This window comes from Streptomyces poriticola, assembly GCF_036689765.1.
GTDB lineage: Bacteria > Actinomycetota > Actinomycetes > Streptomycetales > Streptomycetaceae > Streptomyces > Streptomyces poriticola.
Map to the genome: position 1 here is coordinate 56,713 of NZ_JBAGKH010000020.1, position 57,671 is coordinate 114,383.

Annotated in this window: 49 protein-coding genes, 3 pseudogenes and 1 riboswitch (2 of these 53 only partly in view); of the genes and pseudogenes, 13 read left to right on the top strand and 39 right to left on the bottom strand. The window is 72.8% G+C overall.

Annotated elements, in window-relative coordinates; translation table 11 throughout:
* Both V5O46_RS22315 and V5O46_RS22320 read left to right on the top strand, forming a co-directional pair.
* On the top strand, positions 1-276 hold the 3' portion of the coding sequence (locus tag V5O46_RS22315; protein ID WP_332886484.1) for a uridine kinase family protein. It extends 324 nt beyond the left edge of the window; only the last 276 of its 600 coding nucleotides appear in the window; its start codon lies off the left edge, out of view; its stop codon occupies positions 274-276.
* Between the two features lie 425 nt (positions 277-701).
* Positions 702-2,561 carry an AAA family ATPase gene (locus tag V5O46_RS22320; RefSeq protein ID WP_332886438.1) on the top strand — a complete coding sequence of 620 codons (1,860 nt, stop codon included), beginning with the start codon at positions 702-704 and terminating at the stop codon, positions 2,559-2,561.
* A gap of 111 nt (positions 2,562-2,672) precedes the next feature.
* Here the strand turns inward: V5O46_RS22320 and V5O46_RS22325 are convergent, their stop codons facing one another.
* The 9 genes from V5O46_RS22325 to V5O46_RS22365 form a co-directional block, all read right to left on the bottom strand.
* Positions 2,673-3,692, bottom strand: a complete 1,020-nt coding sequence (locus tag V5O46_RS22325; protein WP_332886439.1) for a hemolysin family protein — start codon at positions 3,690-3,692, stop codon at positions 2,673-2,675.
* Complete coding sequence (locus V5O46_RS22330) at positions 3,689-5,026, bottom strand: hemolysin family protein (protein WP_332886440.1); 1,338 nt, start codon at positions 5,024-5,026, stop codon at positions 3,689-3,691. Before V5O46_RS22330 ends, V5O46_RS22325 begins: the two co-directional genes overlap by 4 nt.
* A gap of 248 nt (positions 5,027-5,274) precedes the next feature.
* Complete coding sequence (locus tag V5O46_RS22335; RefSeq protein ID WP_332886441.1) at positions 5,275-5,739, bottom strand: PH domain-containing protein; 465 nt, start codon at positions 5,737-5,739, stop codon at positions 5,275-5,277.
* Between the two features lie 50 nt (positions 5,740-5,789).
* Positions 5,790-6,638: an ATP phosphoribosyltransferase gene (hisG, locus tag V5O46_RS22340; protein WP_332886442.1), complete on the bottom strand. Its 849-nt coding sequence runs from the start codon at positions 6,636-6,638 to the stop codon at positions 5,790-5,792.
* Positions 6,639-6,686: 48 nt separating this feature from the next.
* Positions 6,687-6,959, bottom strand: coding sequence for a phosphoribosyl-ATP diphosphatase (locus tag V5O46_RS22345; RefSeq protein ID WP_332886443.1), 273 nt, complete (start codon positions 6,957-6,959; stop codon positions 6,687-6,689).
* Positions 6,960-6,993: 34 nt separating this feature from the next.
* Entirely contained in the window at positions 6,994-7,479 is a 486-nt protein-coding gene (gene ribH, locus V5O46_RS22350; protein ID WP_332886444.1) for a 6,7-dimethyl-8-ribityllumazine synthase, read from the bottom strand.
* 74 nt (positions 7,480-7,553) lie between these two features.
* Positions 7,554-8,843: a bifunctional 3,4-dihydroxy-2-butanone-4-phosphate synthase/GTP cyclohydrolase II gene (locus V5O46_RS22355; RefSeq protein WP_332886445.1), complete on the bottom strand. Its 1,290-nt coding sequence runs from the start codon at positions 8,841-8,843 to the stop codon at positions 7,554-7,556.
* Entirely contained in the window at positions 8,840-9,484 is a 645-nt protein-coding gene (locus V5O46_RS22360) for a nicotinamide mononucleotide transporter family protein (protein ID WP_332886446.1), read from the bottom strand. The genes V5O46_RS22355 and V5O46_RS22360 overlap by 4 nt, the downstream gene beginning before the upstream one ends.
* The gene (locus V5O46_RS22365) at positions 9,481-10,083 is read right to left on the bottom strand and encodes a riboflavin synthase (RefSeq protein WP_332886447.1); all 603 of its coding nucleotides are present in this window, start codon (positions 10,081-10,083) and stop codon (positions 9,481-9,483) included. Before V5O46_RS22365 ends, V5O46_RS22360 begins: the two co-directional genes overlap by 4 nt.
* Before the next feature lie 163 nt (positions 10,084-10,246).
* A riboswitch (FMN riboswitch) is annotated at positions 10,247-10,377 on the bottom strand.
* A 290-nt stretch (positions 10,378-10,667) separates the two neighbouring features.
* Between V5O46_RS22365 and V5O46_RS22370 the strand changes: the two genes are divergently transcribed.
* The 4 genes from V5O46_RS22370 (at position 10,668) to V5O46_RS22385 (ending at position 15,198) form a co-directional block, all read left to right on the top strand.
* A complete protein-coding gene (locus V5O46_RS22370) occupies positions 10,668-13,028 on the top strand; it encodes a chitinase C-terminal domain-containing protein (protein ID WP_332886448.1) in 2,361 nt (786 codons plus the stop codon).
* Between the two features lie 98 nt (positions 13,029-13,126).
* The gene (locus V5O46_RS22375) at positions 13,127-14,014 is read left to right on the top strand and encodes an RNA polymerase sigma-70 factor (protein WP_332886449.1); all 888 of its coding nucleotides are present in this window, start codon (positions 13,127-13,129) and stop codon (positions 14,012-14,014) included.
* A 103-nt stretch (positions 14,015-14,117) separates the two neighbouring features.
* Positions 14,118-14,876 carry an SDR family oxidoreductase gene (locus tag V5O46_RS22380; RefSeq protein WP_332886450.1) on the top strand — a complete coding sequence of 253 codons (759 nt, stop codon included), beginning with the start codon at positions 14,118-14,120 and terminating at the stop codon, positions 14,874-14,876.
* A 13-nt stretch (positions 14,877-14,889) separates the two neighbouring features.
* A complete protein-coding gene (locus V5O46_RS22385; protein ID WP_332886451.1) occupies positions 14,890-15,198 on the top strand; it encodes a hypothetical protein in 309 nt (102 codons plus the stop codon).
* 256 nt (positions 15,199-15,454) lie between these two features.
* On the opposite strand, the gene V5O46_RS22390 is transcribed toward V5O46_RS22385, so the two are convergent.
* On the bottom strand, positions 15,455-16,915 hold the full coding sequence (locus V5O46_RS22390; protein WP_332886452.1) for an ROK family transcriptional regulator: 1,461 nt from the start codon (positions 16,913-16,915) through the stop codon (positions 15,455-15,457).
* Between the two features lie 168 nt (positions 16,916-17,083).
* Here V5O46_RS22390 and V5O46_RS22395 point away from each other — a divergent pair, with 168 nt between their 5' ends.
* A complete protein-coding gene (locus V5O46_RS22395; RefSeq protein ID WP_332886453.1) occupies positions 17,084-18,295 on the top strand; it encodes an MFS transporter in 1,212 nt (403 codons plus the stop codon).
* Here V5O46_RS22395 and V5O46_RS22400 read toward each other — a convergent pair.
* A pseudogene (locus V5O46_RS22400) lies at positions 18,255-18,711 on the bottom strand (acyl-CoA thioesterase). The gene V5O46_RS22395 and the pseudogene V5O46_RS22400 sit on opposite strands and share 41 nt — an antisense overlap.
* A gap of 18 nt (positions 18,712-18,729) precedes the next feature.
* Here V5O46_RS22400 and V5O46_RS22405 point away from each other — a divergent pair.
* The 3 genes and pseudogenes from V5O46_RS22405 to V5O46_RS22415 all read left to right on the top strand — a co-directional run.
* A pseudogene (locus V5O46_RS22405) lies at positions 18,730-18,942 on the top strand (hypothetical protein); the annotation flags it as partial.
* Positions 18,943-19,052: 110 nt separating this feature from the next.
* Positions 19,053-19,748, top strand: coding sequence for a DUF5995 family protein (locus V5O46_RS22410; RefSeq protein WP_332886454.1), 696 nt, complete (start codon positions 19,053-19,055; stop codon positions 19,746-19,748).
* A gap of 82 nt (positions 19,749-19,830) precedes the next feature.
* Positions 19,831-20,760, top strand: a complete 930-nt coding sequence (locus V5O46_RS22415) for an LLM class F420-dependent oxidoreductase (protein WP_332886455.1) — start codon at positions 19,831-19,833, stop codon at positions 20,758-20,760.
* Positions 20,761-20,808: 48 nt separating this feature from the next.
* Here V5O46_RS22415 and V5O46_RS22420 read toward each other — a convergent pair whose 3' ends face one another.
* Together V5O46_RS22420 and V5O46_RS22425 are read right to left on the bottom strand one after the other, a co-directional pair.
* Positions 20,809-22,515 (bottom strand): flavin monoamine oxidase family protein, encoded by a 1,707-nt coding sequence (locus tag V5O46_RS22420; protein ID WP_332886456.1) that lies wholly within the window; start codon positions 22,513-22,515, stop codon positions 20,809-20,811.
* A gap of 49 nt (positions 22,516-22,564) precedes the next feature.
* A complete protein-coding gene (locus V5O46_RS22425; protein ID WP_332886457.1) occupies positions 22,565-23,353 on the bottom strand; it encodes a carbon-nitrogen hydrolase family protein in 789 nt (262 codons plus the stop codon).
* A 307-nt stretch (positions 23,354-23,660) separates the two neighbouring features.
* On the opposite strand from V5O46_RS22425, the pseudogene V5O46_RS31990 reads away from it, so the two are divergent.
* A pseudogene (locus tag V5O46_RS31990) lies at positions 23,661-24,199 on the top strand (Repetin); the annotation flags it as partial.
* Here the strand turns inward: V5O46_RS31990 and V5O46_RS22430 are convergent.
* The 10 genes from V5O46_RS22430 to rpe form a co-directional block, all read right to left on the bottom strand.
* Positions 24,150-25,403: an MFS transporter gene (locus V5O46_RS22430; RefSeq protein WP_332886458.1), complete on the bottom strand. Its 1,254-nt coding sequence runs from the start codon at positions 25,401-25,403 to the stop codon at positions 24,150-24,152. The pseudogene V5O46_RS31990 and the gene V5O46_RS22430 sit on opposite strands and share 50 nt — an antisense overlap.
* A 184-nt stretch (positions 25,404-25,587) precedes the next feature.
* Positions 25,588-25,968, bottom strand: a complete 381-nt coding sequence (locus V5O46_RS22435; RefSeq protein WP_332886459.1) for a DUF742 domain-containing protein — start codon at positions 25,966-25,968, stop codon at positions 25,588-25,590.
* A 7-nt stretch (positions 25,969-25,975) separates the two neighbouring features.
* Positions 25,976-26,401, bottom strand: coding sequence for a roadblock/LC7 domain-containing protein (locus V5O46_RS22440; protein WP_332886460.1), 426 nt, complete (start codon positions 26,399-26,401; stop codon positions 25,976-25,978).
* Entirely contained in the window at positions 26,394-28,958 is a 2,565-nt protein-coding gene (locus tag V5O46_RS22445) for a sensor histidine kinase (RefSeq protein ID WP_332886461.1), read from the bottom strand. The genes V5O46_RS22440 and V5O46_RS22445 overlap by 8 nt, the downstream gene beginning before the upstream one ends.
* A 165-nt stretch (positions 28,959-29,123) precedes the next feature.
* On the bottom strand, positions 29,124-29,567 hold the full coding sequence (locus V5O46_RS22450) for an Lrp/AsnC family transcriptional regulator (protein ID WP_332886462.1): 444 nt from the start codon (positions 29,565-29,567) through the stop codon (positions 29,124-29,126).
* Positions 29,568-29,577: 10 nt separating this feature from the next.
* Positions 29,578-31,062 carry an amino acid permease gene (locus tag V5O46_RS22455; protein WP_332886463.1) on the bottom strand — a complete coding sequence of 495 codons (1,485 nt, stop codon included), beginning with the start codon at positions 31,060-31,062 and terminating at the stop codon, positions 29,578-29,580.
* Positions 31,063-31,381: 319 nt separating this feature from the next.
* On the bottom strand, positions 31,382-32,824 hold the full coding sequence (locus V5O46_RS22460; RefSeq protein ID WP_332886485.1) for a GuaB1 family IMP dehydrogenase-related protein: 1,443 nt from the start codon (positions 32,822-32,824) through the stop codon (positions 31,382-31,384).
* 210 nt (positions 32,825-33,034) lie between these two features.
* Positions 33,035-33,379, bottom strand: coding sequence for a barstar family protein (locus V5O46_RS22465; protein WP_332886464.1), 345 nt, complete (start codon positions 33,377-33,379; stop codon positions 33,035-33,037).
* Positions 33,380-33,575: 196 nt separating this feature from the next.
* Complete coding sequence (locus tag V5O46_RS22470; RefSeq protein WP_332886465.1) at positions 33,576-34,619, bottom strand: sugar-binding transcriptional regulator; 1,044 nt, start codon at positions 34,617-34,619, stop codon at positions 33,576-33,578.
* 94 nt (positions 34,620-34,713) lie between these two features.
* Positions 34,714-35,400, bottom strand: coding sequence for a ribulose-phosphate 3-epimerase (gene rpe, locus V5O46_RS22475; RefSeq protein WP_332886466.1), 687 nt, complete (start codon positions 35,398-35,400; stop codon positions 34,714-34,716).
* 109 nt (positions 35,401-35,509) lie between these two features.
* Between rpe and V5O46_RS22480 the strand changes: the two genes are divergently transcribed.
* Entirely contained in the window at positions 35,510-37,810 is a 2,301-nt protein-coding gene (locus tag V5O46_RS22480; RefSeq protein WP_332886467.1) for an MMPL family transporter, read from the top strand.
* Between the two features lie 134 nt (positions 37,811-37,944).
* On the opposite strand, the gene V5O46_RS22485 is transcribed toward V5O46_RS22480, so the two are convergent.
* Positions 37,945-39,372, bottom strand: coding sequence for an RsmB/NOP family class I SAM-dependent RNA methyltransferase (locus V5O46_RS22485; RefSeq protein WP_332886468.1), 1,428 nt, complete (start codon positions 39,370-39,372; stop codon positions 37,945-37,947).
* Between the two features lie 73 nt (positions 39,373-39,445).
* On the bottom strand, positions 39,446-40,378 hold the full coding sequence (fmt, locus tag V5O46_RS22490) for a methionyl-tRNA formyltransferase (protein WP_332886469.1): 933 nt from the start codon (positions 40,376-40,378) through the stop codon (positions 39,446-39,448).
* 226 nt (positions 40,379-40,604) lie between these two features.
* Here fmt and V5O46_RS22495 point away from each other — a divergent pair, with 226 nt between their 5' ends.
* Positions 40,605-41,153, top strand: a complete 549-nt coding sequence (locus V5O46_RS22495) for a hypothetical protein (RefSeq protein WP_332886470.1) — start codon at positions 40,605-40,607, stop codon at positions 41,151-41,153.
* A 374-nt stretch (positions 41,154-41,527) separates the two neighbouring features.
* Here the strand turns inward: V5O46_RS22495 and V5O46_RS22500 are convergent, their stop codons facing one another.
* The 14 genes from V5O46_RS22500 to pyrR all read right to left on the bottom strand — a co-directional run.
* A complete protein-coding gene (locus tag V5O46_RS22500) occupies positions 41,528-43,726 on the bottom strand; it encodes a primosomal protein N' (RefSeq protein WP_332886471.1) in 2,199 nt (732 codons plus the stop codon).
* Between the two features lie 120 nt (positions 43,727-43,846).
* Positions 43,847-45,055 carry a methionine adenosyltransferase gene (gene metK / locus V5O46_RS22505; protein ID WP_332886472.1) on the bottom strand — a complete coding sequence of 403 codons (1,209 nt, stop codon included), beginning with the start codon at positions 45,053-45,055 and terminating at the stop codon, positions 43,847-43,849.
* 238 nt (positions 45,056-45,293) lie between these two features.
* The gene (gene coaBC, locus V5O46_RS22510) at positions 45,294-46,496 is read right to left on the bottom strand and encodes a bifunctional phosphopantothenoylcysteine decarboxylase/phosphopantothenate--cysteine ligase CoaBC (protein ID WP_332886473.1); all 1,203 of its coding nucleotides are present in this window, start codon (positions 46,494-46,496) and stop codon (positions 45,294-45,296) included.
* 105 nt (positions 46,497-46,601) lie between these two features.
* Positions 46,602-46,874, bottom strand: a complete 273-nt coding sequence (gene rpoZ / locus V5O46_RS22515) for a DNA-directed RNA polymerase subunit omega (protein ID WP_003988945.1) — start codon at positions 46,872-46,874, stop codon at positions 46,602-46,604.
* Positions 46,875-46,966: 92 nt separating this feature from the next.
* The gene (gene gmk, locus V5O46_RS22520; RefSeq protein WP_332886474.1) at positions 46,967-47,560 is read right to left on the bottom strand and encodes a guanylate kinase; all 594 of its coding nucleotides are present in this window, start codon (positions 47,558-47,560) and stop codon (positions 46,967-46,969) included.
* 37 nt (positions 47,561-47,597) lie between these two features.
* Positions 47,598-47,921 (bottom strand): integration host factor, encoded by a 324-nt coding sequence (locus V5O46_RS22525; protein WP_332886475.1) that lies wholly within the window; start codon positions 47,919-47,921, stop codon positions 47,598-47,600.
* A gap of 241 nt (positions 47,922-48,162) precedes the next feature.
* Positions 48,163-49,002, bottom strand: coding sequence for an orotidine-5'-phosphate decarboxylase (gene pyrF / locus V5O46_RS22530; protein ID WP_332886476.1), 840 nt, complete (start codon positions 49,000-49,002; stop codon positions 48,163-48,165).
* Positions 48,995-50,107: a quinone-dependent dihydroorotate dehydrogenase gene (locus tag V5O46_RS22535; RefSeq protein ID WP_332886477.1), complete on the bottom strand. Its 1,113-nt coding sequence runs from the start codon at positions 50,105-50,107 to the stop codon at positions 48,995-48,997. The genes pyrF and V5O46_RS22535 overlap by 8 nt, the downstream gene beginning before the upstream one ends.
* An 82-nt stretch (positions 50,108-50,189) precedes the next feature.
* Complete coding sequence (gene carB, locus V5O46_RS22540; RefSeq protein ID WP_332886478.1) at positions 50,190-53,498, bottom strand: carbamoyl-phosphate synthase large subunit; 3,309 nt, start codon at positions 53,496-53,498, stop codon at positions 50,190-50,192.
* The gene (gene carA, locus V5O46_RS22545) at positions 53,491-54,633 is read right to left on the bottom strand and encodes a glutamine-hydrolyzing carbamoyl-phosphate synthase small subunit (RefSeq protein ID WP_332886479.1); all 1,143 of its coding nucleotides are present in this window, start codon (positions 54,631-54,633) and stop codon (positions 53,491-53,493) included. The genes carB and carA overlap by 8 nt, the downstream gene beginning before the upstream one ends.
* Entirely contained in the window at positions 54,630-55,196 is a 567-nt protein-coding gene (locus V5O46_RS22550) for a PH-like domain-containing protein (RefSeq protein ID WP_332886480.1), read from the bottom strand. The genes carA and V5O46_RS22550 overlap by 4 nt, the downstream gene beginning before the upstream one ends.
* Complete coding sequence (locus V5O46_RS22555; RefSeq protein ID WP_332886481.1) at positions 55,193-56,479, bottom strand: dihydroorotase; 1,287 nt, start codon at positions 56,477-56,479, stop codon at positions 55,193-55,195. Before V5O46_RS22555 ends, V5O46_RS22550 begins: the two co-directional genes overlap by 4 nt.
* Before the next feature lie 5 nt (positions 56,480-56,484).
* Positions 56,485-57,465: an aspartate carbamoyltransferase catalytic subunit gene (locus V5O46_RS22560; protein ID WP_332886482.1), complete on the bottom strand. Its 981-nt coding sequence runs from the start codon at positions 57,463-57,465 to the stop codon at positions 56,485-56,487.
* A gap of 101 nt (positions 57,466-57,566) precedes the next feature.
* Positions 57,567-57,671 carry the end of a bifunctional pyr operon transcriptional regulator/uracil phosphoribosyltransferase PyrR gene (gene pyrR, locus V5O46_RS22565; protein WP_332886483.1) on the bottom strand. 474 nt of this gene lie beyond the right edge of the window, so only the last 105 of its 579 coding nucleotides appear in the window; its start codon lies beyond the right edge, outside the window — the gene reads right to left on this strand; its stop codon occupies positions 57,567-57,569.

The window sequence follows — 57,671 nt, forward strand, 5'->3', positions numbered from 1 at the left end:
GTCGGCGCGGGCCGCCGTGCCCTGCGCCCGTATCTGGCCGCGCTGCTGTGGATGGAGCTGCCGGCCGAGGAGGCGTGGGCGCGCGGCCGGGCGCGGGACGGCGAGGAGCAGCGGGAGTTCTGGGACCGGTGGGTACCGGCCGAGCGGACACACTTCGCCGGGGATCCCTCGCGCCCCCATGCGGACCTGCTGGTGCGGCAGCGCCCGGAGGGGTACGAGGTGCTGGAGGGGCCCGGTGGCAGGGACACGGACCGGCCTCGGACTCACCCAGAGTGACAGGACATCGGCAATGTGCTGACCCTGTGAAGATTCCCTGGGGCAACTTTCCGGAGCCGTCCAACTCGGCTTGACCCAGGGGCCGTACAGGTCTTACGTTCTCAATGTGCGGCCTTGAGCGCCGCCGAAGGACGCGAAGCCCCCGGTTGTTCCCCCGTGATCGGGGGCTTCGTTCTGTCCCCGTCACCTTTTCCGGCCCCCGCTCGGTCCCCGACGCTCACCCACGGTCACCGTACGGCGTGCTCCGCCTCCGCCCCGGCCGGCCCGAAGGCCGCTCACGGCCCCCTTCGGAGGGACGACCCCCGCGGGTACGATGCCCTCGGTGCGACCTGCAGAGCGCCGTGCGCACCTGGCAACTCCGGTCCGCGGTACACCGGTTGGACCGAGGACGCGACCGACGGGGACACGGTTCTGTGGGGGATGTGATGGACTTCGGCACGCACAGCCCGCCCGCCCCGGCCGACCTCGCCTGGCTGCGCGGCGTGGACGCCTACACCATGGGCGCCTATCCGCAGGCGGAGGAGGAGTTCCGGGCCGCGGTGCGGGTCGACCCCGGAATGGCCGACGGCTGGCTGGGGCTGCACGCGCTGCGGGTGGACACGACCACCGCGCTGCTGCGGATGTTCCGGCACCGGGACCGCTTCGGCGAGCAGCGCTCCCGCCATCGCCGCACCCTCAACTCCTGGTACTGGCTGGGCTGGTGGGTACAGCCGGTGCTGGAGAGCTCCCGCGATCTGCTGCTGGCGCACGCCTCCCACTGGCTGGACGGCCGGCATGTCCCGGAGCTGGACCGGGCCCTGGCCGGGCTGCCGCCGGTCGACACCGACGCCCAGGTCCGGTTCCTGCACGCCTGCCGCGCCTATCTCGTCAAGGACTGGGAGCAGCTCGTCCGGCACACCGACCCGCTGCTGTGCGATCCCATGCTGGGTATCGAGGCCGGACTGTTCGGCGGTATGGCCCGGGTCCGGCTGGAGATGTACGGGCAGGCCGAGCCGCTGCTGTCGGCGGCCCTGATGCGGTGCCGCAGTGAGCAGCCGCAGCGCAAGGAGCTGCGCTACTGGCTGGCCCGCGCCCACGAGGGCACCGGCCGCAGCGCCGCAGCGCTCCCCCTGTACCGGGCCGTCCACCGCGTCGACCCCGCCTTCATGGACACCTCGGCCCGGCTCGCGGCGATCGCCGAGGGCGACGGGTACGAGGATCCGGGCGACCTCGCGGCGCTCACGCTGACCGGAGCCGGACAGGACGGGGTGGACGCCGCACCGGACGGCCTGGATCCGCTGTTCGGCACCGAGGGGCGGGACCTGAAGCTGACCGATCCGCCACCGGTGTCGGTGGTGCCGATGACGGGGCCCTCGGTGCGCGAGCGGTCCGGCGCCCCGGAGCCGTCCCTGCCGACCGGGCCCACCGACCCCGCGCTGCTGGAGGAGGCGCTCACCGAGCTCGAGCGCATGGTGGGTCTGGAGCCGGTGAAACGGCAGGTCAAGGCGTTGTCGGCGCAGCTGAACATGGCGCGGTTGCGGGCCGGCCAGGGCCTTCCGGTGCAGCCGCCCAAGCGGCACTTCGTCTTCTCCGGCCCGTCCGGCACAGGTAAGACCACCGTGGCCCGCATCCTGGGCCGGGTCTTCTACGCGCTCGGTCTGCTCGGCGGCGACCACCTGGTGGAGGCACAGCGGGCGGACCTGGTCGGCGAGTACCTCGGCCAGACCGCCGTGAAGGCCAACGAGCTGATCGACTCCGCGCTGGGCGGGGTGCTCTTCGTCGACGAGGCCTACTCGCTGTCCAACTCCGGTTACGGCAAGGGCGACGCGTACGGCGACGAGGCCCTGCAGGTGCTGCTGAAGCGGGCGGAGGACAACCGGGACCACCTGGTGGTGATCCTGGCCGGCTATCCCGAGGGCATGGACCGGCTGCTGGCCGCAAACCCCGGGCTGTCCTCCCGCTTCACCACGCGCGTGGACTTCCCCTCGTACCGGCCGCCGGAGCTGACCGCGATCGGCGAGGTGCTCGCCGCGGAGAACGGTGACGTATGGGACGAGGAGGCGCTCGAGGAGCTGCGGTCGATCGCCGGGCACGTCGTCCACCAGGGGTGGATCGACGAACTGGGCAACGGGCGGTTCCTGCGGACGCTGTACGAGAAGAGCTGTGCGTACCGGGATCTGCGGTTGTCCGTGTATCCCGGCGCGCTGACGCGGGACGATCTGGCGACACTGCGGCTGAATGATCTGATGCAGGCGTACGGGGAGGTGTTGTCGGGGCGGGGGCCGCAGGACCCTCCGGGAGTGTGAGGCCGGCCCTCCGGGGGTGTGCGGCCCTGCCCGGTGGCACCGGCTCTTCTGCACCGGTACGGGTGCCGGCGGTCCGCGGGTGTCGCGGACTGCGTCGGCGGCTGCCCGCGGCTACGTGTGCGCGGGGTCTCTGACCTCTCCCACCAGAAGTTCCAGCACGTCCTCCAGGGTGACCAGGCCCAGGGTTCTTCCGGAGGGGTCCGTCACCTGGGCCAGGTGGGTGGCCGCGCGCCGCAGGACGGTGAGGGCGTCGTCGAGGGGCAGGTCGGGTCGGAGCGTCGTCATGGGGCGCCAGATCCGCTGGGGCACGGGCCGGTCGGAGTCCTCCAGGTCCAGTACGTCCTTCACATGCAGATAGCCCAGGAAGGCACCGCCCTCCGCGGCGACGGGGAAGCGGGAGTACCCGGTGCGGGCGGTCAGCTCCACGATCTGCCCGGGTGTCACCGACGGCCCGACCGTCACCAGGGACGCGCCCGGCAGCAGGACGTCCGTCACCGGGCGGGAGCCCAGTTCCAGGGCGTCCTCGAGACGCTCCTGCTCCTCGGGGTCGAGGAGCCCGGCCTGGCCCGCGTCCTCGACCAGGCGGTTGAGCTGTTCACTGGTGAAGACGGCCGCCACCTCGTCCTTGGGCTCGACCCGGAACAGCCGCAGCACGCCCCGGGCGCAGGCCCCGAGGCCGACGGTGACGGGCCGGCACAGCCGGGCGAAGGCGACCAGGCCGGGGCTGAGCCACAGCGCGGCCTTCTCGGGGGCGGCCATCGCGAGGTTCTTCGGGACCATCTCGCCGATGACGAGGTGGCAGAAGACCACCACGGCGAGTGCGATGACGTAGCCGAGCGGGTGGATCAGGCCGTGCGGGAGGTGGAGCCGTGCGAAGACCGGCTCCAGGAGCCCGGCGACCGTGGGCTCGGCGAGTGCGCCGAGCGTCAGCGAGCACACGGTGATGCCGAACTGCGCGGCGGCCATCATCTGCGGCAGCCGCTCCAGCCCGTACAGCACCTGGCGGGCGCGGGCGGTGCCGAGCGGTTCGACCTGGCTGCGGCGCACGGAGACCAGCGCGAACTCGGCGCCGACGAAGAAGCCGTTGGCGAGCACGAGCAGCGCCGCGAGCACGAGTTGGAGGGCGCTCACCGGGCGGCCTCCAGCACCGGGACCGGAGCGGTGCGCACCAACCGGACCCGCTCGGCGCGGTAGTGGCCGACCCGGTGGACGGACAGCCGCCAGCCGGGCAGCTCCGCGCGGTCGCCGACGGCCGGGATCCGGCCGAGCAGGTCCGCGACCAGCCCGGCGACCGTGTCGTACGGGCCGTCGGGCACCTCCAGGCCGATGCCGCGCAGGGCGTCGACGCGGCAGCCTCCGTCGGCCTCCCAGGCGGGCCGGCCGTCGTCCGGCGGGGCGGCGGCGAGTTCGGGGGCGGTGTCCAGCACGTCGTCGTGCTCGTCGCGGACCTCGCCGACCAGTTCCTCGACGATGTCCTCCAGGGTGACGACGCCGGCGGTACCGCCGTACTCGTCGACCACGACTGCGATGGGCTGCGCGCTGCGCAGCCGGGTCAGCAGCGGCCGTACCGGCAGGGTCTCGGGGACGAGCAGGGCCGGACGGGCGATCCGGGCGACGGGGGTGCGCAGCCGCCGGTGCGCGGGGACCGCGAGGGCGTCCTTGAGGTGGACCATGCCGGCGATCTCGTCGATCCGCTCCCGGTACACCGGGAAGCGGGACAGGCCGGTGGCGCGGGTCAGGTTGACGACGTCCGCGGCGGTGGCCGAGGCCTGCAGGGCGCTGACCCTCACCCGGGGGGTCATGACGTGCTGGGCGGTCAGTTCGCCGAGCGACAGGGTCCGGACGAACAGATCCGCGGTGTCCTGTTCCAGGGCGCCGGCCCGGGCGGAGTGCCGGGCCAGGGAGACCAGCTCGGCGGGGGTGCGGGCGGAGGCCAGTTCCTCCGCGGGCTCCACGCCGAGGGCCCGCACCAGACGGTTGGCGACCGCGTTCAGCGCGGCGATCACCGGGCGGAACAGCCGGGCGAAGACCTGCTGCGGGCCGGCCACGAACCGGGCCACCTGCAGTGGCCGGGACACCGCCCAGTTCTTGGGCACCAGTTCGCCGACCACCATCTGCACGGCCGAGGCCAGCAGCATGCCGACGGCCACCGCGATCATCGGGACGGCACGCCCGGGGACGCCGGTCGCGGTGATCGGTGCGTCGAGGAGGCGGGCCAGGGCCGGCTGGGCGAGCATGCCGACGGCGAGCGAGGTGAGGGTGATGCCGAGCTGGGTGCCGGAGAGCTGGAAGGACAGCTCCCTGAGGGCGGCGACCACCCGGCGGGCGCGGCGGTCGCCGGCCGCGGCGGCCCGCTCGGCGTCCGGGCGGTCGACGGTCACGAGGCCGAATTCGGCGGCGACGAAGAAGCCGTTGGCGAGGATCAGCAGGAAGGCGGCTGCCAGGAGCAGCAGGGAGAGGGTCATGAGGCCGCCGCCTGTGTCGTGTCACGACCGGGGGCGGCGCAGGTACTGCAGGACGATCCGTCCATCGCCGGAGGGAGTCACTCCTCGGGTAGCAGGAACCCCTGTGCTCCGGGCGGAGCGACAGGGGCGGAGCCGCGAGGTCTGCGGCGCCGCCCCCAGATTAAGCGTGCCCGGGCCGTCCGCGGCAGGATGCACGGCCCCGATCGGGACCTCGGGATTCCCCCGGCCGGCCGTCGGCGCGGCCCGGATCAGCCCTGATGCGGCTCGGGGCCCGCGGCCGAGCGGGCGTCCGCGAGCGCGCGCAGGGCGCGCGCGTCGGCGATGGCGCGCTGCTTGGCGATGCCGGGCTGGATGCCGAGCGCGGGCAGGCTGGTGCCGTCGCTGAGGTCCAGGAACACCCATGGGTCGCCGGGGCGCAGGTTCACCCGGACGATCTCCGCCCACTCCAGGCGCCGCCTGCTGGTGAGGTTGACGACGGTGACGCCGGACTCGTCGGCGACGACCTTGGGCCGGGCCAGCACGAGCAGCACCGCGTCCAGCAGGAGGGCGGTCAGCACGAAGCTGAGCCGCTCCCCCGGCCCGAGCCGCTCCAGCAGCACCGCGACCGCGGTGATCGCCGCGAAGCAGGCGACGGCGGCGGAGTACAGCACAGCCCGGGTGCGGCCCGGCCGGAAGGTGACGGGCAGCGCGGGCGGCTCGGGCAGGTCGGACATGGCCGGGGATCTCACCAATCGTCGGGCGCTGGTCGTGGGGCGTCGGGCGCTCAGAGACGGCAGGCGTGGATGGCGGTGGTCAGGATGGCGCGGGCGCCGATGTGGTACAGGTCGTCCATGATCCGCTGGGCCTCCTTGGACGGGACCATGGCACGCACGGCGACCCAGCCCTCGTTGTGCAGCGGGGAGACGGTGGGGGACTCCAGGCCCGGGGTGAGCGCGACGGCCTTCTCCAGCTGCTCGACCCGGCAGTCGTAGTCCATCATCACGTACGTCCGGGCCACCAGGACGCCCTGGAGGCGGCGCAGGAACTGCTGCACCTTGGCTTCCTCGGGGTCCGCGCCGGTGCGCCGGATCACCACCGCCTCGGAGGTCATGATCGGCTCGCCGAAGACCTCCAGGCCCGCGTTGCGCAGCGAGGTGCCGGTCTCCACGACGTCCGCGATGACCTGGGCGACGCCGAGCTCGATGGCGGTCTCCACGGCGCCGTCGAGGTGGACGACGGAGGCGTCGATGCCGCTGTCGGCCAGGTGCTTGGCGACGATCCCCTCGTAGGAGGTGGCGACCGTCCTGCCCTTCAGGTCCGCGACGCCGTCCGCGGTGCCCGGCTTGCCGGCGTAGCGGAAGGTGGAGCGGGCGAAGCCGAGCGGGAGGATCTCCTCGGCGTCCGCACCCGAGTCGATCAGCAGGTCGCGTCCCGTGATGCCGATGTCGAGCCGGCCGGATGAGACGTAGATCGCGATGTCCCGGGGGCGCAGGTAGAAGAACTCGACGTCGTTCTCCGGGTCGACGATGCGCAGTTCCTTGGACTCGCGGCGCTGCTGGTAGCCGGCCTCATGCAGCATCTCCGCCGCAGGGCCGGACAGTGAACCCTTGTTGGGGACGGCGATGCGCAGCATGAGGTCGGCTTCCTTTGCGTCAAGGGGGTGTACTGAGCTGTCGTGCGGTTACAGGTGGGCGTAGACGTCGTCGAGGCTGATGCCGCGGGCGACCATCATCACCTGGACGTGGTACAGCAGCTGCGAGATCTCCTCGGCCGCCGCCTCCTTGCCCTCGTACTCGGCGGCCATCCAGACCTCGGCGGCCTCCTCGACGACCTTCTTGCCGATGGCATGGACTCCCTTGTCCACCAGTTCGGCGGTGCGGGAGGTGGCGGGGTCGCCCTGGGCGGCCTTGTGCTGGAGCTCGGTGAACAGCTCCTCGAACGTCTTCTTGGACATGGTGGTCCTTACCCTACGCGCTCCCCGTGGCCGTTCAGCGCCAGGGTTCGGATACCGAGCGGAGCGTGGCCGCGGTGGCCACGGCGGCGGTGACCGCCTCGTGGCCCTTGTCCTCGGCGGAGCCCGGGAGGCCCGCCCGGTCCAGGGCCTGCACCTCGGTGTCGCAGGTGAGGACGCCGAAGCCGACGGGGACGCCGGTGTCGACCGAGACCTGGGTGAGGCCCTGGGTGACGCCCTGGCACACATAGTCGAAGTGGGGAGTGCCGCCGCGGATGACGACGCCGAGTGCGACGATCGCGTCGTAGCCGCGCTCGGCCAGGACCTTGGCGACGACCGGGAGCTCCCAGCTGCCGGGGACCCTGAGCAGGGTCGGCTCGTCGATGCCGAGGTCGTGCAGGGCGCGCAGCGCGCCGTCGACCAGTCCGTCCATCACCTTCTCGTGCCACTGTGCCGCGATGACGGCGACCCTGAGGTCGCCCACATTGCGTACGGACAGGTCCGGTGCGCCCTTGCCGCTCACGTCTCTCCTCGCTTGTCTTTCTGTCTTCTGTCTTGCTGTCCTGCTGCCTTGCCTACTGCCTGCTGACCTGCTGCTCACTGGTTGCCGCAGGCGGACACGGCGGTGGTGTCCAGCCAGGGCAGGTCGTGTCCCATCCGGTCCCGCTTGGTGCGCAGGTACCGCAGGTTGTGCTCGCCCACCTGGACGGGCATGGGTTCGCGCCGGACGACGTGGATACCGTGCCGGGCGAGCGCGTCGGACTTGTCGGGGTTGTTGGTCATCAGGCGGACGGTGCGCACCCCGAGGTCGCTGAGGATCCGGGCGCCGGCGGCGTAGTCGCGGGCGTCGGCGGGCAGGCCGAGCTCCAGGTTGGCGTCCAGGGTGTCCCGGCCGCGCTCCTGGAGTTCGTAGGCGCGCAGCTTGGACATCAGCCCGATGCCGCGCCCCTCGTGCCCGCGCAGATAGACGACCACGCCCCGGCCCTCCGCCTGGATACGGGCGAGGGAGGCGTCCAGCTGGGGGCCGCAGTCGCAGCGCTGGGAGCCGAAGACATCGCCGGTGAGGCACTCGGAGTGGACACGGACCACGACGTCGGTGCCGTCGCCGATCTCGCCGTGGACGAGGGCGACGTGCTCGACGCCGTCGGCGGTGGAACGGTAGCCGTACGCGGTGAAGGTGCCGTGTGCGGTGGGCAGACGGACCTCTGCCTCGCGCCGGACGGTGGGCTCCGCGCTGCGGCGGTAGGCGATCAGGTCCTCGATGGAGATGATCGTCAGGCCGTGCTTGCGGGCGAACGGGACCAGTTCGGGCAGCCGCAGCATCCGGCCGTCCTCCCCGGCGATCTCGACGATGGCGCCGGCCGGGCGCAGTCCCGCGAGGCGGGCGAGGTCGACGGCGGCCTCGGTGTGGCCGTTGCGGACGAGGACACCGCCGGTCCGGGCGCGCAGCGGGAAGACATGACCGGGGCGGACCAGGTCGGTCGGCTCGGCGGTGCCGCTCGCCAGGAGCTGGAGGGTGGTGGCGCGGTCGGACGCCGAGATGCCTGTGGTCACGCCGTGCGCGGCGGAGGCGTCCACGGAGACGGTGAAGGCGGTCTTCATCGACTCGGTGTTGTCCTGGACCATCTGGGGCAGCTGCAGCCGGTCCAGTTCGGCGCCCTCCATGGGGGCGCAGATCAGGCCGCGGCACTCGCTCATCATGAAGGCGACGATCTCCTCCGTCGCCTTCTCGGCGGCGATGACGAGGTCGCCCTCGTTCTCGCGGTTCTCGTCGTCGACGACCACGACGGGGCGGCCGGCGGCGATGTCGGCGATGGCCTGTTCGACGGGGTCGAGCATGAGGTCCTCGGGGCCGTCGGTGCTGTAGAGGATGGTTGCCGCAGTCATGCGGGGGCTCCTTCCGGGACGGGCTGCGCGGCCCTGCGGGAGCGCAGCCACCAGTCGCGCATGCCCCACAGGACCAGCGCGCCGTAGAGGATGTAGACGAAGCCGGAGAAGGCGAAGCCGTTGGCGAAGTTCAGCGGGACGCCGACGAGGTCGACGAGCAGCCAGGCGAACCAGAACTCGACCATGCCGCGGGCCTGGGCGTACATGGCGACGACGGTGCCGACGAATATGTACGCGTCCGGCCAGGGGTCCCAGGACAGGGTCGGGTAGGCGGTGAACAGGCCGCCCACGGCGAGGGTGCCGAGCGCGGCGGCGCCGGCCAGCACTGCGCGCTCGCGCCAGGTGGCGAACCGGACGGCGACGGAGCCGTCCTGCGCCTGCCGCCGGCCGCGGTTCCACTGCCGGAAGCCGTAGGCGGCGACGGCCATGACGACGATCTGCTTGCCTGCGCTGCCGGAGAGATGGGCGGTGGCGAAGGCCGCGAACAGGATGAGACCGGAGACGAACTGGGCCGGCCAGGTCCAGATCGAGCGCCGCCAGCCGAGCGCGAGGGCGAGCAGACCGATCACGTTGCCGATCATGTCCGACCACCTGATGTGCTGGCCGAGGACGGTGAACGCCTCGGAGTTCAGCCAGTTCACCGGCCGGCCTCCTGACCGGCCAGCAGCCGCTCGACGTACTTGGCGATGACGTCGACCTCGAGGTTGACCGGGTCACCGGGCTGCTTGACGCCGAGCGTGGTCAGCGCGAGCGTCGTCGGGATCAGGCTGACGGTGAAGTGGTCGGAGCCGGCCTCGACCACGGTGAGGCTGATGCCGTCGACGGTGATGGAGCCCTTCTCGACCACGTAGCGGGCGAGGTCCGACGGGAGCGAGACCCTCACGATCTCCCAGTGCTCGGACGGGGTGCGCTCCAGCACGGTGCCGGTGCCGTCGACGTGGCCCTGGACGATGTGCCCGCCGAGGCGTGCCCCCACGGCGGTGGGGCGTTCCAGATTGACGCGGGAGCCGACGGTGAGGGCGCCGAGGCTGGAGCGATGGAGGGTCTCGGCCATCACGTCGGCGGTGAACTCGTCGCCCTCGTGGTCGACGACGGTGAGGCAGACGCCGTTGACGGCGATGGAGTCGCCGTGCTTCGCGCCCTCGGTGACGACGGGGCCGCGCAGCCGGAAGCGGCAGGCGTCGTCGAGGGTCTCGACGGCGGTGACCTCGCCCAGCTCTTCGACGATTCCGGTGAACACTTCCCGGGTCCTCCTGCCTCTTCGGGCACGGACTCCGGGGCTGTCGACGAACGACAGAAGAGAGCGGGTGGGGACCCACGAGGACGACGGCGCCGGATGCCGGACGCCCCATGGAGGATCCCATGGACGTACGGGTACGGCGGCGTGCACGTGTGCCCGCCCGCCGCGCACTGCCTCCCATCCGGACTTTAACCGTCGGTCCAGGAATTTCACCTGGTCAACCGGCCGCTGGAGGCGACCGGGTCGCGGACTGTAACCGCCGGTTCGGACTTTCACCGACCCCGGAGTGCGCTGCTTCTGGTACAGGGCAAGTGTGCCACGCCTGATCGGCACCCATACGGGCAGGAGGTGTGGAGTGGCTCACAGTACGCCCGCCGCCCTCACCGCCTGTACGCCCCGCCGGCCTGACGCCCGTACCGTCGCGCGGCCCGCCCGTGTGCGCACTCCTCCCGCACGTGTCACCGCCGGACCAACTGGCCCGTGCACAAACCCTCTTGCCACCTCTCCATGATTGGTCCATACCTATTGACGCACTGGTCTAGTCCTCTCTACTGTCTGCGCAACTTCGTGGAGAGGAACCGACCGTGCCTTCCCCGTCACGCCCCAGATCCGGCCGCAGAGCCGGACCCGCCGCGTTTCTCGCGGCCGCCGCGGCGGCCGCCGGCCTGGTGCTCGCCGGCCTCCCGGCGACCGTCTCGCACGCCGCCGACCAGGAGTCCTGTCGCCCCGACGGCCTCTTCAAGACCCCCGGTGTCGATGTCCCCTACTGCTCCGTCTACGACTCCGCCGGCCGGGAGAAGATGGGCGCCGACCACCAGCGCCGGGTGATCGGCTACTTCACCGGCTGGCGCACGGGCAGGGACGGCAGGCCCGCCTACCTCGCCAAGGACATCCCCTGGGACAAGATCACCCATATCAACTACGCCTTTGCGCACGTCGACTCGGGCAACAGGCTCTCCGTCGGCAACGACGGCGCGGACAACCCCGCGACCGGGATGACCTGGCCGGGGGTGGCCGGGGCCGAGATGGACCCGGAGCTGCCCTACCAGGGCCACTTCAATCTGCTGAACAAGTTCAAGAAGCAGCACCCCGAGGTGAAGACGCTGATCTCGGTCGGCGGCTGGGCCGAGACCGGCGGCCATTTCGACGAGAACGGCGACCGGGTGGACTCCGGCGGCTTCTACTCGATGGCCACCAACGCCGACGGCTCGGTCAACGAGGCCGGTATCGACACCTTCGCCGACTCGGCGGTCGACTTCATCCGGAAGTACGGCTTCAACGGCGTCGACATCGACTACGAGTACCCGACCACGATGAAGGACGCGGGCAACCCACTCGACCGATCGATCGCCAACGGCCGCCGGGCCGGCCTGGTCGAGGGCTACGGCGTCCTGATGAAGACGCTCCGCGAGAAGCTCGACCGCGCGGGCGCCGCCGACGGGAAGCACTACATGCTGACGGTGGCGGCCCCGTCCTCGGGCTATCTGCTGCGCGGCATGGAGACGTTCCAGGTCCAGAAGTACCTGGACTACGTGAACATCATGTCGTACGACCTGCACGGCGCCTGGAACGAGTACGTCGGCCCCAACGCCTCGCTCTTCGACGACGGCAAGGACGCCGAGCTGGCCGCCGCGGGCGTGTACACCACCTCCCAGTACGGCGGGACCGGCTACCTCAACACCGACTGGGCCTACCACTACTTCCGCGGCTCGATGCCGGCCGGCCGGATCAACATCGGTCTGCCGTACTACACCCGCGGCTTCAAGAACGTCACCGGTGGCACCGACGGGCTGTGGGGCAGGGCACCGTCCACCGAGTGCCCGGCCGGGTCCGGCCTGACCAAGTGCGGTGACGGCGCCACCGGCATCGACAACCTCTGGCACGACCTGGACACCGACGGCAAGGAGTCACCGGCCGGCTCCAACCCGATGTGGCACGCCAAGAACCTCGAGAAGGGCGTCGTCGGCGACTACATCACCGACTACGGCTTCCCCGCCGACACCCGGCTGACCGGCACGTACGCGCGCAAGTACGACTCCACGCTGGTCGCGCCCTGGCTGTGGAACGCCGAGAGGAAGGTGTTCCTGTCCACCGAGGACGAGCAGTCGGTGAACACCAAGGCCGACTACGTCGTCGACCGAGGCATCGGCGGCACGATGGTGTGGGAGCTCGCGGGCGACTACGACTGGAACGCGGCCACCGGGCAGTACGAGCCGGGCTCGACACTGACCACCGCGATGTACGAGAAGTTCAAGTCGGCCGCCCCGTACGGTGCCACGCGCACGACCGTCGACCTGCCCACCGAGGCGCTCGACATCGACGTGGCGTTCGGGCAGTTCCCGCTGGGCGACTCCAACTACCCGATCAGCCCCAAGCTGACCGTCACCAACAACACCCGGACCACGCTGCCCGGCGGCACGGAGTTCCGGTTCGACTACGGCACCTCCGCGCCCGCCAACGCCAAGGACCAGTCCGGCTGGGGCACCTCGGCGATCCGCAGCGACCACACCGGCGACAACGTGGGCGGGCTGAAGGGCGACTTCCACCGCGTCTCGCTGAAGCTGCCGTCCTGGCAGTCGCTGGCGCCCGGGGCCTCGGTCGACCTCGACTTCGTGTACTACCTGCCGGTGTCCACACCGTCGAACTGGACGGTGACCTTCGGCGGGAAGACCTACGCCCTCGAGGGCGACCTGGCCCGCGGGACCACGGTGGTGGACCCGGGGTCGGGGACCCCGGACCCGACGCCCACGCCGACCCCGACCCCGACCGGGACGGGCGGCCCCGGCCAGTGCGCGGACCCCGCCTGGGACGCGGGCGAGGCGTACGGCGGCGGCAGCACGGTCTCCCACGGCGGGCACGCCTGGAAGGCCAAGTGGTGGACGCGGGGCGAGGAGCCCGGCACCACCGGTGAATGGGGGGTGTGGCAGGACCTCGGCGCCTGCTGACCCTCCGGGCAGACCGGCCCGGCGGCGGTGACGACGGCCCTTGCCCGCCGCCGGGCCTCTCCACCTCACCCTGCCGGGGCGTCTGGCAGGGTGAGTGCATGTCGATCACCCACACCGACGAGTTCGAGCGCCACCGGCCGCGGCTGTTCGGCCTGGCCTACCGCATGCTCGGCTCCGCCGCCGAGGCCGAGGACGCCGTGCAGGACGCCTACCTGCGCTACAGCGGAGCCGACCCGGCGGTCATCGAACGCCCGGCGGCCTGGCTCGCCAAGGTGGTCACCAACCTCTGCCTGAACCGGCTGACCTCCGCCCGCGCCCGGCGCGAGACCTACGTCGGCACCTGGCTGCCCGAGCCCGTGATCACCGCGGACGGCACCCTTGGACCCCTGGAGTCGGCGGAGCGGCGCGACGCGGTGTCGACGGCGATGCTGGTGCTGCTGGAGCGGCTGACGCCCACCGAGCGGGCGGTGTACGTGCTGCGCGAGGCGTTCGCGTACGGTCACCGCGAGATCGCCGAGACCCTGGACCTGACCGAGGCCAACTGCCGCCAGCTGTACCGGCGGGCCGCAGCCCGGCTGGGCGAGCCGCGGACCCGCTTCCCGTCCGCGCCCGAGCGGCACGCGGAACTGGTCGCCTCGTTCCTCAGCGCGGCCCGCGACGGCGATCTCGCGGGGCTGGAGAAGCTGCTCGCCGAGGACGTGGTGTGGTGGAGCGACGGCGGCGGCCGGGTCTCCGCGGCCCTGCGGCCCATCGAGGGCCGCGACAAGGTCCTCCGCTTCCTGTCCGGGGTGACGCGTCGGTTCCCCGCGAACGCGGAGCTCGCCGCGGTAGAGATCAACGGCGCGCCCGCGCTGGTCGCGCGGGCCGGCGACACGGTGGTCGCCGTGACCTCCTTCGACATCCGCGATGATCGGGTCACGGATGTGCGGACCGTGATGAACCCCGACAAGCTGGAGTTCGTACGCCGTCAGCTCACGCGGCCCTGAGACCGCCCGCCGGAGCTGTCACGTTCCGCACGGCTGTCCGGTCCCAGCTGACGACAGGGCGCCCCATCCGGGGGCTCCCGGCACGGCGAAGGGGCTGACCAGCATGACCACGACCCTGGTGACCGGCGGGACCGGGACGCTCGGCCGTCCGGTGGTCGAGCTGCTGCGGGCGGACGGACACGAGGTGCGGGTGCTCAGCCGGCGCGCCCAGCCGTACGCGGTGGATCTGCAGGAGGGCGGGCCCGGGCTGGACGCGGCCGTGGCGGGCGTGGACACGGTCGTGCACTGCGCCACCTCGGCGCGCGGCGGCGACGAGCGGGCGTCGACGCACCTGATCGCGGCCGCGCGGCGCGCCGGGGTGCGGCATCTGGTCTACATCTCGATCGTCGGCGTGGACCGGGTGCCGTTCGGCTACTACCGGTCCAAGCACACCGTCGAGCAGCTGGTCGAGTCGTCCGGGCTGGGCTGGACCGTACTGCGGGCCACGCAGTTCCACGATCTGCTGGTGACGGTGTTCCAGGCGCTGGCCAAGCCGCCGGTGATGCTGCTGCCTGCCGGGGTCCCGGACCAGCCGGTCGAGGTGGCCGAGGTCGCGGAACGGCTCGCGGAGCTGGCGGTGGGTGAGCCCGCCGGGCGGGTGCCGGACCTGGCCGGGCCCGAGGTGCGGACGCTCCCGTCGCTGGCCCGCGCCTACCTCGCGGCGACGGGCCGCCGGCGCCGGCTCGTGAACGTGCCGCTCGCGGGGAAGGCTTATCAGGCGTTCCGGGCCGGCGGGCATCTCGCACCGCAGCGGGCAGTCGGCCGGGTGACGTTCGAGGAGTACCTGGACAAGCGGTTCGGCGGGCAGGGGCGGCACAGATGACGGGGCGGGACGGATGAGCAGGCGGGGCGGACTGCGGGCGGGGCTGGGGCTGCTGGCGGGGGCCCAGGTGCTGCTGGGCCTACGGATCCTGCTGCTGCCGGAGCTGTTCTGGAAGTGGCGCTGGGTGTCGTACCTGCCGCCGTACAACGAGCATCTGCTGCGGGACTTCGGCGTGCCGAGCCTCGCCCTCGCCGTGGTGCTGGGCGCGGCGGTGGCGACGATGGAGCGGCGGCTGGTCCTTGCGGCGCCGGCGGCCCATCCGGCGTCGTCGGGCCGCATCTGGTGTTCCACGCCCAGCATCTGCAGCCGCTGTCCACGGTGAGCGCGGCCGGATTCGTGGTGCTGCCGAGCACGGCGGTGCTGCTGCCCTCCGTACTGCTGTGGCCGGCGGCGGACCGGGCGGTGTTCGCATCCGGCGCCGTCCCGGACCCGGCCTGAGCGCTCCGCTGGAAGTGCGGCGCCGTGCCGTCGCTCGTCCGCGGCGCCGTCGTGGCCGGTCGCGCAGTTCCCCGCGCCCCTTCAGGACACTGCCGAACCGCAGCGGACTTCGCCCGCCCGGCCGCCGTTCCGCCCCCGGCCTAGCCGACGGTGCCCTGTGACCGGTCCGGGGGCCCGAACAGCTCGTCCTGGGCCGTGTCCCGGGCGGTCAGCAGCGCGCCGCGCAGGACGGCGCCGCCGCCCAGGGCGCCGGCCCGGACCTCGGTGACGAGCGGGGACATCCGGGCGAGACGCGCCTGGACGCGGGCGGCGAGGGCGTCGCCGCCGGCCCGGCCGACCTCACCGGCCAGCACCACACAGCCGGGGTCCAGCACCGACACCACCGCGGCCGCGCCGACGGCGAGCCGGTCGGCGAGGGCGTCGAGGAAGCGCCCGGCGGCGGGGTGGGCGCCCTCGGCACGCACCGCCTCCCGCACCAGCCCCGCGGCACGCACCGCACCGGCGGCCGGAGGCACCGCCGCACCGTGCACCGGCTCCCCGACCGGAGCCGCACCCCGCCCACCCACCACGTCCGCCGCAGGCGCAGGCGCCGACGGACCGCCCACCCCGTCGGAGCCCGAAGACACCGCCCGACCGTGCACCACGGCGGCATCCGGATGCTCCACCGGCCCGTGCTCCCGGTCCGCGGCCCGAGGCACGCCCTCCCCCTCGACCGGGTCCGGTACCGGACCGACACCCCGCCCGCCCGCCGCGGCCGCAGGCGGCGTCCATCCGTGCGCCGTCGCCAGCTCCGTCACCGCCGCTGCGGCGGCCAGGGAGTGGAAGCCGCCGGCGCAGTCGGTCGCCGAAGGCAGCCCGGAGGTCCCCGGCACCGGCAGGAAGCCGACCTCGCCCGCGCCGCCGGAGGCGCCGCGGCGCAGGCGGCCGTCCAGGACGACCGCGGCGCCGACGCCGAGGTCGAGCCAGAGCAGGACGAAGGTGTCGCGGTCCCGGGCGGCGCCGTCACGCTGCTCGGCACGGGCGGCAAGGTTGGTCTCGTTCTCGATGTCGACCCGGGCCCGGGGGAACCGCTCCTGCAGGGCGGCAGCCAGCCGCCGGTGCCAGGCCGGCAGCTTGGCCGAGTCCCGCAGCTGACCTCCGACCGGGTCGATCAGGCCGGGCGCGCCGATACCGACGGTGTGCAGGCGGTCGGCCCCCGCCTCCTTGGCGACGCGCTCGACCAGCCCGACCGCCTGGTCCACCGCCGGGCCGGTCCCGGTGCCGCCGTCGATGGGCACGGACGCCTCGGCGAGCACATGGCCGACCAGATCGGCGACGAGCACGGCGACGGACTCGGTGCGGACGTCGAGGGCGGCGAGGTGCGCCCGGTCGGCGACGATGCCGTACAGCTTGGCGTTGGGTCCGCGGCGCTGCTCCCCCGACTCGCCGACCACGGCGATCAGCCCGGCGGCGGTGAGGCGTTCGACGAGGTCGGCCACGGTCGGCCGGGACAGGCCGGTCAGCTGCTTGAGCTGGGTGGCCGTCAACGGGCCCTGCTGCTGGAGCAGACGCAGGGCGAGCCGGTCGTTGATGGCCCGGGCGGTACTCGGGGATGCGGGCATGCCGGGATCCTTCCAGATCGGCGCAGGGCCCGACGGGACCGGCTGTGGGCGAACCCGGGGGCCGGGCCCTCCGCACGAATATCCACTATCTATCAGGCAGGGTCCCTGATAGTTTACGCCGCGGCCCGATCTCCGGGCTGCCGGGAGCAGGTCAGGGAGGACCCGCGGATGAGAACAGCGACCTTCGGGCAACGCGAGCTGGCCAGGGCGCGGTACGCCGTGGCCGCGGTGTTCGCCGTACACGGCGCGGTCACCGGTTCGTTCGCCACCCGGGTGCCGTGGATCCAGGACCACGCCCAGGTCGGCGCGGGCCAGTTGGGGGTCGCGCTGGCGTTCCCCGCGCTGGGCGCGTCGGTCGCCATGCCGCTGGCCGGCCGGATCAGCCACCGCTTCGGCGCCCGGACCGCGCTGCGCGGCCTGATGGCGCTGTGGACCATGTCGCTGGTGCTGCCGTCGCTCGCCCCGAACCTGCTCACCCTCTGTCTGGCCCTGTTCGCCTTCGGCGCCACGGCGGGCATGGCGGACGTGGCGATGAACGCACTCGGCGTCGAGGTGGAGAACCGCCTCGGCAGGTCGATCATGTCCGGGCTGCACGGCATGTGGAGCGCGGGCGCCCTGCTCGGATCGGCGGGCGGCACCCTCGCCGCCCATCTGGGTAGCGACGCCCGGCTGCACCATGCGCTGGCCGCCGCGGTTCTGACCGTGCTGGGCCTCGTCGCCTGCGGCTGGGTGCTGGACCTGCAGCCGACCGAGAACGAGGATCCGCCGCCGCGGTTCGCGCTGCCGCCGAGGCCGGCGCTGCTGATCGGCGCGGTCGGGTTCTGCGCGGTGTTCGCGGAGGGCGCGAGCCTGGACTGGTCGGCGATCTATCTTCGGGACGAACTGCAGACCTCGGCCGGACTGGCGGCGGCGTGCACCACCGGTTTCACGCTCACCATGGCGGTGGCCAGGCTGGCCGGCGACAAGGTCGTGGACCGGTTCGGGGCGGTACGCACCGTCCGGGTCAGCGGCGTTCTGGCCACCGCAGGCGGGCTGCTGATCGTCCTGGGCGGCCATCCGGCGGTGGCGATGAGCGGGTTCGCGCTGATGGGCCTGGGCATCGCCGTGGTGGTCCCGCTGTGTTTCGCCGCGGCCGGCCGCAGCGGCCCCAACCCCAGCCAGGCCATCGCAGGGGTGGCGACGATCACCTACACCTCGGGACTGGTCGCCCCGAGCGCCATCGGCACGCTCGCCCAGCTCACCAGCCTGGTGGTGTCCTTCGGTGTGGTGACGGTGCTGTCCTGCGGGGTGGGCGCGTTCGCCGGCGTGCTGCGACCCGGGGAGAAGGACCGGCCGAGGATCAGTTCTGCGGCCGCAGCAGTTCCCGACCCGCGGCCCTGAACTCCGCGCTCCAGGGCGCCGGGCGCAGCGTCCCGGCATCCGGCCGGACCAGCACCCGGGCGCCCCGGGCGCAGGTGGCGGCGCCGTCCGCCGAGCAGAGGCGGAAGCCGTAGGCCGGTCCGGTCCTGCCGGGCCGCTCCAGCCGGAGGTGGACGGCGCACGGGCCGGGCCGGGTGACCGGCGCCTCGTAGCCGATGCGCAGTTCCTTGACCGCGTTACAGAGGTCGCCCGCCGCCGCCCGGTCCCCCTCGAAGCGGAAGCCGTGCTCCCGCCACAGCTCGCCCACGCCCGCTCGGCCATCACCGGGTGGCGGGCATGTGCAGCAGGCCGAGCGCGTCCAAGGCGTCGAAGTGGACGCAGTCGCTCCGGGAGGGCTCCCGGAGGGCTCCGGGGCGTGCGACGCGTGTACGAAGCATCCCCGGCCGCCCCCGACAGAGTTCACCGACACCTTCTCCCTGAGCGGCATAGCGCTGGGCACGCTGGTCGTCATCACCGGCTACCACACGCTGCGCGCCTTCGCCCCCGCCCGCCTCAGGACGCAGCAGCCACTGCTGGACGAGGGCACGTCCTCGTACGACACGGTGGCCGACAGCGCCGGGCGCGGTGCGGGACGGTACAGCGAGGCCTCCCGGCACGACCAGGCCTAGTCCGTCCGGCGGCCGGGCTCGGCCCCACCGGCGGAGAGTCGTTCCCCCGTTCCGGGGAAGCACCGGGCCCACCGGTACTCCCGCCGCGGCAAAGCTGCCACGCTGCCGCCATGGCGCACTGCGAGCAACTCACCACGGCGGTCGGCACGGTGGACACCGTCCTGTCCCGGATGCGCGAGCTGGACTCCGCGCTGCCGGGCCGGGACGGGATCGCGGTGTTCAACCGCGTCTATCTGACCGTCACCGAGGCGGTCGGCCGGGACATCGCCGCCGGCCGGTTCCCGGACGCCCGGGCCGCGACCGCACTGGACGTACGGTTCGCGGAGCGCTATCTGTCCGCCGTCGACGCGGTGGCCGCCGAGCGCCGGCCCCCGGCCTGCTGGCGGCCGCTGTTCCAGTTCCGCCGGCATCCCGGTGTACGGCCGCTGCAGTTCGCACTCGCGGGCATCAACGCCCACATCGGCCATGATCTGGCGCTGGCCGTGGTGGACACCTGCCGTACGCTCGGCTGCGAACCCGTGGACCTGGAGGACGAGTTCGACCGTGTGGGCGACCTGCTGGTCGCGCTGGAGGAGCGGATCCGCGAGGATCTGATGCCGGGCCCGGACCTGCTCCAGATCGCCGACCCGCTGACCCATCTGCTGGGCTCCTGGAGCCTGGAGCGCGCCCGGGACGCCACCTGGGCGGCGGCCCGCGCCCTGTGGGCGCTGCGGCGACTGCCCGACGTGGCCGGGGAGTTCACCGACCGGCTGGACGCGGCGGTGGGCTTCGCGGGCCGCATGCTGCTCACCCCGCTGCCGGACTGACCCGGCGGTGATCCGCCGGAACCCGGCCGTGATCGCTGTACGTTGACCGTGCGGGTACTTCGACGGCGAAGGAGCACACAGGATGGCGACCCGGCTCGGACTCGGCCTCCCCCAGATGCGGCAGTACGACCTCGGCAGGGACGTCCCGGACGTCGCCCGTTCCGCGGAGCGCACCGGATACGACAGTCTGTGGGTGTTCGAGCGCGCCCTGTTCCCCGAGCCCGCCACCCAGGGGCTGTACGGCATCGAGGGCCTGCCCTGGCCGGACTCGTACCGCAGCGTGGCCGAGCCGCTGGTCACGCTGACGCTGGCGGCGGCCGTCACCGAGCGGGCCCGGCTGGGCACCAGTGTGCTGGTCGCCCCGCTGCACGGCCCGTTCCAGCTCGCCAAGGCGCTGGCCACGCTGGACGCGGCCAGCGGCGGCCGGGTGGTCGCCGGCTTCGGCACGGGCTGGTCGCACGACGAGTACGCGGCGGCGTCGGCGCGGCCGTTCGCCGAGCGCGGAGCGGCGCTGGACGAGCTGATCGACGTGTGCCGCGCCGTCTGGGGCCCGGACCCGGTGGCCTACGAGGGGGACCAGACCAGGATCGCGCCCGCCGTGGTCGGCCCCAAGCCCGCCCGGCCGATCCCGATCCTGCTGGCGGCGAGCAGCGGGAGGGCCCGGCGCCGGGTCGTCGACCGGGCCGACGGCTGGCTGCCGGCCGGCACGGGCGCCGAGGCCGTCGCCGAGCAGTGGCGGCAGCTGCGCGAGCTGGCCGCCGAGCGCGGCCGGACCGAGCCGATCCGGACCGTTCTGCGGGTCAATGCGCGCCACCGCAAGCAGCCGTACGGGGGCGAGGGCCGCAGACCCTTCCAGGGCAGCGTCGACCAGATCGTCGAGGACCTCGCCGCCCACGCCGAGATCGGCCTCGAGGAGTTCCTGCTCGATCTCCAGGGCGCCCCGCGGGACGCCGAGGAGCTCAAGGACGTCGCCGCGGAGGTCTACGAGAAGGCGCGGGCGGCCGGGGTCTGAGCCGGGCGCGGTGCCCTGCCCGGATCCGGGATCCGGCCCCGCCCGGGCTCAGTCCTCGGGGAGTTCCACCGGCGCGATCTCGTCGTAGAGGTCGCCGGGGCCGGGGTTGGCCGGGTCGGTCGCGCCGCCGAAGTGGTGCATCACGCCCCAGACGGCGTTCAGCGCGGTCTGGATCGCTCCCTCGGCCCAGCCGGCGGTCCAGGAGATGTCGTCGCCGGCCAGGAATATGCCCCGCTTGTCCGCGGGCAGCCGGTCCTGCATGAAGTGGGTGAACAGCCGCCGCTGGTAGCGGTAGTGGCCGGGCAGGTTGGCCTTGAACGCACCCATGAAGTAAGGCTCGTTCTCCCAGGAGACGGTGACCGGGTTGCCGATGATGTGCTTGCGGATGTCGACCTTGGGGTAGATCTCGCCGAGCGACTTCAGCATCACCTCCAGTCGCTCGTTCGCGGACAGCGGCAGCCACTTCAGGCTGTCGTCGCACCAGGTGTAGGACAGGCAGATGACAGCGGGCCTGTCCGGGCCGTCGTCGAGCAGGTAGGTGCCGCGGGTCATCCGGTCGGTGAGCGTCATCGACATGACGTCGCGGCCGGTGTCCTCGTCCTTGTCCAGCCAGAACGGCCGGTCCACGGGCACGAAGAGCTTGGAGCTCTCCATGTAGTGGGTCCGCTCGATGGCGGTCCAGTGGTCGATCGGGAAGAGCGCGTCGTCGCAGGCGATCTTGGACAGCAGCATCCAGGACTGAGCGGTGAAGATCGCCGCCCGGTAGGTGCGGATGTCGCCGCCCGCGTCGGTCACCGTGATGCGGTCGCCGGCGGTGCGGTGCAGCCGGGTGACGGCCGGGCGCGGCTCGCCGTCCTCGTGCAGCGAGGCCAGCGAGGTGCCGTACGGCCAGTGGACGATCTTCTCCGGCTCGCGCTCCCACATGCGCAGCGGCAGCTGCTGGGAGCCGCCGACGATGCCGCGGTGGTGGTCGTCGGCCTCCGTGTAGACGACCCGCAGGATCTCCAGGATGGAGTTGGGGAAGTCGGTGTCCCAGCCGCCGGTGCCGAATCCGACCTGGCCGAAGATCTCCCGGTGCCGGAAGGACCGGAACGCCTCGGAGTCGCACAGGAAGCCGTAGAAGGTCTGGTTGTCGAGCTTCTCGACGAGCTGCGCCCAGATCTCGCGGATGCGCGGGACGTCCCGCTCCCGCATGGCGCCGTTCATGTCGGAGAAGTCGGCGCCCTCCTCCAGGCAGCGGTTCCAGGCGTCGGCGACGTCCCGGTAGACCTGCGGCAGGTCGTCGACGGTCTCGGCGTAGTGCGTCTCGCCCTTGAGGTCGACGACGGTGGACGGGGTCGCCTCGGCCAGCGGGTTGGGGAAGGGCGTCGTCTTCAGGCCGACCAGGTCGATGTAGTGCTGCAGGGCGGTGGAGGACGGCGGGAAGCGCATCGCGCCCATCTCCGCGGTCAGCCCCTCCGCCTGGTCGCCGACGCCGTCGAAACCGACGGTGCGCAGCCGGCCGCCGATCCGGTCGGCCTCGTACACGACCGGCTTGAGGCCCATCTTCATCAGCTCGTAGGCGGCCACGATGCCGGACAGCCCGCCGCCGATGACGGCGACCTCGGTGCCGTGCTCGGTCGCGGGTATCTGGCCCAGACCGGCCGGGTGGGCCAGGAAGTCGTCGTAGGCGTAAGGGAAGTCCGGGCCGAACATGGTGATCGGCGGCTGCTGCTCGTCTGCGTGCTCGACGGCGTTGGGCACGGTGGACGTCATGGGGTACGGACTCCTTGCGCGAACTACGGGGGAAAGCCGGGGGTGCGGGTCAGACCAGGGACCCGTACAGGACGGGGCGGCGGTCGGTGAGATAGGGGTTCGCCTCGCGGGACGCGGCGAGGAAGACGGGGTCGGCGTCGGCGAGGACCAGTTCCTCGGTGCGGCCGGCCCGGGTGCGGGCCACACCGTCGGGTCCGGCGAGCGTGGACAGGCCGACGAACTCGAACTCGCCCTCCGGGCCGACCCGGTTGACGTACGCCACGTACATCTGGTTCTCGAAGGCCCGCACGGGCACCATGTGCTCGGCGACGAACTGGAAGGGGTGCAGCTGCGCGGTCGGCACCAGCAGCAGGTCCGTGCCGGCCAGCGCGTGGGCCCGCACGTTCTCCGGGAACTCCACGTCGTAGCAGATCATCAGGCCGACGGTGAGGCCGTTCAGCTCGGCCTGGACGACCGGACGGTCGCCGGGCGTGAAGTGGTCGCGCTCGAAGCAGCCGAACAGGTGGGTCTTGCGGTATCCGGCGAGCCGGGTGCCGTCGGCGGAGATCAGCTGTACGGCGTTGAAGACGTCCGTGCCGTCCCGCTCGGGGTAGCCGTAGGCGATCGCCAGCCCGTGCCGGGTGGCGGTCTCCGCGATCGCGTCGGCCGAGTCGCCGTCGGCGGGCTCGGCCAGTCGGCCGATGCCGTCGCCGATCGCGTACCCGGTCAGGAACATCTCCGAGGTCACCAGCAGCCCGGCGCCCGCGGCGGCGGCACGGCCCGCGGCCTCGTCGAGGACCTTGAGGTTCTCGGCGGGCGATCCGGGACGGCCGGAGCTCTGGAGCAGGGCGGTGCGCATGCGTGTTCCTCACCGGTCGGGCGGGGGGTCTGGGGGCCAGATAGACGGTACGGGCGACGGTCCGGGCCGGACAAGGAGAAGCCGTTGCGCGCCGGTGAGCTGTTCGTTGCGTGTCCGCGGCTGCGGCCGGTGATTCGTTGCGCGCCCCGGGTCGCACCTCCCGTCGTCCCCGGGTCGCAGGCCGCGCCTCCGCCGCCCCGCCGGGCGGCGGAGGCGGGTCCGCTCCGGGGCGACGCGGCCGGGGGTGCGGCACCGGAGCAGTGGTCACCGTCCAGCCCCGTTCCCACCGTGGAGGGCCTCGCCTCCTGTGAACCGACGTACCAGGACCGCCGTACCGGGTGCCGCCCTGCTGCTCACCACCGCGACCGCGGGCTCGGCCGCGACCGCGGGCGAGGGCGGACAGCACCGGCGGGAGGCCGCCGCACCGACCGGCACCGCCGAGCTGTACCGGTCGTCCCGGGACGAGATCACCTCTCCTTCGACGCCCACCTGGCCGCCGAGCACACCGGCGACCCGTTGCAGGCCGCCGGGACCTTCGAGTTCAGCCATTGCCTCGGCGGCGAGGGCGCCCGGGCCGAGGCGAGTGTCGACTGCCTCCTCACCGGCGGCAAGGTGGCCGTCGTCTCCGGTGTCATCACGCACTCCGATCTGCCGGAGCCGAGGGCAGGCGGGTCGGCGTCACGGTGCACGACCTGGGCCGGCACGACCGGCTGGGGCTACAGCGGGGCCGGCACCGGCGGCCCCGCCGAGACCGAGGGCATGCCCAGGTGTGTGAGGTCGGCCCCCTTCGAGAAGGTCAGGACGGGCACCGGCGACTTCGGGGTCGTGCCCTGCCGGCCACGGCTGCAGCCCTGCGGACCACGGTCACCAGCAGCAGCGCCGTCAGCAGGTACGGCACCGCGAACCAGGCGAACGCCGTGCCGTGCCCGGTCACCGTCGCCGTCGCCGCGTAGGCGCCGAAGACGGTGAGCGTGGCCAGCTCCGTGCCCAGGCCCGCGACCGAGGTCAGGGTGGCCCGGCCGGTGTCCTCGATACGGTGCTGGAGGCGGGCGTCGGCGAGCACCGTGGCCAGCTGGAAGCCGCCGAAGGCCAGAGCCACCAGCAGCAGTGCGACCGGGGTGCCCGCCGCCGCACCCACCGCGAGGGCGAGCGCGGAGACGGTGAGCAGCGCGGCGAACCCGGCCCTGGTCAGCCGCTCCGCGACGCCGGCCAGTAGGGCCCCGGCCGTGGCACCGGCCCAGATCACCAGCAGCAGCCAGGGCACCGTCTGGTGGGCCACTCCGGTGTCGCGCACCAGCAGCGGCGTGTACTCGTCCAGCGCGCCCCACACCGCGGAGACCGCGGGCACCAGCAGCAGCGCACCGCGCACCGACCGGTCGGCGCGGGCCTCGGCGAGCCCGGCACGCAGGGTGGCGGTCCAGCCGGCCGTGTCCTCGGCCGGCGGCCTGCGGTGCTCCGGGAAGCGGGTCGCCACGGCGGCGCCGAGCAGGCAGACGAGCACGCTCGCCGCGCCGACGGCCCCGTAACCGCCCCAGGTGAAGACCGGTCCGGCCAGGCCCATCGCGGTCATCGTGGCCACCAGTCCGATCGACCGGGCCCGGCCCATCACGCCGGCGTACCGGCGGGCCGCGCCGCGCCGGTCCAGTTCGTCGTAGACCAGCGCCTCGAGCGCCCCGGAGCCGAGCGCTCCGCCGGCGCCCCACAGCACGAAGCCCAGCGCGAAGGCGCCGTAGGACGGTGCGAGCACCCACAGGGCGAAGCCGACGGCGGTCAGCAGCGGGCCGAGCACCAGCAGCAGCCGGCGCGAGACGGCGTCGGCCCAGGCACCGGAGGGCACCTCCAGCACCACGCCGGTGAGTGACCACAGGGCGAACAGGGTGGTGATCTGCCAGACGGACAGGCCGGTGTCGCTGAACAGCAGCGCGTACACCGGGTAGAGCAGAACGAACTCGTCGCAGAACGCGTAGGCGTACAGCGTGCGCGTCAGCCGCCGGACGCCGGAGGCGGGGACTGAGGCGGGGACGGAGGCACGTTCGGGTGAGAGAGTCATGAGGCCTTCCCGAGGGGGCGGTACGGACACCGGATGCGCGGTGTCCGAGGCGGTCCTCGGGAGGCACGGCTGGTGGATCAATGTCGCCAGGTCATGACACCGATGGTACGACCTGCCGCACCCCGGGCGCCGCGATTTTCCCGCAGGACGCGGAGGCGCGGGGCAGTGGGCGGGCCCGCCGGCCTCACAGCTCGCGCAGGCGCTGCACGATCTCGCGCAGGAGTTCCGGATCGGTCTGCGGCCCGCCCTCCGGAGCGGCGCGCGGCGCGTCGATGCGGACCAGGCCGGCCTCCGCGAGGTCGCCGAGCAGCACCCGGACCACGGTGAGCGGCAGATCGGCGTCCGCGGCGAGTTCCACCACCGGCCGGGGGCCGCGGCCCACGAGGGCGAACAGCGAGGCGCGGGCATGGTCGAGTCCGGGCCGTCCCTCGCCCGGGTCCAGGGCGGTGACCTGCGCCATCATGTCGAAGGTGTGCTGGGGAGCGGGCCGGGTACGGCCCCGTGTCACGGTGTACGGGCGGACCAGCGACCCGGTTTCGTCCTCGTACCAGTGGTCCTCGCTCACCGCCGGATCAGGTGCCCGCCTGGTCGGCGGCCGACCGTGCGTCGGTGCTCAGGTGGCGGCCGACCTTGCGTACGAGCAGTTCCATCTCGTGGGCGAGCTGGCCGACGTCGGTACCGGCCTCGCTGAGGACGGCGAGTCGGCTGCCGGCGCCCGCAGGGGTGATGAAGAGGTAGGCGTCGTCGAGCATCACCATCGTCTGCCGGACCTGCCCGGCGCCGAACCGCTCGCCCGCGGAGCGGGCCAGGCCGTGGAAGCCGGAGCAGACGGCGGCGAGGTGCTCGATGTCCCTTGTGGGCATGCCCTGCGAGGCACTGAGCGCGAGTCCGTCCGCCGTGAGCAGTACGGCCTGCCGCACCTGTCCGGTTCTGGCCACGAGATCGTCCAGCAGCCAGCCGAGGTCCTTGCCGGGCTGATCGGGGTTCGGTTCAGACATGGTCGGGGTCGGTCCCTTCCTGGCCGTCGGTTCGCTCTACGGGGGCCGCGCCGTCCGTCGGGTCCGGACCCCGGACGGGCAGGCCCCTGCGGCCCCGGTCGAGGCCGCGCTGGAATGCCCCGAAGACCGCCCGCATCTCCTCGGCACCGACCTCGCGCCGTTCGGGCTCCCCGCCGGTGTGCGACGGGTCGTCGCGCAGTCCGGCGGCGAGGGAGGCCTGCCGGACCCGGGTCGGGAGGGCGGGCGCGGACCGCACCGGTTCGACGCGCGAGCCCCCGGGGGCCTCGGCGACCTCGGAGGACTCGGAAGCCACCCGGACCTCGCGGGTTTCTCGGGCATCGCGGGTCTCTCGGGCCTCGCGCGCCTCTCGGGCCTCCTGGAACGCTTTGGCCTCCGGGTCCTCGGGGTGTTCGCGAGCCTCGGGGGCTTCGGATGTCTCGGGGGTCTCCGCCGTCTCTCCGCGCGGCCGTACCACCGTGAGCACCGCCGTGCCGGTGTCGCTGCCGACGGGCCGCGGTGCCGGCGCACCGCTCCCCGTGGCCTCGGCTCCGGGCGCAGCGGATCCCGGTGCCCCGGACTCCAGCGCCGCGGATTCCGGCGGCTCGGGGTCCACCTGTGCCAGCAGCGCCGGCGGCAGCAGCACCACCGCCGTGGTGCCGCCGTAGGGCGAGCGGCACAGGGTGACCTCGATGCCGTGCCGCGCCGCCAGCCGTCCGACCACGTAGAGGCCGAGCCGGTCGTGGGTGGCCGGGTCGAAGTCCTCGGCCCGGCGGATCGTGCGGTGGGCGTCCTCGATCTCGTCGGCGTCCAGGCCGAGGCCCCGGTCGTCGATCTCCAGGACGAAGCCGCCGCGAGCCCGTCCGGTGCGCATCGTGACGCGGGTGTGCGGCGGCGAGAAGACGGCGGCGTTCTCGACCAGTTCCGCGATGAGGTGCACGACGTCGGCGACGGCGTCGGAGGCGATGCCCACCCGCTCCATCGGCGGCACCTCGACCCGTGCGTAGTCCTCGATCTCGCCCACGGCGGAGGACACGACGTCGGCGATCGGGACCGGGCGGCGCCAGCGGCGGCCCGGGACCGAGCCGGAGAGGATGATCAGACTCTCCGCGTGGCGGCGCATCCGGGTGGTGAGGTGGTCGATCCGGAACAGCTCCTGGAGGATGTCCGGGTCGTCGGTGCGCCGCTCCAGCGTGTCGACGAGCTTCAGCTGCCGGTGCACCAGGGCCTGGTTGCGGCGGGCGATGTTGAGCAGCACGGCGAACAGTCCGCGGCGCAGTGTGGCCTGCTTGACGGCGGCCTCGACCGCCGCGAGCCGGGCGGCGTTGAAGGACCGGCCCACCTGGCCGATCTCGTCGGCGTCCGCCGTGCGCCCTGCCGCACCGGCCCGGTCGCCGCCGTCCGCCCGGCCGTGGGCCAGCGGCGGCGCCTCGGCGAGGGCGTCGATGTCCTCGCCGGTGCTCAGCCGCGCCATCACATCGGGCAGTTGGCGGGTGGCGAGTACGTCCGCGGCGTCCCGCAGCGACTCCAGGCGGCGCGAGATCCGGCGGGCCCCGCGCACCGCGAACCACACCGACAGCCCGACCGCGGCCAGCCCGACCACACCGACGACGGTGGCCTTGGCCAGCTCCCGGTAGGCGAAGGAGCGTCCGCGGTCGGCGGAGTTGAGGGCCGACCGTGTGGCCATCTCCATGTAGCGCACGACGGCCCGGTCGGTGGTGGTGCGCCAGGAGTCGGCGGCAACGGCCCTGCCCGCGCCCTCCGCTCCGGCCCGCAGCAGAGCGTCCTCACCGCGGGTCAGGTCCCGGTACACGTCACCGCGCCGGAACTCCTCGTACAGCGACCGCGAATCGGCCGGCAGGTCGGGCACATAGGTCTCCTCGAACACACGCCGGTTGCCGATGGTCGCGGTGAGGGTGTCGTACTGGCGGTCGGTGAGGGTGCCGGCGGCCCGCGCTCCGGCGACGAGGGCGTCCTCGCGTGAGACGAACTCCCGTACCCGCACCAGTTCGACGACGACCTGGGCCTCCCGGGCCAGCTGCCCGGCTTGGAGCGCGGTGAGGGCGGACTGGACGTCGAAGCCGGGCTCGACCAGGGCGCTGTACTCGGTCACGGCCCGGTCCCAGGAGAGCTGCCGGGTCAGCACGCGGTGGCGCAAGTCCTCCAGCCGGTCCGCGGTGGCGACGAGACCGTCGAGGATCTCGCGCTGGTGGTCGGTGAGCCGGTCGCGGTCGCCGTCCTGGATCGCCTCACGCATGGCGACGACGACCTTGTCGGTGCGCCGCTGCTGGTCGATCAGGTCCAGTGCGGCCTCGGTGCGGTGGTCGGCGCCGAGGTAGGCGGCGGAGAGCCGGCGCTCGATCTGGATCTGGCCGATGGCGGTGTCGACGGGGGTGCCGAAGTCCTCGTACACCCCCTGGAGCCGCAGCAGGGCGCGCAGTTCGCCGGTGACGGACACCATGGCGAAACTCCACAGCAGCATCAGCGCGATCACCGGGGCGACCGCGAGGGCAACGATCCGTGACCGGACCGTGGTGGGTCGGCCGGTGGGCCAGCGCATGGTCTCCCCAGGGCGGCGGAACGTACGGGCAGGCACGTGACATGGGTCACCCCGCGGCAACTTGGCTGACAATGGGTGTTACCGACGGGTAGAGCGCCGCACAACTTACGGGAGGGCCCATCCGCCCGCAATGGTTACCTGAAGTAAGGCCCACCGGGGCCGGCGTCAGGCCGAGGTGAACCGCCGCAGCAGCGGCGAGAGCACCAGCACGGACCTGGTCCGCTCCACGAACGGCTCCCCGGCGATCCGCTCCAGGACCCGCTCGAAGTGCCGCATGTCGGAGGCGAACACCTGGGCGACCGCGTCCGCGTCCCCCGTGACGGTGGACGCGGCCACGACCTCCTGGTAGCGCTCCAGGCCCCGCTGGATGGTCTCCGGCGAGGTGTTGCGGCGGCAGAAGATCTCGACGAACCCCTCGGTCTCCCAGCCGAGGGCCGCCGGGTCGACCCGGACGGTGAACCCGGTGATGGCTCCGGTGGCGCGCAACCGGTCCACGCGCCGCTTCACGGCGGGCGCGGAGAGGCCGACCAGCTGCCCGATGTCCGCGTAGGAGCGGCGGGCGTCCTCGGCGAGGGCGTGCACGATGCGTTCGTCGAGATCGTTCAGCACTGCGGGTGGTTCACTTCGCTTCTGACGGGACGGTGTCGGGAGCGGCCAGCCGGGAACGGCGGTGGCCGTATCCGAAGTAGACCACGAGCCCGACGGTCATCCAGACACCGAAGACCACCCAGGTGACGCTCGACAGGCTGCCCATCATCCACACGCAGAAGGCGAAGCCCAGCGCGGGCAGCAGCGGGGACAGCGGCACCCGGAAGGTCCGGGGCATCTCCGGGCGGGTCCGGCGAAGCACCACGACGGCCACGTTGACCAGGGCGAACGCGAAGAGGGTGCCGATGCTGGTGGCGTCGGCCAGCTGGCCCAGCGGAACGGCGGCGGCCAGCACACCGCAGAACAGGGAGACGATCAGGGTGTTGGCGCGCGGCGTGCCGGTCCGGGGGTTCACCCGGGAGAACACCTTGGGCACCAGCCCGTCCCGGGACATGGCGAACAGCACCCGGGTCTGGCCGTAGAGGACGGTCAGCACGACGCTGGCGATGGCGATGACGGCGCAGAAGGCCAGCAGGGTGCCCCAGAAGCTCTGACCGGTGACGTCGCTCATGATCTGGGCCAGGGAGGCCTCGGAGTCGGTGAAGGTGCGCCACGGCCGGGCGCCGACCGCCACGGCCGCGACCAGGACGTACAGCACGGTCACGACGGCCAGCGACAGCATGATGGCGCGCGGCAGGTCGCGCTGGGCGTTCTTCGCCTCCTCACCGGCGGTGGAGGCGGCGTCGAAGCCGATGTACGAGAAGAAGAGCGTCGCGCCGGCCGCGCTGACGCCGGCCATGCCCAGCGGCATGAAGTCCTCGTAGTTGCCGGAGCGGAACCCCTGGACGCCGATGGCGCAGAACAGCACCAGCGCGCCGATCTTCACGATCACCATGACGGTGTTGGCGCGGGCGGACTCGCGGGCGCCGCCCAGCAGGAAGGCCATGGCGAGCAGGACGACGATCAGCGCGGGCAGGTTGAACACGCCGCCGTCGCCGGGCGGGGCGGACAGCGCGGCCGGGATGGTGACGCCGACGGTGCCGTCGAGGAGCTCGTTGAGGTACTCGCCCCAGCCGACGGCGACGGCGGCGACCGACACGCCGTACTCCAGCACCAGGCACCAGCCGCACACCCAGGCGACGAGTTCGCCCATCGTTGCGTACGCGTACGAGTAGGAGGATCCGGAGACCGGGATGGTGCCGGCCAGTTCGGCGTAGGACAGGGCGGAGAACAGCGCCGTCAGACCCGCGATGACGAAGGAGAGGGTGACCGCCGGGCCGGCCTTGGGGACCGCCTCGCCGAGGACGACGAAGATGCCGGTGCCCAGGGTGGCACCGATGCTGATCATCGTCAGCTGCCAGAGGCCGAGGGAGCGGCGCAGAGAGCCGCCCTCGCCCTGGCCGCCCTCCGCGACCAGGCGTTCCACGGGCTTGCGGCGCATCAGGCGGGCCGCAGGGCCCTGGGACGGTGGGGCGGTCGTTGCGTCCGCCTTCGGGGGTGCGCCTTGGTCGAGCACGCGTGGGCTCCTTCGTCGCTGCCGGTCTCGGGCGTCGGGAACCGGCGGAGCCCGCGCAAGCGGGGACCCACCGAGCGGGGTTCCCGCCGCGCCACGTACAGCGCAGAACTCTAGGAGCAGAGAGGTTGCCGTCGTAATGCAGCAACCTTGCACATCACCGCAAGATCATTGCGTTGCCGGGCGCCGGACACAGCTTCGTTGCGCGAGGCCGCCGTACCGCTGCAGGAAACCTGCTCCGGCCATGCCGCGGCCCCCGCCTCCCGGCGACGGGAGGCGGGGGCCACGCGGGGCGGGCGGGCCGGCAGCCCGTCCGGACGGATCAGCTCCAGCTGGAGTGCAGGGGCTTGCCCTCGGCGTAGCCGGCGGCGCTCTGGATACCGATCACGGCCTTCTCGGCGAACTCCTCCAGGGAACGGGCGCCGGCGTAGGTGCACGAGGAGCGGACGCCCGCGATGATCGAGTCGATCAGGTCCTCGACGCCGGGGCGGTCCGGGTCGAGGAACATCCGGGAGGTGGAGATGCCCTCCTCGAACAGCGCCTTGCGGGCCCGGTCGTACGCCGACTCCTCCGAGGTGCGGTTGAGCACCGCGCGCGCGGAGGCCATGCCGAACGACTCCTTGTAGGGGCGGCCGTTGGCGTCGTGCTGGAGGTCGCCCGGGGACTCGTAGGTGCCGGCGAACCAGGAGCCGACCATCACGTTGGAGGCACCGGCCGCGAGCGCCATGGCCACGTCGCGCGGGTGGCGGACGCCGCCGTCGGCCCACACGTGCTTGCCGTACTTCCTCGCCTCGGCGGCGCACTCCAGCACCGCGGAGAACTGAGGCCGGCCGACGCCGGTCATCATGCGCGTGGTGCACATGGCGCCGGGGCCGACACCGACCTTGACGATGTCGGCGCCCGCCTCGATCAGGTCGCGCACGCCCGCGGCCGCCACCACGTTGCCCGCGACGACCGGCACCTGCGGGTCGAGGGCGCGCACCAGCTTCAGGGCGCTGATCATCGACTCCTGGTGGCCGTGCGCGGTGTCGATGACGAGAGCGTCCACACCGGCGTCCAGCAGCTGCTTGGCCTTGCCCGAGACATCGCCGTTGACCCCGACGGCGGCGGCGATGCGCAGCCGCCCCCGGTCGTCGGTGGCCGGGGTGTACAGGGTCGCGCGCAGGGCGCCCTTGCGGGTGAGGATGCCGGCCAGCTTGCCGTCCTCGTCGACTGCGGGGGCGTAGCGGCGGTTGGCGCCGTCGAGGGTGTTGAACGCCTCGCGCGGGTCCAGGTCGGCGTCGATGAGCAGCAGATCCTTGGACATCACCACTTCGAGCTGGGTGAAGCGGTCCACCCCGCTGAGGTCGGTGTCGGTGACCACGCCGATGGGCCGGTGCTGCTCGTCCACCACGACGCCGGCGTTGTGGGAGCGCTTGGGCAGCAGGGCCAGCGCGTCGGCGACCGTCTGGTGCGGGGCGAGCACGATCGGGGTGTCGAGGACGTGGTGGCGGCCCTTGACCCAGGAGACGACCTCGGTGACGACCTCGATCGGGATGTCCTGCGGGATGACCACGAGGCCGCCGCGACGGGCCACCGTCTCGGCCATGCGGCGCCCGGCGATGGCGGTCATGTTGGCCACGACGAGCGGGATGGTGGTGCCCGTGCCGTCCGGGGAGCTGAGGTCCACGCCCTGCCGCGAGCCGACGGCGGAGCGGCTCGGCACCATGAAGACGTCGTCGTACGTCAGGTCGTACGAGGGCTGGATGTCGTTGAGGAAACGCACGTGCTGCACATCCCAGTCGATCAGAGGTGGCCCCCGGACAGGTCAGCCAGGGGGAAAGAGCACGTACTTCATTCTCCCATGACCTCCGGCCCACCATGCCCAGGCAGAACATCCAGGCTGGTCAGGCCCGGCTTTGGCGGATCATCCAGGGCATCGGGTACGGATCAGCCGGGGCCGGGCCAAAGATCAACCGTGGGCCGGAGGTGCGGATCATCCCGGGCCGAGGGTGACGAACAGGCCGGGACCGCGGTCGGTCGCCTCGGCGAAGACCTCCTCGGCGACCTGCCACTCGCCGGGCCGCTCCTGGGCGTACGGCCGCCAGCCGCGCACCAGGAGCAGCAGTCCGCGCTCCTCGGATCCCTCGGGCCACCACAGGTCGGGGTCGGCGAGGGCGTCGGCGAGCGCGTCCCAGGTGCGGCCGAACCCGTCGGGCAGCCGCAGCGCGCAGGCACAGCGGTCCATCAGGCCCGCCCGGTCGGTGACCCCGCCCAGGTCCAGGGTGACCATGATCCGCCCGGCCGGATCGGCCGGCCCGGCCGGGTCGTCCGTCGTCATCCGTGAGCACCGTCCTGAAGGGTTCGTCGTGGTCGTGGGGGCGTACGCCCCGTTGTGCGGTACGGCGTTCCGCGCACGGCACGGCCCGCCGCGCGGTCGGTGAGACCGTCCGCGTGGGCGGGGTTCCGGGCCGCCCGGAGCGGCGCCATCAGGTGCCGCCGGGAGCCGCCGGGGGTGTCGGGGGCCGCAGGTGCCGTCAGGTGCCGTCGGGGTCCGTGCGGTTCAGCGCCGGGCGCGGTGCGGGGCCGCCGGCCAGCAGGGCGTCCGCGGCGGAGGTGTCCGTCACCAGGCTGGTGACCAGCCCGGAGCGCAGCACCGCGTCGATGGCGGGCGCCTTGCGCTGCCCGCCCGCGATGGCGACGACCTCCGGGATCCGGCGGAGCTGGTCGGCCCTCACCGTGATGCACCGCTCCTGCAGATCCCGCCCGACCCGGCGCCCCTCGGAGTCGAAGAGGTGTGCGGACATCTCGGCGGCGACCCCGAGCGAGGCGTAGTGGGCGCGCTCCTCGTCGCTGAGCATGTCGTGCACCGTCGAGATGCCCGGCTCCCAGGAGCCGATGGACACACAGGCGACCGTGACCTTGTCGAAGTACTCGAAGGCCCGCGCGATCCCGGTCTGGTTGCGCAGCGCGGCCGCGGTGGCCACGTCCGGCAGCAGCATCGGCGCGTAGATGGGGTGGGCGTCGCCGCCCGACACCTGGGCCGCGCGGCGCACCGCCTCCACCGAGCCGCGCTCGGCGGTCCCGGCGTCGTACACACCGGTCAACTGCACCACCGTGCACGGCGGCAGCCGGTTCAGCGCCGCCGCCATGTGGATGGTGGACCGGCCCCAGGCCAGCCCCAGCACATCCCCCTCGTTGACCAGCTCGCCGAGCAGGTCGGCGGCCACCTCTCCCAGGTTCTCGGGGTCGGGCGTCTCCTCGGCGTCCGCCGGGGACTCCACGACGACCGCGTGCCGCAGGCCGTACCGGGCGCGCAGCGCGTCCGAGCGCTCGGCGTCCAGCTCGGCCGGCACCCGGATCTCGATGCGTACGAGGTCCCGTTCGAGGGCGGTCTCCAGAACCCGGGCCACCTTGAAGCGGCTGACGCCGAACTCCTCCGCGATCTGGATCTTGGACTTGCCCTCGAGGTAGAAGCGGCGGGCCATGGCCGCCGCCTGCACCAGCTCAGCGGGACCCATCCGCATGGCTGACCGGCCCGCCGACATACCCGACACGGCGTTCTCCTCACTGCTGTTCACATACTGGGCTGTTCACACTCTGGATTCGCCGTTCATCCTTGCAGATCCGGCGCCCGTGATCAGCCCTGACGGGAGCCGTTCACGTTCTCGTTCTTCAGTGGTCGCACGCCCAGGAGGCCTTGGCCGTCGTCGCCTCCGCCTGCGTGCGCAGTGCACGTACCGCCTCGGCCGGGTCCGCGGCGCCGTACACGGCCGAGCCCGCGACGAAGACGTCGGCGCCCGCGTCGGCACACTGCTCGATCGTGGCCGCGGAGACCCCGCCGTCCACCTGGAGCCACAGCTCCAGCCCGTGCTTGCTGATCAACTCGCGGGTCCGGCGAATCTTGGGAAGCATGATGTCGAGGAACGCCTGCCCACCGAAGCCCGGCTCAACCGTCATGATCAGCAGCATGTCGAGCTCGGGAAGCAGGTCTTCGTACGGCTCGATCGGCGTCGCCGGCCTGAGCGCCATGGAGGCACGTGCCCCCTTGGCCCGGATCTCGCGGGCGAGCCGCACCGGAGCGGCGGCCGCCTCGACATGAAAGGTGACGGAACCGGCCCCCGCCTCCACGTACTGCGGCGCCCATCGGTCGGGGGCCTCGATCATCAGATGGCAGTCCAGCGGGGTGTCCGTCGCGCGGGCCAGCGACTCCACGACCGGCACGCCGAGCGTGAGGTTCGGGACGAAATGGTTGTCCATCACATCGACGTGGAGCCAGTCGGCTCCCTCGACCGCCTGGGCCTCGTCCGCGAGGCGGGCGAAGTCGGCGGACAGGATGCTGGGGTTGATCTGCACGGCCATGCCCCAAGCCTGCCATGTCCCAGGGGGCCGGGCGGCATCGGTCCCGCGGGCGTGCACCGCCGCCGCGCTGCCGTGCCGGTGAGCCGGCCCCGCGGCGGGCGGGGCCGCGATGGGTAGCCGGGGCGTCGGACACCTGGTGTGCGGGCGCCGGTCCAAGTGGCTGGTGCTCGTGTTCTGGCTGGTGGTGCTGTTTCTGACGGCGCCGCTCGCGCAGAAGCTCACCGACGCGCAGGACAACGACGCGCAGTCCTGGCTGCCGGGCTCGGCGGAGTCCACCCAGGTGCTGGAGATCTCCGAGGAATTCCGGCCGGAGCAGATCCCGGCGATCGTCCTCTACGTCCGCGACAGCGGGCTGACGGCGGCGGACCGGGCCCGGATCGACGACGACGTGCGGCAGCTCAGGGAGCTGGACGAGCACGGCATCCGCGGCGCCGAGACCCGGGGCCCGGTCTACGACCGGCCGCAGGATCCGCGCGCGGCCCAGGTCTATGTGCCGATCACGATGGACGAGCAGGGCTGGGAGCGGATCTCTCCCGCGGTCGACTCGATCCGTGACGAGGTCGGCGGAAGCAGCGGCGGACTCTCCGTGTACATCACCGGCCCCGGCGGTACGTCGGCGGACTTCGCCGAGGTCTTCGAGGGCATCGACACCACCCTGCTCCTGGCGGCGATGAGCGTCGTGATCGTGATGCTGCTGCTCACCTACCGCAGCCCGACGCTGCTCCTGGTGCCGCTGCTGTCGGTGATCTGCGCGCTGTTCACGGCCCAGGCGCTGGTCTATCTGCTGGCCGAGCACGCCGGCCTGACGGTCAACGGGCAGAGCGCCGGCATTCTGCTCGTCCTGGTGTTCGGCGCGGGCACGGACTACGCCCTCCTCCTGGTCGCCCGCTACCGCGAGGAGCTGCGCCGGCACGAGGACCGGCACGAGGCGATGGCGATGGCGCTGCACCGGGCGGGCCCGGCGGTGCTCGCCTCGGGAGCGACGGTGGTGCTGAGCATGCTGGTGCTGCTGGTCGCCGAGATGAACTCGACCAGCGGACTCGGCCCGGTCGCCGCGACCGGTGTGGCGGTGGCACTGCTGGCGATGCTGACGCTGTTCCCGGCGCTGCTGGTGGTCTTCGGCCGGTGGATCTTCTGGCCGGTGATCCCGCGCTTCGGGGGTCCCGACCCGACCCGCCGCGGTATCTGGGCGCGCACCGGCCGCCGTATCGCCCGCCGCCCGCGGATGGTCTGGGGCGTGACGGCGGTGGTCCTGGCGGTGTGCTCCCTGGGGCTGCTCCAGCTCCGTGCGGAGGGCATCGACAACGCGGACGCGTTCACCGACCGGCCGGACTCGATCGTGGGACAGCAGGTTTCCGCTGAGTACTTCCCGGCCGGCAGCGGCGATCCGCTCGTGGTGGTCAGCAACGAGGAGCAGGCCGAGCAGGTGGCCCGCGCGGTCGCCGCCACGCCGGGGGTGGTACCGGACTCGCTGGGCGTGCCGCCCGGTGCGGAACCGGTCCACGACGGCATGGTGCTGCTCGAGGCGACGCTGCGCGCCCCCGCGGACAGTGAGGCCGCGAAGCAGACCGTGGAGCAGGTCCGGGACGCCGTGCACGCGGTACCGGACGCCGACGCCAAGGTGGGCGGCGGCACGGCGGCGCTGGTGGACATGGAGGAGGCCACGACCCGGGACAACGTCGTGATCATCCCGCTGGTGCTGGTGGTCGTCCTGCTGATCCTCTGCGTGCTGCTGCGCGCCCTGCTCGCGCCGCTGCTGCTGATCGGCACGGTGGTGCTGTCGTTCGCGGCGGCGCTCGGCATCAGCGCGCTCGCGTTCCGGTACGTCTTCGACTACGCGGGCGAGTCCACGGACTTCCCGCTGTTCGTGTTCGTCTTCCTGGTGGCCCTGGGCATCGACTACAACATCTTCCTCACCACCCGTATCCGCGAGGAGGCGGTGCGTCAGGGCACCAGACCGGGCGTGGTCACCGGGCTGGCCGCGACCGGCGCGGTCATCACCTCGGCGGGCCTGGTGCTGGCCGGCACCTTCGCCGCGCTCGGCACGCTGCCGCTGGTCGCCTTCGCGGAGATCGGCTTCGCGGTGGCGCTGGGCGTGCTGCTGGACACCTTCATCGTGCGGTCGGTCCTGGTGACGTCGCTGTTCCTGGACGTGGGCCCGAAGGTGTGGTGGCCACACCCGCTGTCGCGCGGGGACGGCCACGCGGGCGGCCCGCACGGTCCGGACGGCCCCGGCCGCACCGGCGGCCCCGGAAGTCCGGGCGACCCCGGAGATACGGGCGACCCCGGCCACACGGGCAGTCCCGGCAGTTCCGGTCAGGCAGGCAGTCCCGGCAGTCTCGGTCAGGCAGGCAGTCCCGGCAGTCTCGGTCACGCGGGCAGTCCCGGCAGACCCGGCGCCCGGGGGTAGTGCGGGCCGTTCCGGCGGACCGGGCGGTCCCGGTCGGCCGCGCGGAACGGACGGTCCGGACGGCGACGTGACCGGGCAGCGACGGCGGCGCGGATCACCGGCGTTTCGTCCGGGCGGCCGGGAACCCGCGGCGGTCAGCCCGTCCGGCGGACGAGCGCCAGGTACATCGCGTCCGTCCCGTGCAGATGCGGCCACAGCTGCACATCCGGCCCGTCGCCCAGCTGCGGCACCCCGGGCAGCAGCGGCCGCGCGTCGACGAGGTCGGTGTCCGGAAACTGTTTGAGCACGTCCGCGACGACGGCCCGGGTCTCCGCGAGGTGCGGCGAGCAGGTGGCGTAGCCGACCACGCCGCCGACGCGCACGGACTCCAGGGCGGTGCGCAGCAACGCGCGCTGGAGCGGCGCGAAGCCGTCCAGGTCCTCGGGTCGGCGCCGCCAGCGGGCCTCGGGTCGGCGCCGCAACGCGCCGAGCCCGGTGCAGGGCACGTCCACCAGGACGCGGTCGAAGCTGCCGGGCCGCCAGGCGGGGCGAGTCCCGTCGGCGGCGATCACCTGGTAAGGGCCCGGGTTGCCGGCCAGTGCCCTGGCCACCAGCCCGGCGCGGTGCGGCTGCTTCTCCGAGGCGACCAGGGCGGCGCCCCGCTCGGCGGCCAGCGCACCGAGCAGCGCGGCCTTGCCGCCGGGCCCGGCACAACCGTCCAGCCACAGCCGGTCGGGGCCGTCCAGCGGCGCATCGGCAAGCGCCCGCGCGACGAGCTGGCTGCCCTCGTCCTGCACCCCGGCCCGCCCCTCGCGCACGGCCGCGACCGCACCGGGCTCGCCGCCCTCGGTCAGCCGGACGGCGTACGGCGACCAGCGGCCCGGTAGGGCGGCCTCCTCGCCGAGCAGCTCGTCGGTCGTGGCCCGCCCGGGCCGGGCCACCAGGGTCACCTCGGGCCGCTCGTTGTCGGCGGCGAGCAGCTCCTCGATGCCGGCCCGGCCGCCGCCGAGGGAGTCCCACAGCGCGGAGACCACCCAGCGCGGGTGGGAGTGCACGACGGCGAGGTGGTCCTCGGGATCCTCGTCGTACGGCGGTGCGACACGCACCAGCCAGCCGTCGAGGTCGTCCTGGGCGACCTTGCGCAGCACGGCGTTGACGAACTTGGCCCGCCCGTCGCCGAGCACGACCCGGGCCAGCTCGACGGAGGCGGACACCGCGGCGTGCGTGGGGATCCGCGTTCCGAGCAGCTGGTGCACCCCGAGGCCGAGGACGTCGAGCACGGGCGGGTCGACCTCCCGCAGCGGCCGGTCGATGCAGGCCGCGACGATCGCGTCGTAGGTCCCCTGGCGGCGCAGCGTCCCGTACACCAGCTCGGTGGCGAGGGCGGCGTCCCGGGTGTCGAACCGCTCGGGACCCTCCTGCTCGCGCGCCTTGCGCAGCAGCGGCGGAAGCACCAGGTTGGCGTACGCGTCCCGCTCGTCCACCGCCCTGAGCGCCTCGAAGGCGAGAATACGGACGGGGTCCTTCCTGGGCCGGCGGTAGGGCTTGGCGGGCTTGCGGGGACGACGAGGCTGGTCGCTCACGAAAAGGTGCTCCGGGTGTGGGATGACGTGCGCCACCAGCCTACGTCGGCGGGGGCGGGCGGCCCGCGGCGCCTCAGCCGCCGAGCCGCTCCCCGTCGGCGATCCGCACCCCGCGCGCCCAGTCGGCCGCCCGCATCGGCTTCTTGCCCTGGGCCTGCACCCACAGCAGCTCCACGGCGTACGACCCGGTGCCGACGTGGACGCTGTTCTTGGCTGCGGACAGCTCGCCGGGGGCCAGGTCCGTCCGGTCGGGGACCGGCGTGAGCTGGATCAGCTTGAGCCGCTCGCCGCGGAACGTGGTCCAGGCGCCGGGGGCCGGGGTGCAGCCGCGCACCACCCGGTCGACGCGCAGGGCCGGGGCGTCCCAGGCGACGTGGGCGTCCTCGACGCCGACCTTCGGGGCGAGGGTGACACCCTCGGCCGGCTGCGGCACGGCCTTCAGCCTGCCGTCCTCGATGCCGTCCATGGTGGCGGCGAGCAGTCCGGCGCCGGCGAAGGCGAGCCGGGTCAGCAGGTCGCCGCTGGTGTCGGTGGGCCGCACGGCCTCGGTGACCGTTCCGTAGACGGGACCGGAGTCGAGCCCTTCCTCGATCAGGAACGTGGACGCCCCGGTGATCTCGTCACCCGCCATGAGGGCGTGCTGCACCGGCGCGGCGCCACGCCAGGCGGGCAGCAGCGAGAAGTGCAGATTGACCCAGCCGTGGGAGGGGATGTCCAGGGCGACGCGGGGCAGCAGGGCGCCGTAGGCGACGACGGGACAGCAGTCGGGCCCGATCTCCCGCAGCCGCTCCAGGAAGCCGGCGTCGCGCGGCCGGGCCGGCTTCAGGACCTCGATCCCGGCCTCCTCGGCCCGCTCGGCGACGGGCGAGGCGATCAGCCGGCGGCCGCGCCCGGCCGGGGCGTCGGGCCGGGTGACGACGGCGGCCACCTCGTGCCGCTCGGAGGCGATCAGGGCGTCCAGGGCGGGAACGGCGACCTCGGGGGTACCGGCGAAGACGAGCTTCATGGATGGGACGGGCCTCTCGGGCGGGGTCGTTGGGGCAACGCACAAGTCTAAGGAGGGACGGCCGTCCGCGACCCCCGGGCCCCACCGCCGAGCAGGGCGCACGCATATGCCGCCACGCCCCCTCCCCGTGACCCGTGGAGCGGTCCCGCGTTGGTCAAGAAAGAGTTGACCAACGGGCCGCCCGGGCAGCCCGATTCCTTTCAACGCCGGTTCGAGAGGCTTGTTCATGGCCGACCACGCAACCCACGACGCCCAGGCTCGGGCCAGCCTGCACCTGCTGGTGCGGGACATCGAGCGGGTCCGCCGGCAGGTGGACGCACTGCGCACGCTCACGGCCCAGCTGGGCAATGTCTACCGCCCGCGCCGCTCCGGCCCCTCCACGGGCTTCGTCGTCTACGGACGTGCTCCCGCCCCGACGGTCCGTCTCGCCCAGGAGCTGCGGGACAGTGTCGAGACCCTGGTGACCGCGGCCGTGGACTTCGACCGCTCGCTCGGTTTCTCGTGGGACGCGGTGGGCTCGGCCCTCGGCGTCACCAAGCAGGCCGTGCACCGCCGCTACGGCGCCCGCCGGGCCGCGGCCCAGGCGGCAGCCCCCGAGCCGGCCGAGCGCACCACGGAGCCGTCCGGCACCCGCACGGTCAACGTGGGTGCGGGTATCTCCTCGGTGCCGACCGTCCCGGCGGCCCGTTCCATGCCGGCCCAGCCGACGGCGGGCAGCCCGTCCCTCCGCGAGGAGGCCAGGCCGACCGCCTTCCCGGGCCCCCGCAACGGCTGACGTCCAGACTCCCGTCCCCGTCACCGTCCGCCCTCCCGGAGCCCTCCGGGAGGGCGGACGTGCGGTAGGGAGGGGGGCCGGGACCGCGGATCGGAGCGATGATGCGGTGGGCGGGCCTCCCGACCAGGGCGGCGGGACGCCAGTAGCGGCATCCGGGCCACGCGGACGGTCTGCGCCGGAAGGGGCGGACGGCTGCCGCACGGGCGACGCGTCTGAGGCCGGCGGGGCAAGTCGGCACGGCAGACGCAGGTCCGGGACGACGGCACCGGAGGCCTCCGGGCCCGGCGGACCGCATCGGGACGCGGCCGCGGTACGCCCGGACGAGCGACTCAACCGTGGGACGAGGGGCGGGGCGCCCGCCGGGGTGGTGCGCCTCAGCCGATGTCCAGCGGGTCGATCCGGATGGCCACCTGCTCCGCTCCCCCGCGGGCCGTCCGGGCCGCCTGGGCCGTCTTGAGCGCGGACGCCAGCGCCGCGCCGCTGCCGGGCGGCACCCTGATCAGCGCCCGCTCCCGGGGGCCGTCGGCCGGTGTCGCCCCCGGCCGACGCCCGGCCCGCTGCCCGGTGTCCGGCACCGGCACCGGTCCCAGCACCTCGGCGTCGGGCGGCAGACCCACCGCGGCGAGGAACTCCGCGAGCACCTCCGGTGTCCCGGTCACCGCCGCCATCCGGGACACCGGCGGAAACCCGAGCTCGGCCCGCTCGGCCAGCTCCCGTGCCGCGTGCCCGACCGGGTCCCACCGCACCAGGGCCTGTACGGGCCGCAGCGACGCCTCGGCGACGATCACGACGGTGCCCCCGGACTCCTGCGGGCGCACCAGCGCCGCCGCCGCGGTCCAGCGCCGCAGGGCGTCCTCCGCGGCTCGCAGGTCCGGCCGGCTCAGCATCGCCCAGCCGTCCAGCAGCAGCGCAGCGGCGTAACCGCCCTCGGCCACGGGCTCGGCACCCGGGGTGCTGACGACGAGTGCGGGCGAGGCGGGGACCGTGTCCAGCACCTGCTCGCGGCCCGAGGTGCGCACCGGCACGGCCGGGAACGCCCGGCCGAGCTCCTCGGCGGTGCGCCGGGCACCCACCACCTGGGCGCGCAGCCGGAAGCCGCCGCACATACCGCAGCGCCAGGCCGGCTCGTCCCGGCCGCACCAGGCGCACAGCAGGGCCGCGTCCCGCTCGGTGGCCTGGAGCGGACCGGCGCAGTGCCGGCACCGGGCGGGCTCCCGGCACCGCTCGCAGGCCAGCCTGGGGACGTAGCCGCGCCGCGGGACCTGTACGAGGACCGGACCGTCACGCAGTCCGTCCCGGGCGGTCTCCCAGGCCATGGAGGGCAGCCGGGCGGCCCGTGCGGCACCGTCGCGCGCGAGGTCCTGGTCGCCGACGGTGCGCACCAGGGGTGCGGTCCGTCGCACCTGGGCCCGGTCTGCGGCGATCGGCGCCGCCCAGCCGCTGCTGACCAGCTGCGCCGCCTCCACCGTGCAGTTCCAGCCGCCCAGCAGGAAGCCGCAGCCACCTCGCGCGGCGCGCAGCTCCAGCACCTCCCGGACATGCGGGAACGGGGCGTTGTCGTCGCTGTGGGCGGCGTCGCCGTCGTCCCAGACCACCGCCAGGCCCAGCTCCCGCACGGGCGCGAACATGGCGGCGCGGGTCCCCACCACCGCACGGACGGAGCCACGGCGCACCGCCAGCCATTCGAGGTAGCGGCGCTCCTGGCCGGCGTCGGCGGTCAGCAGGGCGTGGTGGCCCGGACCCAGCAGCTCGCGCAGCGCCGCGTCGACCCGTGCGGCCAGCCGGCCCGAGGGCACCACGACGAGCGCGCCGCGCCCGGAAGCCAGCGTGGCCTGCACCGCGCGGGCGATCTCCTCGGCCCACTGCGGGCCGGGCAGTGCGGTCCATACCGCGCGGGGAGCCTCCCCGGCGGCCAGGGCGGACAGGAACCCGGGCCCCCGCTCGTACCGGCCCCAGCTGCCCGGCTCCGGGGCGGGCGGCGGGGCGGGTGCCGGCGCCAGAGTACGGCCCTCGGCGCGCGCATGGCGCGGGGGGACCGCCAGCTGGAGCACATCGGCCAGGCTGCCCGCATAGCGGTCGGCCACCGCGCGGGCGAGTGCCAGCAGCTCCGGATCGAGCACTGGCTCGGGCGACAGCACCTGGGCGAGTGCCGCCAGCGGTCCTGCGTAGTCGCTCTCGGCCCGCCGCTCGACGATGAATCCGTCCCGCAGGCCGCCGCCCTCGCGACGGCCCTCGCGCACCTGGTGCGCGCCCGCACCGAACCGCACCCGCACCCGCACACCGGGCTGGGCGTCGGCGTCGAGCTCCTCGGGCACCGCATAGTCGAAGTACCGGTCGAGATGGAGCACGCCCTTGTCGACCAGCACCCGGGCGACGGGCAGCTCCTTGGCCAGCGCGGCGCCCCGCCAGGTGCGCGGCTTCGCGCGCGGCACCGCCGCCTTGCGCACGCTGTCCCGGATGAGCGCGAGCTGCTCCGGCGGGGCGCCCTGCGCACCGCCCTCCCCCGGCCCGGTCCCGGGCCGCTGCTCGGGCCCGTTCTCGGGGTCGTTCTCGGGGCCGTTCTCGCTGCTCACCCTTGCATTCTTACCAAAGCCCACTGACAGCGACGGCGCCCCGGCCGCTCCGGCGGACACAGCGAGACCCGGCGGCCCCGAAGGGCCGCCGGGCCTCGGACGACGGCGTCGCCGCGGGCCTTAGAGACCCGCCGCCTGCCGGAGCGCGTCCACCCGGTCCGTGCGCTCCCAGGTGAAGTCGGGCAGCTCCCGGCCGAAGTGGCCGTAGGCGGCGGTCTGGGCGTAGATCGGGCGGAGCAGGTCGAGATCACGGATGATGGCGGCCGGACGGAGGTCGAAGACCTCGTCGATCGCCTTCTCGATCTTCTCGGCGTCGATCTTGGCGGTGCCGAAGGTCTCCACGAACAGGCCGACCGGCTCGGCCTTGCCGATGGCGTAGGCCACCTGGACCTCGCAGCGGGAGGCGAGGCCCGCGGCGACCACGTTCTTGGCGACCCAGCGCATGGCGTACGCGGCGGAACGGTCGACCTTGGACGGGTCCTTGCCGGAGAAGGCACCGCCGCCGTGCCGGGCCATGCCTCCGTAGGTGTCGATGATGATCTTCCGGCCGGTCAGCCCGGCGTCGCCCATGGGCCCGCCGATCTCGAACCGCCCGGTGGGGTTGACCAGCAGTCGGTAGCTCTCGGTGTCGAGCTTGATGCCGTCGTCGAGCAGCGCCTTCAGCTCCGGCTCCACGACGAACTCGCGGATGTCGGGGGCGAGCAGCGAGTCCAGGTCGATGTCGGAGGCGTGCTGCGAGGAGACGACCACCGTGTCGAGGCGGACGGCCTTGTCGCCGTCGTACTCGATGGTGACCTGCGTCTTGCCGTCGGGGCGCAGGTAGGGGATCGTGCCGTTCTTGCGGACGTCCGACAGGCGCTTGGACAGCCGGTGCGCCAGGAAGATCGGCAGCGGCATCAGCGTCGGGGTCTCGTCGGACGCGTAGCCGAACATCAGGCCCTGGTCGCCGGCCCCCTGCCGGTCCAGCTCGTCCTCGTCGCCCTCGACCCGGGTCTCGTAGGCCGAGTCGACGCCCTGGGCGATGTCCGGGGACTGCGCGCCGATCGACACCGAGACGCCGCAGGAGGCGCCGTCGAAGCCCTTCTTGGAGGAGTCGTAGCCGATCTCCAGGATCCTGCCGCGGACCAGCGTGGCGATGTCGGCGTAGGCCTTGGTGGTGACCTCGCCGGCCACATGCACCAGACCGGTGGTGATCAGCGTTTCGACGGCGACCCGGGAGGCCGGGTCCTCGCGCAGAAGCGCGTCGAGAATGGTGTCGCTGATCTGGTCAGCGATCTTGTCGGGGTGACCCTCGGTCACGGACTCCGAGGTGAACAGGCGACGGGACACAACGCTCCCTGGGGTTGCAGCGGCTGCTGGCTGATCATTGGCGGACGTCGCGGGGAGCTGCACCCGGCGGCGTCCTGGAACAGTTTATCGGTCGCACCGGCCGCGGCCCCACCCGTCTCGACTCTCGGGAAGGCTGTGACCTGCGGCACGGGCATTCTGCCCAATCGGACACTCCCTTGGCCAGGGTCGCCACGCGCGAATGTGGGCGGATCGCGGCGCTCCGGTGCGAATGCGTCAGTCAGCCGAGGCGTTCCGCGACGAGATCCCACACGGTGTCCGCCAGAGCCTCCTTCGGCCCGTGCGGCACGGGCGTCTCGCTGCCGTCGGCGCCGAGCACGACCGCCTCGTTCTCCTCGGCCCCGAAGGTCTTGCGCTCCCCCACCTCGTTGACCACGAGGAAGTCGCAGCCCTTGCGCTTGAGCTTGGCCCGGCCGTTGGCCAGGACGTCGTCCGTCTCGGCCGCGAAGCCGACGACCACCTGCCCGGGCCGGGCGCGGGGAGCGGAGATCTCGGCGAGGATGTCCGGATTGCGCACCAGAGTGATGGGCTCGGGCTCCTGGTCGTCCTTCTTCTTGATCTTCCCGGCCGCGTACACCGCAGGCCGGAAGTCCGCGACCGCGGCGGCCATGACCACCGCGTCGGCGTCCGCCGCGGCCCGCAGCACCGCCTCGCGCAGCTCCACCGCGGTGCCCACCGGCACCACGTCCGCCCCGGCCGGGTCGGGCAGCGAGGTGTTGGCCGCGATCAGCGTGACCCGGGCACCCCGTGCGGCGGCGGTGCGGGCGAGGGCGTAGCCCTGCTTGCCGGAGGAGCGGTTGCCGAGGAAGCGGACCGGGTCGAGGGGCTCGCGGGTGCCGCCGGCGCTGATGACGACATGGCGGCCGGCCAGGTCCGGCCCGGCGGCGCGGCGGGCGATGACGCGCCGGCAGGTCTCGAAGATCTCGGCCGGGTCGGGCAGCCGGCCCTTGCCGGTGTCGATGCCGGTGAGGCGGCCGACGGCCGGTTCGACGACGAGCACGCCGCGGCGGCGCAGTGTCGCCACGTTCTCCCGGGTGGCCGGGTGCTCCCACATCTCGGTGTGCATGGCGGGGGCGAGGACGACCGGGCAGCGGGCGGTGAGCAGGGTGTTGGTGAGGAGGTCGTCGGCGAGGCCGTGGGCGGCCTTGGCGAGCAGGTCGGCGGTGGCCGGGGCGACCACGACCAGGTCGGCCTGCTGCCCGATGCGCACGTGCGGGACCTCGTGCACGTCGTCCCACACCTCGGTGGAGACCGGGTTGCCGGACAGGGCGGACCAGGTGGCGGCGCCGACGAAGTGCAGGGCGGAGGCGGTGGGGACGACCCGGACGTCGTGCCCGGACTCCGTGAGTCTGCGCAGCAGCTCACAGGCCTTGTAGGCGGCGATGCCGCCGCTGACCCCCAGAACGACCTTGGGCTTGTCCACCGTCTCTCCCCGGGAACCTCGAAGAACGTATGCACCCATCACACACCACAGGCCCGGCAGCTGGGCTGCCGGGCCTGTGGAAAAGCCAGCTGAAAGCTGAAGATACTACTGCGCCGGGCCCTCGACGGCCTCGGACGTCAGCAGCCCCGCGTTGATCTCGCGCAGCGCGATCGAGAGCGGCTTCTCGTGGACGTGGGTGTCGACGAGGGGACCGACGTACTCGAGGAGACCCTCGCCGAGCTGCGAGTAGTACGCGTTGATCTGGCGGGCCCGCTTGGCCGCGTAGATCACGAGGCTGTACTTCGAGTCGGTGGCCTCGAGGAGCTCGTCGATCGGCGGGTTGATGATGCCCTCGGGCGCGGAGATGGAAGAGGACACGCTCTACCTTCCGATGGTGGGGAAAGAATCTCGGTCCGGGTGATCGGTCACACCGTCCCCGACAGGATTCCGGGACGGCCTTGCGGTCACGATCACACGACGTTCACCAAGGCTAGCAGCTCGCGGGCCACGTCCTCGACGGAGGTGTTGACCAGGGTCAGGTCGAACTCCGGCTCGGCGGCCAGTTCGGTCCTGGCCGCGGCCAGCCGGCGCTCGATCACCTCGGGCGGCTCGGTGCCCCGCCCGGTGAGCCTGCGCACCAGCTCGTCCCAGGAGGGTGGGGCCAGGAACACCAGCTGGGCCTCCGGCATGGACTCGCGAACCTGCCGGGCGCCCTGAAGATCGATCTCCAGCAGCACGGGTTCGCCCGCCTCCAGCCGCTCCAGCACGGCCGCGCGCGGCGTGCCGTAGCGGTTGCCGGCGAACTCCGCCCACTCCAGCAGCTCACCGTTGGCGATCAGCTTGTCCATCTCCTCGTCGGTGACGAAGAAGTAGTGGACTCCGTGCTGCTCACCCGGGCGGGGCCCCCGGGTCGTCGCCGACACCGAGAGCCAGACCTCGGGGTGTTGCTTGCGCATATGGGCGACGACCGTGCTCTTGCCGACCCCCGAGGGGCCGGAGAGCACGGTCAGCCGCGGACGTGAATCCGGGGGTACCGGGGTCGCCCCCCGGGGTGTTGCAGCCATGCAGCGATTATTCCAGCAATACCGGGGTGGTCCGGACTCAGCTGCCGGTGCTGCCGAACTCACGCTCCAGGGAGGCGATCTGGTTGGAGCCGAGGCCGCGCACACGACGGCTCTCGGAGATGCCCAGCCGCTCCATGATCTGCTTGGCGCGGACCTTGCCCACGCCGGGCATGGACTCCAGGAGGGCGGAGACCTTCATCTTGCCGATGACGTCGTTCTCCTGGCCCTGCTTGATGACCTCGTGGAGGGAGGCGCCGGAGTGCTTCAGTCGATTCTTGACCTCGGCCCGCTCCCGGCGAGCCGCGGCGGCCTTTTCGAGCGCGGCTGCGCGCTGTTCGGGGGTAAGGGGCGGAAGAGCCACGCCTACGTCACCTCGGATGTCGAACTGTCGGATACGGACCGGTGAGGAACCTAGTCGCCCCACACCTGGGGAGCCACGAGCAACACGCTTGCCCGTTCTCTCGTCGGAGACTAGCGGTCAAGTCCGCCAGAGTCAGCGAGAACAGCGGAAAAGTCCTGGTCAGCCTCCGTAAGGACAGACATTTAGGACATATTGCCTCGGATTTTCGCCGCTATCCAGACCCAGCAGCCGCTCCGTGGGCTCAGGCGGGGGCCACCGCGGCCCGGATCTCCTCGGCGAACCGCTCGGCGGACGCGCGCAGCGCTCCGACCTCGGGCCCGTGCCGCAGCACGCCCCGGCTGACGTTCGGCAGCACGTTGCGCACGGCCGCTCCGAAGACCCGGGGAAGGTCCGCCGGGGTGGCGCCCTGCGCACCGATGCCGGGCGCCAGCAGCGGGCCGTTGATCGCCAGGTCGTACGACGACAGGTCGCCGAGGGTGGCACCGACCACCGCGCCGAACGAGCCCAGCGGCTCCTCCCCCGCGTTCTCCGCCGCCAGGTGCGCCAGCATCGTCGCCCCGATGCTGCGGCCGTCGGCCCGGAGCGCGTGCTGCACCTCGCTGCCCTCGGGGTTGGAGGTCAGCGCCAGCACGAACAGCCCGGCGCCGTTCTCACGGGCGGTGTCGACGGCCGGCTTCAGCGAGCCGTAGCCCAGGTACGGCGAGACGGTCAGCGCGTCCGAGAACAGGGGTGCGTCCTTGTGCAGGAAGGACTCGGCGTAGGCGGCCATGGTCGAGCCGATGTCGCCGCGCTTGGCGTCCATGACCACCAGCGCACCGGCCGCCCGCGCCGCCTCGACCGACCTCTCGAGCACGGCGATGCCGCGCGAGCCGAAGCGCTCGAAGAAGGCGCTCTGCGGCTTGAGCACGGCGACCCGGTCGGCCACCGCCTCGACCACCGTGCGGCTGAACCGCTCCAGGCCCTCGACGGTGTCGTCCAGCCCCCACTCGGCGAGGAGTGAGGCGTGCGGGTCGATGCCGACGCACAGCGGGCCACGCTCGTCCGTGGCGCGGCGCAGCCGCGCACCGAAGGGCTCAGTCATGGGTGGCCTTCCTCACATCGGCACCGACCGCGTCGGCGAGCGTGGCGTGCGGGCTCTGCCGCAGGCGCGCACCGAGCCCCTTGTGCAGGGAGCGGGTCCAGAAGGGGCCCTCGTAGATGAACGCGCTGTAGCCCTGGACCAGCGTGGCCCCGGCGAGGATGCGCTGCCAGGCGTCCTCGGCGGACTCGATGCCGCCGACCCCCACCAAGGTGATCCGGTCGCCCACGCGCGCGTAGAGGCGGCGCAGTACCTCGAGGGAGCGCGCCTTGAGCGGGGCCCCGGACAGACCACCGGTCTCCTCGACCAGGGCCGGCGGGGAGGCCAGCCCGAGTCCCTCGCGCGCGATGGTGGTGTTGGTGGCGATGATCCCGTCCAGGCCGAGCTCTACGGCGAGGTCCGCCACCGCGTCGACGTCCTCGTCGGCGAGATCCGGCGCGATCTTGACCAGGAGCGGCACCCGGCGGGTGGTCACCACCCGGTCGGCGGCCTCGCGGACGGCGGTCAGCAGCGGGCGCAGGTGGTCCACCGCCTGGAGGTTGCGCAGTCCGGGCGTGTTGGGCGACGACACGTTGACGACGAGATAGTCGGCGTACGGGGCCAGCCGCTCGGCGGACTTGACGTAGTCGCCGACGGCCTCCTCCTCGGGGACGATCTTGGTCTTTCCGATGTTGACGCCGACGACCGTCCGGAACACGGCCGTGCGGGAGGCGAGCCGGGCGGCCACGGCCAGGGAGCCGTCGTTGTTGAAGCCCATGCGGTTGATCAGTGCCCGGTCCCCGACCAGGCGGAACAGCCGCTTCCTGGGGTTGCCCGGCTGCGCCTCCCCGGTGACCGTGCCGATCTCGACGTGGTCGAAGCCGAGCATGGCCATGCCGTCGACGGCGACGGCGTTCTTGTCGAAGCCGGCCGCGAGCCCGAAGGGGCCGTGCATCCGCAGGCCGAGGGCCTCGGTGCGCAGCTCGGGGTGACGGGGGGCGAGCACGGCGGCCAGGAAGGTGCGCAGCACGGGGATGCGGGCGGCCCGGCGGATCCAGCGGAAGGCCAGGTGGTGGGCCTGCTCCGGGTCCATGCGGGAGAAGACGAGCTGGAAGAAGATCTTGTACATGTGTCCTCGTGAAGCCTCGTGGGGCTCATCAGGCGTGGGGCTCATGAAGAGGGGGACACCGTTTCCGGTGTCCCCCTCGGGGCTAGTCGCGGGCGGCGGTCAGGAACTCGGCGTGTTCCTGCAGCGAGCGCACTCCCACGTCGCCGTGGTTGAGTGCGTCGATGCCCTGGACCGCCGCCGCGAGCGCCTGGACCGTCGTGAGACACGGCACCGACCGCGCCACGGCCGCCGTACGGATGTCGTAGCCGTCGAGCCGGCCGCCGGTTCCGTACGGGGTGTTGACGATGAGATCGACCTCGCCGTCGTGGATGAGCTGGACGATGGTCCGCTCGCCGTTCGGTCCGGTGCCCTCGGACTGCTTGCGCACCACGGTGGCGTGGATGCCGTTGCGCTTGAGCACCTCGGCCGTGCCGGAGGTGGCCAGCAGCTCGAAGCCGTGGGCGACCAGCTCCCGGGCCGGGAAGATCATCGAGCGCTTGTCGCGGTTGGCGACCGAGATGAACGCCCGTCCCTTGGTGGGCAGCGGACCGTAGGCCCCGGCCTGCGACTTGGCGTACGCGGTGCCGAAGACGGAGTCGATGCCCATGACCTCGCCGGTGGAGCGCATCTCCGGGCCGAGCACCGTGTCGACACCGCGGCCGCGGATGTCCCGGAAGCGGGACCACGGCATCACGGCCTCCTTGACGGAGATCGGCGCGTCCAGCGGCAGCTCGCCGCCGTCGCCGGTGGCCGGGAGCAGCCCCTCGGCGCGCAGCTCGGCGATGGTGGCGCCGAGGGAGATCCGCGCGGCCGCCTTGGCCAGCGGCACCGCGGTCGCCTTCGAGGTGAAGGGCACGGTGCGGGAGGCTCGCGGGTTGGCCTCCAGGACGTAGAGGATGTCGCCCGCCATCGCGAACTGGATGTTGATCAGCCCGCGGACGCCGACGCCGGCGGCGATGGCCTCGGTGGAGGTGCGCAGCCGCTTGATGTCGAATCCGCCCAGCGTGATCGGCGGCAGGGCGCACGCCGAGTCGCCTGAGTGGATGCCGGCCTCCTCGATGTGCTCCATCACACCGCCGAGGTACAGCTCGTGGCCGTCGTAGAGCGCGTCGACGTCGATCTCGATGGCGTCGTCGAGGAACCGGTCGACCAGGACCGGCCGGGAGGGGCTGATCTCGGTGGACTCGGCGATGTACGCCTCCAGCCGGGTCTCGTCGTAGACGATCTCCATGCCGCGTCCGCCGAGCACGTACGACGGCCGGACCAGGACCGGGTAGCCGATCTCGTCGGCGATCGCCTTGGCCTCGCCGAAGGTGGTGGCGGTGCCGTGCTTGGGGGCGGGCAGCCCGGCCTCCCCGAGGACCCGGCCGAAGGCGCCGCGGTCCTCGGCGGCGTGGATGGCCTCCGGGGAGGTGCCGACGATCGGCACGCCGTTGTCCTTCAGCGCCTGCGACAGGCCCAGCGGGGTCTGCCCGCCGAGCTGGACGACGACGCCCGCGACCGGGCCGGCCTGCTGCTCCGCGTGGACGATCTCCAGGACGTCCTCCAGGGTGAGCGGCTCGAAGTAGAGCCGGTCGGAGGTGTCGTAGTCGGTGGAGACGGTCTCCGGGTTGCAGTTGACCATCACGGTCTCGTACCCGGCGGCGCTGAGCGCGAAGGAGGCGTGGACGCAGGAGTAGTCGAACTCGATGCCCTGGCCGATGCGGTTCGGGCCGGAGCCCAGGATGATCACCGCCGGCTTCTCGCGCTGTGCGACCTCGGTCTCCTCGTCGTAGGAGGAGTAGAAGTACGGGGTCCGCGCGGCGAACTCGGCGGCGCAGGTGTCGACCGTCTTGTAGACCGGGCGGAGGCCGAGGGCGTGCCGGACCTCGCGGACGACGTCCTCGCGCAGCCCGCGGATCTCGCCGATCTGGTGGTCGGAGAAGCCGTGCCGCTTGGCCTCGGCGAACAGGTCGGCGGTGAGCTCGGGCGCCCCGGCCAGCTCGTCGGCGATCTCCTTGATCAGGAAGAGCTGGTCGACGAACCAGGGGTCGATCTTCGTGTGCTCGAAGACCTCCTCGGGCGTGGCGCCCGCGCGGATGGCCTGCATGACGGTGTTGATCCGGCCGTCGGTGGGGCGGACGGCCTCCGCGAGCAGGGCGGACTTCTCCCCGGGCGCGCCGACGAACGTGAACTGGCTGCCCTTCTTCTCCAGCGAGCGCAGCGCCTTCTGGAAGGCCTCGGTGAAGTTCCGGCCGATGGCCATGGCCTCGCCGACCGACTTCATGGTGGTGGTCAGGGTGGAGTCCGCGCTGGGGAACTTCTCGAAGGCGAACCGCGGGGCCTTGACGACCACGTAGTCGAGGGTCGGCTCGAAGGAGGCCGGGGTCTCCTGCGTGATGTCGTTGGGGATCTCGTCGAGGGTGTAGCCGACGGCCAGCTTGGCGGCGATCTTGGCGATCGGGAAGCCGGTCGCCTTGGAGGCGAGCGCGGACGAGCGCGACACGCGCGGGTTCATCTCGATGACGATCACGCGGCTGTCGGCCGGGTTGACGGCGAACTGGATGTTGCAGCCGCCGGTGTCGACGCCGACCTCGCGGATCACGGCGATGCCGATGTCGCGCAGGATCTGGTACTCGCGGTCGGTGAGCGTCATCGCCGGCGCGACGGTGATCGAGTCGCCGGTGTGCACGCCCATCGGGTCGAAGTTCTCGATGGAGCAGACGACCACGACGTTGTCGTGCTTGTCCCGCATCAGCTCCAGCTCGTACTCCTTCCAGCCGAGGATGGACTCCTCCAGGAGCACCTCGGTGGTCGGCGACAGGGTGAGGCCCTGCCCGGCGATGCGGCGCAGCTCCTCCTCGTCGTGGGCGAAGCCGGAGCCGGCGCCGCCCATGGTGAACGAGGGACGGACGACGACCGGGTAGCCGCCGAGCTCCTCGACGCCCTTGAGGACGTCGTCCATGGAGTGGCAGATGTAGGACCGGGCGGACTCGCCGTGGCCGGTCTTCCTGCGGACCTCCTCCACGACCTCCTTGAACTGGTCGCGGTCCTCGCCCTTGTGGATCGCCTCCACGTTGGCGCCGATCAGCTCCACGCCGTGCTCGGCCAGCACACCGTTCTCGTGCAGCGAGATGGCGGTGTTGAGCGCGGTCTGGCCGCCCAGGGTGGGCAGCAGGGCGTCGGGGCGCTCCTTGGCGATGATCTTCTCGACGAACTCGGGGGTGATCGGCTCCACATAGGTGGCGTCGGCGATCTCCGGGTCGGTCATGATCGTCGCCGGGTTGGAGTTGACCAGGACGACCCTCAGGCCCTCGGCCTTCAGGACCCGGCACGCCTGGGTGCCGGAGTAGTCGAACTCGGCGGCCTGGCCGATGACGATCGGGCCGGAGCCGATGACCAGGACGGACTGGATATCGGTGCGCTTAGGCACGCTGGCCCTCCATGAGCTTCACGAAGCGGTCGAACAGGTACGCGGCGTCGTGCGGGCCCGCTGCCGCTTCGGGGTGGTACTGGACGCTGAAGGCCGGCTTGTCGAGCAGCCGGAGGCCTTCCACGACGTTGTCGTTGAGGCAGACGTGGGAGACCTCGGCGCGGCCGTAGGGGGTGTCGGAGACCTGGTCGAGCGGGGCGTCGACGGCGAAGCCGTGGTTGTGCGCGGTGACCTCGACCTTGCCGGTCGTGCGGTCCTGCACGGGCTGGTTGATGCCGCGGTGGCCGTACTTCAGCTTGAAGGTGCCGAAGCCGAGGGCGCGGCCCAGGATCTGGTTGCCGAAGCAGATGCCGAACAGCGGGGTTCCGCGCTCCAGGACGCCCTGCATCACGGAGACGGGGTGATCGGCGGTGGACGGGTCGCCGGGGCCGTTGGAGAAGAACACACCGTCCGGGGCGACGGCGTACACGTCGTCGAGCGTGGCGGTGGCGGGCAGTACGTGCACCTCGATGCCGCGCTCGGCCATGCGGTGCGGGGTCATGCCCTTGATGCCGAGGTCGACGGCGGCGACGGTGAAGCGCTTCTCCCCGATCGCCGGGACGACGTACGGCTCGGTGGTGGCGACCTCGGCGGACAGGTCGGCGCCTGCCATCTCGGGGGCCTGACGGACCTCGGCGAGCATGGTGCCCTCGTCGGGCAGCGCGTTGCCGGAGAAGATGCCGACGCGCATGGCGCCGCGCTCGCGCAGGTGCCGGGTGAGGGCGCGGGTGTCGATGCCGCTGATGCCGACGACGCCCTGGTGCCGCAGCTCGTCGTCGAGGGAGCGGCGCGAGCGCCAGTTGGACGGCACGCGCGCGGGGTCGCGCACCACGTAGCCGGAGACCCAGATCCTCTTCGACTCGGGGTCCTCGTCGTTGACGCCGGTGTTGCCGACGTGCGGGGCGGTCATCACGACGACCTGGCGGTGGTACGACGGGTCGGTGAGGGTCTCCTGGTAGCCGGTCATGCCGGTGGAGAAGACGGCTTCGCCGAAGGTGGACCCCACGGCCCCGTAGGCACGGCCGCGGAAGATCCGGCCGTCCTCCAGGACGAGTACGGCGGGAGTCTTGCCGGCTCCCCGGGTGGAGGTCGTCATCGTGCGCCTTCCGTTTCCGTCTTGTCGATCATCTGGTTCAGGGTGTCGACCCATACGGCGTGCTCGGCCGCGTGGTCGGCGCGGAAGCCGGAGTCGATCAGCTCGTCCCCGTGCGCCCAGGTCAGGACCAGCAGGCCGCCCTCGGTGAGCACCTTGCCCGCGATGCCCTTGTCCAGCCGGACCTCGCGGAGCTGCGCCACCGGGATGAAGAAGTCGGCGGCGCCGGGGCGTACGACGTCGACTCCCGCGTCCGTCAGGGTGAGCTCGGCCCGGCTGCGGGTGCCCAGGCCGTGCGCCACGATGCGGTCCAGCCACTGCCCGGCGGTGGTGGAACCGTGGTAGCGGCCCTCCATCGTCAGTCTGGCGGCACCCGGCTCGTCGGGCGCGCCGGGAAGCTCCGGCAGGTCGCCCTGGAGGGTGCCGCGCCACTTCCAGCCCTCGCGCATCAGCCAGTAGACGAGCGCGACGAACAGTCCGAGTCCGACGACCCAGCCGATGCGGGCGGCCCAGTCGGTCACTTCCGCCGATTGCTTCTCGGCGGCGAGCAGAAGTACAGGTGTCACGTGAGCTTCCCGTCGACGAGCGTGGCCTTGCCCCGCAGCCACGTGTGCGTCACACGGCCCGGCAGCTCTCGCCCCTCGTAGGGGGTGTTGCGGCTGCGCGAGGCGAAGCCCGCGGGGTCCACCTGGCCACGGTATGCCGTGTCGACGAGGGTGAGGTTGGCGGGCTCACCTGCCGAGACGGGACGGCCCTGGCCGGTGGCCTGTCCGATCTGCGCAGGCCTGGCGGACATCCGGTCGGCGACGCCGGCCCAGTCCAGCAGGCCCGTGTCGACCATGGTCTCCTGGACCACTGACAGTGCGGTCTCCAGGCCGACCATGCCCATGGCGGCGGCGGCCCACTCGCAGTCCTTGTCCTCGTGCGGGTGGGGGGCGTGGTCGGTGGCGACGATGTCGATGGTGCCGTCGGCGAGGGCCTCGCGCAGCGTGTGCACGTCGCGCTCGGTGCGCAGCGGCGGGTTGACCTTGTACACCGGGTTGTACGTCCGGACCAGCTCGTCGGTGAGCAGCAGGTGGTGCGGGGTGACCTCGGCGGTGACGTCGATGCCGCGGGACTTGGCCCAGCGGACGATCTCGACACTGCCCGCCGTGGACAGGTGGCAGATGTGCACCCGCGATCCGACGTGCTCGGCGAGCAGCACGTCCCGCGCGATGATCGACTCCTCGGCGACGGCCGGCCAGCCGCCCAGGCCCAGCTCGGCGGAGACGACGCCCTCGTTCATCTGGGCGCCCTCGGTCAGCCGCGGCTCCTGCGCGTGCTGGGCGACGACACCGCCGAAGGCCTTCACGTACTCCAGCGCCCGGCGCATGATCACGGCGTCGTGGACGCACTTGCCGTCGTCGGAGAAGACGGTGACGCCGGCCGCGGACTCGTGCATGGCACCCAGCTCGGCGAGCTTGCTGCCCTCCAGGCCGACGGTGACGGCGCCGATGGGCTGGACGTCGCAGTAGCCGGACTCCCTGCCGAGCCGCCAGACCTGCTCGACGACGCCGGCGGTGTCGGCGACCGGGAAGGTGTTGGCCATGGCGAACACGGTGGTGTAGCCGCCGGTCGCGGCGGCACGGGTGCCGGTGAGCACCGTCTCGGAGTCCTCGCGGCCGGGCTCGCGCAGGTGGGTGTGGAGGTCGACCAGGCCGGGGAGCAGCACCTTGCCGCCGGCCTCGACGACCTCCGCGCCCTCGGCGGACAGACCGGTGCCGACCCGGGCGATGGTCTCGCCGTCGACCAGCACGTCCTGCGGCTCGCCGCCGAGCACCCTCGCACCGCGGATCAGGGTCTTGCTCATCGGTCTCACTTCTCCTCGGTGGTTCGGGCGTGGGTGACGGCGGGCTCGTTGCCGCCCAGCAGCAGGTACAGGACGGCCATGCGGATGGAGACCCCGTTCGTGACCTGCTCGACGGCGGTGCAGCGGCCGGAGTCGGCGACCTCTGCGGTGATCTCCATGCCGCGGACCATCGGGCCGGGGTGCATCACGACGGCGTGCTCGGGCATCCGGGCCATGCGGTCGCCGTCCAGGCCGTAGCGGCGGGAGTACTCGCGCTCGGTCGGGAAGAACGCCGCGTTCATCCGCTCGCGCTGGACGCGCAGCATCATCACGGCGTCGGACTTGGGCAGGGTGCTGTCCAGGTCGTAGGAGACCGCGCAGGGCCAGGTCTCGATGCCGACCGGCAGCAGGGTCGGCGGGGCGACCAGGGTGACCTCGGCGCCGAGGGTGTGCAGCAGGTCGACGTTGGAGCGGGCGACCCGGCTGTGCAGGACGTCGCCGACGATCGTGATGTGCCGGCCGGCGAGATCCTGGCCGAGCCCGGCGTCCGGGCCGGTCAGCCGACGGCGCATGGTGAACGCGTCCAGCAGCGCCTGGGTCGGGTGCTGGTGGGTGCCGTCACCGGCGTTGATCACGGCGGCGTCGATCCAGCCGGAGTTGGCCAGCCGGTACGGGGCACCGGAGGCGCCGTGCCGGATGACGACGGCGTCGACGCCCATGGCCTCCAGCGTCTGGGCGGTGTCCTTCAGGGACTCGCCCTTGGAGACGCTGGATCCCTTGGCGGTGAAGTTGATGACGTCCGCGGAGAGCCGCTTCTCGGCGGCTTCGAAGGAGATCCGGGTGCGGGTGGAGTCCTCGAAGAAGAGATTGACGACGGTGCGGCCGCGCAGGGTCGGCAGCTTCTTGATCGGCCGGTCGGCGACCCGGGCCATCTCCTCGGCGGTGTCGAGGATCAGGACTGCGTCGTCGCGGGTGAGGTCGGCGGCCGAGATGAGATGGCGCAGCATCTTTCAGGCTCCGTAGGGCAGTTCATTCTGGAGAACAGGAGAATTCGGGCATGCGGGGGCGCGTGGCGGCAGCCGCGGTGCGGTGGCGTACGCCGCCGGGTCTACCGCTGCGCGCCCGGAGCGGCCGGCTTGGCACCGAGCAGGACGGTGTCCCGACCGTCCTCCTCGGAGAGCTGGACCTTGACCGTCTCCCGCAGCGACGTGGG

Coding starts and splice junctions, on each gene's coding strand:
- V5O46_RS22495 (WP_332886470.1), top strand. CDS start 40,605: ATGGCCGACCACGCAACCCACGACGCCCAGGCTCGGGCCAGCCTGCAC.
- V5O46_RS22420 (WP_332886456.1), bottom strand. CDS start 22,515: ATGACGTCCACCGTGCCCAACGCCGTCGAGCACGCAGACGAGCAGCAG.
- V5O46_RS22560 (WP_332886482.1), bottom strand. CDS start 57,465: ATGCTGCGCCATCTCATCTCGGCCGCCGACCTCACCCGCGACGACGCA.
- V5O46_RS22345 (WP_332886443.1), bottom strand. CDS start 6,959: ATGTCCAAGAAGACGTTCGAGGAGCTGTTCACCGAGCTCCAGCACAAG.
- fmt (WP_332886469.1), bottom strand. CDS start 40,378: ATGAAGCTCGTCTTCGCCGGTACCCCCGAGGTCGCCGTTCCCGCCCTG.
- V5O46_RS22380 (WP_332886450.1), top strand. CDS start 14,118: ATGACCACGACCCTGGTGACCGGCGGGACCGGGACGCTCGGCCGTCCG.
- V5O46_RS22335 (WP_332886441.1), bottom strand. CDS start 5,739: ATGTCCGACCTGCCCGAGCCGCCCGCGCTGCCCGTCACCTTCCGGCCG.
- V5O46_RS22535 (WP_332886477.1), bottom strand. CDS start 50,107: ATGTACAAGATCTTCTTCCAGCTCGTCTTCTCCCGCATGGACCCGGAG.
- V5O46_RS22445 (WP_332886461.1), bottom strand. CDS start 28,958: ATGCGCTGGCCCACCGGCCGACCCACCACGGTCCGGTCACGGATCGTT.
- rpe (WP_332886466.1), bottom strand. CDS start 35,400: ATGGCCGTGCAGATCAACCCCAGCATCCTGTCCGCCGACTTCGCCCGC.
- V5O46_RS22385 (WP_332886451.1), top strand. CDS start 14,890: ATGAGCAGGCGGGGCGGACTGCGGGCGGGGCTGGGGCTGCTGGCGGGG.
- V5O46_RS22375 (WP_332886449.1), top strand. CDS start 13,127: ATGTCGATCACCCACACCGACGAGTTCGAGCGCCACCGGCCGCGGCTG.
- carA (WP_332886479.1), bottom strand. CDS start 54,633: ATGACGACCTCCACCCGGGGAGCCGGCAAGACTCCCGCCGTACTCGTC.
- V5O46_RS22410 (WP_332886454.1), top strand. CDS start 19,053: ATGGCGCACTGCGAGCAACTCACCACGGCGGTCGGCACGGTGGACACC.
- V5O46_RS22330 (WP_332886440.1), bottom strand. CDS start 5,026: ATGACCCTCTCCCTGCTGCTCCTGGCAGCCGCCTTCCTGCTGATCCTC.
- V5O46_RS22425 (WP_332886457.1), bottom strand. CDS start 23,353: ATGCGCACCGCCCTGCTCCAGAGCTCCGGCCGTCCCGGATCGCCCGCC.
- V5O46_RS22440 (WP_332886460.1), bottom strand. CDS start 26,401: ATGTCTGAACCGAACCCCGATCAGCCCGGCAAGGACCTCGGCTGGCTG.
- V5O46_RS22555 (WP_332886481.1), bottom strand. CDS start 56,479: ATGAGCAAGACCCTGATCCGCGGTGCGAGGGTGCTCGGCGGCGAGCCG.
- V5O46_RS22355 (WP_332886445.1), bottom strand. CDS start 8,843: ATGACTGCGGCAACCATCCTCTACAGCACCGACGGCCCCGAGGACCTC.
- pyrF (WP_332886476.1), bottom strand. CDS start 49,002: ATGACTGAGCCCTTCGGTGCGCGGCTGCGCCGCGCCACGGACGAGCGT.
- V5O46_RS22390 (WP_332886452.1), bottom strand. CDS start 16,915: ATGCCCGCATCCCCGAGTACCGCCCGGGCCATCAACGACCGGCTCGCC.
- V5O46_RS22395 (WP_332886453.1), top strand. CDS start 17,084: ATGAGAACAGCGACCTTCGGGCAACGCGAGCTGGCCAGGGCGCGGTAC.
- V5O46_RS22465 (WP_332886464.1), bottom strand. CDS start 33,379: ATGACGACGGACGACCCGGCCGGGCCGGCCGATCCGGCCGGGCGGATC.
- V5O46_RS22430 (WP_332886458.1), bottom strand. CDS start 25,403: ATGACTCTCTCACCCGAACGTGCCTCCGTCCCCGCCTCAGTCCCCGCC.
- V5O46_RS22415 (WP_332886455.1), top strand. CDS start 19,831: ATGGCGACCCGGCTCGGACTCGGCCTCCCCCAGATGCGGCAGTACGAC.
- V5O46_RS22320 (WP_332886438.1), top strand. CDS start 702: ATGGACTTCGGCACGCACAGCCCGCCCGCCCCGGCCGACCTCGCCTGG.
- gmk (WP_332886474.1), bottom strand. CDS start 47,560: ATGGCTGCAACACCCCGGGGGGCGACCCCGGTACCCCCGGATTCACGT.
- V5O46_RS22480 (WP_332886467.1), top strand. CDS start 35,510: ATGGGTAGCCGGGGCGTCGGACACCTGGTGTGCGGGCGCCGGTCCAAG.
- hisG (WP_332886442.1), bottom strand. CDS start 6,638: ATGCTGCGCATCGCCGTCCCCAACAAGGGTTCACTGTCCGGCCCTGCG.